The 57,671-nt window shown below is 70.5% G+C and carries 47 protein-coding genes (2 of these 47 cut by a window edge); 21 read left to right on the top strand and 26 right to left on the bottom strand.

Annotated elements, in window-relative coordinates:
- Positions 1–508: the beginning of a Kelch repeat-containing protein gene (locus JYK02_RS39330; RefSeq protein ID WP_207058220.1), read on the bottom strand. Its footprint begins 1,667 nt before the window's first position; only the first 508 of its 2,175 coding nucleotides appear in the window; the start codon lies at positions 506–508; its stop codon lies off the left edge, out of view.
- Between the two features lie 131 nt (positions 509–639).
- On the opposite strand from JYK02_RS39330, the gene JYK02_RS39325 reads away from it, so the two are divergent.
- Positions 640–1,557 carry an MBL fold metallo-hydrolase gene (locus JYK02_RS39325; protein ID WP_242589639.1) on the top strand — a complete coding sequence of 306 codons (918 nt, stop codon included), beginning with the start codon at positions 640–642 and terminating at the stop codon, positions 1,555–1,557.
- A 4-nt stretch (positions 1,558–1,561) separates the two neighbouring features.
- Here the strand turns inward: JYK02_RS39325 and JYK02_RS39320 are convergent, their stop codons facing one another.
- From JYK02_RS39320 to JYK02_RS39310, 3 genes are read right to left on the bottom strand one after another with little or no spacing between them, the layout of a single operon-like run.
- Entirely contained in the window at positions 1,562–2,356 is a 795-nt protein-coding gene (locus JYK02_RS39320; RefSeq protein WP_207058218.1) for an ABC-2 family transporter protein, read from the bottom strand.
- Between the two features lie 4 nt (positions 2,357–2,360).
- Positions 2,361–3,167 (bottom strand): ABC transporter permease, encoded by an 807-nt coding sequence (locus JYK02_RS39315; protein ID WP_207058210.1) that lies wholly within the window; start codon positions 3,165–3,167, stop codon positions 2,361–2,363.
- A complete protein-coding gene (locus JYK02_RS39310) occupies positions 3,164–4,174 on the bottom strand; it encodes an ABC transporter ATP-binding protein (RefSeq protein WP_207058201.1) in 1,011 nt (336 codons plus the stop codon). Before JYK02_RS39310 ends, JYK02_RS39315 begins: the two co-directional genes overlap by 4 nt.
- A 58-nt stretch (positions 4,175–4,232) precedes the next feature.
- Between JYK02_RS39310 and JYK02_RS39305 the strand changes: the two genes are divergently transcribed.
- The 3 genes from JYK02_RS39305 (at position 4,233) to pip (ending at position 7,050) form a co-directional block, all read left to right on the top strand.
- On the top strand, positions 4,233–5,396 hold the full coding sequence (locus tag JYK02_RS39305) for a small ribosomal subunit Rsm22 family protein (protein ID WP_207058199.1): 1,164 nt from the start codon (positions 4,233–4,235) through the stop codon (positions 5,394–5,396).
- Between the two features lie 62 nt (positions 5,397–5,458).
- Positions 5,459–6,016: an outer membrane beta-barrel protein gene (locus JYK02_RS39300; RefSeq protein WP_207058197.1), complete on the top strand. Its 558-nt coding sequence runs from the start codon at positions 5,459–5,461 to the stop codon at positions 6,014–6,016.
- Between the two features lie 68 nt (positions 6,017–6,084).
- A complete protein-coding gene (gene pip / locus JYK02_RS39295; protein WP_207058195.1) occupies positions 6,085–7,050 on the top strand; it encodes a prolyl aminopeptidase in 966 nt (321 codons plus the stop codon).
- Between the two features lie 24 nt (positions 7,051–7,074).
- Here pip and JYK02_RS39290 read toward each other — a convergent pair whose 3' ends face one another.
- Both JYK02_RS39290 and JYK02_RS39285 read right to left on the bottom strand, forming a co-directional pair.
- Positions 7,075–8,100, bottom strand: coding sequence for a hypothetical protein (locus tag JYK02_RS39290; RefSeq protein ID WP_207058193.1), 1,026 nt, complete (start codon positions 8,098–8,100; stop codon positions 7,075–7,077).
- Positions 8,101–8,128: 28 nt separating this feature from the next.
- The gene (locus JYK02_RS39285; protein ID WP_207058191.1) at positions 8,129–9,526 is read right to left on the bottom strand and encodes a M20/M25/M40 family metallo-hydrolase; all 1,398 of its coding nucleotides are present in this window, start codon (positions 9,524–9,526) and stop codon (positions 8,129–8,131) included.
- A gap of 82 nt (positions 9,527–9,608) precedes the next feature.
- Here JYK02_RS39285 and JYK02_RS39280 point away from each other — a divergent pair, with 82 nt between their 5' ends.
- The 3 genes from JYK02_RS39280 (at position 9,609) to JYK02_RS39270 (ending at position 13,081) form a co-directional block, all read left to right on the top strand.
- Positions 9,609–9,983 (top strand): response regulator, encoded by a 375-nt coding sequence (locus tag JYK02_RS39280; protein ID WP_120552505.1) that lies wholly within the window; start codon positions 9,609–9,611, stop codon positions 9,981–9,983.
- 15 nt (positions 9,984–9,998) lie between these two features.
- Positions 9,999–11,216: a TIGR02266 family protein gene (locus JYK02_RS39275; protein ID WP_207058189.1), complete on the top strand. Its 1,218-nt coding sequence runs from the start codon at positions 9,999–10,001 to the stop codon at positions 11,214–11,216.
- A 260-nt stretch (positions 11,217–11,476) separates the two neighbouring features.
- Entirely contained in the window at positions 11,477–13,081 is a 1,605-nt protein-coding gene (locus JYK02_RS39270) for a sensor histidine kinase (RefSeq protein WP_207058187.1), read from the top strand.
- Here JYK02_RS39270 and JYK02_RS40690 read toward each other — a convergent pair.
- The 4 genes from JYK02_RS40690 to JYK02_RS39250 form a co-directional block, all read right to left on the bottom strand.
- Positions 13,078–15,492 (bottom strand): tetratricopeptide repeat protein, encoded by a 2,415-nt coding sequence (locus JYK02_RS40690; RefSeq protein WP_207058185.1) that lies wholly within the window; start codon positions 15,490–15,492, stop codon positions 13,078–13,080. The two genes, JYK02_RS39270 and JYK02_RS40690, sit on opposite strands and share 4 nt — an antisense overlap.
- 255 nt (positions 15,493–15,747) lie before the next feature.
- Positions 15,748–15,912 (bottom strand): hypothetical protein, encoded by a 165-nt coding sequence (locus JYK02_RS39260; protein ID WP_207058184.1) that lies wholly within the window; start codon positions 15,910–15,912, stop codon positions 15,748–15,750.
- Positions 15,913–15,937: 25 nt separating this feature from the next.
- Positions 15,938–17,077 carry a THUMP domain-containing class I SAM-dependent RNA methyltransferase gene (locus JYK02_RS39255; protein ID WP_347402686.1) on the bottom strand — a complete coding sequence of 380 codons (1,140 nt, stop codon included), beginning with the start codon at positions 17,075–17,077 and terminating at the stop codon, positions 15,938–15,940.
- Positions 17,074–19,686: a response regulator gene (locus tag JYK02_RS39250; RefSeq protein WP_207058182.1), complete on the bottom strand. Its 2,613-nt coding sequence runs from the start codon at positions 19,684–19,686 to the stop codon at positions 17,074–17,076. Before JYK02_RS39250 ends, JYK02_RS39255 begins: the two co-directional genes overlap by 4 nt.
- A 339-nt stretch (positions 19,687–20,025) precedes the next feature.
- Here JYK02_RS39250 and JYK02_RS39245 point away from each other — a divergent pair, with 339 nt between their 5' ends.
- A complete protein-coding gene (locus JYK02_RS39245; RefSeq protein ID WP_207058172.1) occupies positions 20,026–21,039 on the top strand; it encodes a fatty acid desaturase family protein in 1,014 nt (337 codons plus the stop codon).
- A 387-nt stretch (positions 21,040–21,426) separates the two neighbouring features.
- Positions 21,427–23,592 (top strand): glycosyl hydrolase family 18 protein, encoded by a 2,166-nt coding sequence (locus JYK02_RS39240; protein WP_207058170.1) that lies wholly within the window; start codon positions 21,427–21,429, stop codon positions 23,590–23,592.
- 79 nt (positions 23,593–23,671) lie between these two features.
- Here the strand turns inward: JYK02_RS39240 and JYK02_RS39235 are convergent, their stop codons facing one another.
- Entirely contained in the window at positions 23,672–24,421 is a 750-nt protein-coding gene (locus JYK02_RS39235; protein ID WP_207058168.1) for a 1-acyl-sn-glycerol-3-phosphate acyltransferase, read from the bottom strand.
- Between the two features lie 217 nt (positions 24,422–24,638).
- Here JYK02_RS39235 and JYK02_RS39230 point away from each other — a divergent pair, with 217 nt between their 5' ends.
- Entirely contained in the window at positions 24,639–25,532 is an 894-nt protein-coding gene (locus JYK02_RS39230; protein ID WP_207058166.1) for an oxidoreductase, read from the top strand.
- A gap of 6 nt (positions 25,533–25,538) precedes the next feature.
- On the opposite strand, the gene JYK02_RS39225 is transcribed toward JYK02_RS39230, so the two are convergent.
- The 3 genes from JYK02_RS39225 to JYK02_RS39215 form a co-directional block, all read right to left on the bottom strand.
- Positions 25,539–26,396, bottom strand: coding sequence for an alpha/beta fold hydrolase (locus JYK02_RS39225; RefSeq protein WP_242589638.1), 858 nt, complete (start codon positions 26,394–26,396; stop codon positions 25,539–25,541).
- Between the two features lie 423 nt (positions 26,397–26,819).
- Positions 26,820–27,578: a class I SAM-dependent methyltransferase gene (locus JYK02_RS39220; RefSeq protein WP_242589696.1), complete on the bottom strand. Its 759-nt coding sequence runs from the start codon at positions 27,576–27,578 to the stop codon at positions 26,820–26,822.
- 164 nt (positions 27,579–27,742) lie between these two features.
- Positions 27,743–28,303, bottom strand: a complete 561-nt coding sequence (locus JYK02_RS39215; RefSeq protein WP_120525032.1) for a NifU family protein — start codon at positions 28,301–28,303, stop codon at positions 27,743–27,745.
- A gap of 140 nt (positions 28,304–28,443) precedes the next feature.
- Between JYK02_RS39215 and JYK02_RS39210 the strand changes: the two genes are divergently transcribed.
- From JYK02_RS39210 to clpA, 4 genes are all read left to right on the top strand, one after another.
- Complete coding sequence (locus JYK02_RS39210; protein WP_207058161.1) at positions 28,444–28,884, top strand: hypothetical protein; 441 nt, start codon at positions 28,444–28,446, stop codon at positions 28,882–28,884.
- A 65-nt stretch (positions 28,885–28,949) separates the two neighbouring features.
- The gene (locus JYK02_RS39205) at positions 28,950–30,110 is read left to right on the top strand and encodes a GNAT family N-acetyltransferase (RefSeq protein WP_207058159.1); all 1,161 of its coding nucleotides are present in this window, start codon (positions 28,950–28,952) and stop codon (positions 30,108–30,110) included.
- A gap of 60 nt (positions 30,111–30,170) precedes the next feature.
- Complete coding sequence (locus tag JYK02_RS39200) at positions 30,171–30,497, top strand: ATP-dependent Clp protease adaptor ClpS (protein WP_014399347.1); 327 nt, start codon at positions 30,171–30,173, stop codon at positions 30,495–30,497.
- Between the two features lie 3 nt (positions 30,498–30,500).
- Positions 30,501–32,783: an ATP-dependent Clp protease ATP-binding subunit ClpA gene (clpA, locus tag JYK02_RS39195; protein WP_207058158.1), complete on the top strand. Its 2,283-nt coding sequence runs from the start codon at positions 30,501–30,503 to the stop codon at positions 32,781–32,783.
- A 79-nt stretch (positions 32,784–32,862) separates the two neighbouring features.
- Here clpA and JYK02_RS39190 read toward each other — a convergent pair whose 3' ends face one another.
- The 8 genes from JYK02_RS39190 to fabI all read right to left on the bottom strand — a co-directional run bounded on the left by JYK02_RS39190 (position 32,863) and on the right by fabI (position 41,850).
- Entirely contained in the window at positions 32,863–34,482 is a 1,620-nt protein-coding gene (locus JYK02_RS39190; RefSeq protein WP_207058156.1) for a methyl-accepting chemotaxis protein, read from the bottom strand.
- Positions 34,483–34,579: 97 nt separating this feature from the next.
- Entirely contained in the window at positions 34,580–35,647 is a 1,068-nt protein-coding gene (locus tag JYK02_RS39185) for a chemotaxis protein CheB (RefSeq protein WP_207058145.1), read from the bottom strand.
- Positions 35,644–37,845, bottom strand: a complete 2,202-nt coding sequence (locus JYK02_RS39180; RefSeq protein ID WP_207058143.1) for a hybrid sensor histidine kinase/response regulator — start codon at positions 37,843–37,845, stop codon at positions 35,644–35,646. The genes JYK02_RS39185 and JYK02_RS39180 overlap by 4 nt, the downstream gene beginning before the upstream one ends.
- Complete coding sequence (locus tag JYK02_RS39175) at positions 37,835–38,380, bottom strand: chemotaxis protein CheW (RefSeq protein ID WP_207058141.1); 546 nt, start codon at positions 38,378–38,380, stop codon at positions 37,835–37,837. The genes JYK02_RS39180 and JYK02_RS39175 overlap by 11 nt, the downstream gene beginning before the upstream one ends.
- Positions 38,377–39,609, bottom strand: coding sequence for a CheR family methyltransferase (locus tag JYK02_RS39170; protein WP_207058139.1), 1,233 nt, complete (start codon positions 39,607–39,609; stop codon positions 38,377–38,379). Before JYK02_RS39170 ends, JYK02_RS39175 begins: the two co-directional genes overlap by 4 nt.
- Positions 39,606–40,472 (bottom strand): response regulator, encoded by an 867-nt coding sequence (locus JYK02_RS39165; protein ID WP_207058137.1) that lies wholly within the window; start codon positions 40,470–40,472, stop codon positions 39,606–39,608. Before JYK02_RS39165 ends, JYK02_RS39170 begins: the two co-directional genes overlap by 4 nt.
- Positions 40,473–40,477: 5 nt before the next feature.
- Positions 40,478–40,855, bottom strand: a complete 378-nt coding sequence (locus JYK02_RS39160) for a response regulator (protein WP_207058135.1) — start codon at positions 40,853–40,855, stop codon at positions 40,478–40,480.
- Between the two features lie 161 nt (positions 40,856–41,016).
- The gene (gene fabI / locus JYK02_RS39155) at positions 41,017–41,850 is read right to left on the bottom strand and encodes an enoyl-ACP reductase FabI (protein WP_207058133.1); all 834 of its coding nucleotides are present in this window, start codon (positions 41,848–41,850) and stop codon (positions 41,017–41,019) included.
- A gap of 273 nt (positions 41,851–42,123) precedes the next feature.
- Between fabI and JYK02_RS39150 the strand changes: the two genes are divergently transcribed.
- The 3 genes from JYK02_RS39150 (at position 42,124) to JYK02_RS39140 (ending at position 46,584) form a co-directional block, all read left to right on the top strand.
- Positions 42,124–45,003, top strand: coding sequence for a 2-oxoglutarate dehydrogenase E1 component (locus tag JYK02_RS39150; RefSeq protein ID WP_207058131.1), 2,880 nt, complete (start codon positions 42,124–42,126; stop codon positions 45,001–45,003).
- Complete coding sequence (gene odhB, locus JYK02_RS39145) at positions 44,993–46,216, top strand: 2-oxoglutarate dehydrogenase complex dihydrolipoyllysine-residue succinyltransferase (protein WP_207058129.1); 1,224 nt, start codon at positions 44,993–44,995, stop codon at positions 46,214–46,216. The genes JYK02_RS39150 and odhB overlap by 11 nt, the downstream gene beginning before the upstream one ends.
- A 164-nt stretch (positions 46,217–46,380) precedes the next feature.
- Positions 46,381–46,584 carry a cold-shock protein gene (locus JYK02_RS39140; RefSeq protein ID WP_014397260.1) on the top strand — a complete coding sequence of 68 codons (204 nt, stop codon included), beginning with the start codon at positions 46,381–46,383 and terminating at the stop codon, positions 46,582–46,584.
- A gap of 102 nt (positions 46,585–46,686) precedes the next feature.
- Here JYK02_RS39140 and JYK02_RS39135 read toward each other — a convergent pair whose 3' ends face one another.
- Complete coding sequence (locus JYK02_RS39135) at positions 46,687–48,912, bottom strand: S9 family peptidase (protein ID WP_207058127.1); 2,226 nt, start codon at positions 48,910–48,912, stop codon at positions 46,687–46,689.
- A gap of 154 nt (positions 48,913–49,066) precedes the next feature.
- Positions 49,067–51,247: a S9 family peptidase gene (locus JYK02_RS39130; protein WP_207058125.1), complete on the bottom strand. Its 2,181-nt coding sequence runs from the start codon at positions 51,245–51,247 to the stop codon at positions 49,067–49,069.
- An 89-nt stretch (positions 51,248–51,336) separates the two neighbouring features.
- Here JYK02_RS39130 and JYK02_RS39125 point away from each other — a divergent pair, with 89 nt between their 5' ends.
- From JYK02_RS39125 to JYK02_RS39115, 3 genes are all read left to right on the top strand, one after another.
- Complete coding sequence (locus JYK02_RS39125; protein WP_207058116.1) at positions 51,337–52,116, top strand: UPF0489 family protein; 780 nt, start codon at positions 51,337–51,339, stop codon at positions 52,114–52,116.
- 93 nt (positions 52,117–52,209) lie between these two features.
- A complete protein-coding gene (locus JYK02_RS39120) occupies positions 52,210–53,541 on the top strand; it encodes an AHH domain-containing protein (RefSeq protein ID WP_207058114.1) in 1,332 nt (443 codons plus the stop codon).
- A complete protein-coding gene (locus tag JYK02_RS39115) occupies positions 53,538–54,137 on the top strand; it encodes an imm11 family protein (RefSeq protein WP_242589637.1) in 600 nt (199 codons plus the stop codon). The genes JYK02_RS39120 and JYK02_RS39115 overlap by 4 nt, the downstream gene beginning before the upstream one ends.
- A 45-nt stretch (positions 54,138–54,182) precedes the next feature.
- On the opposite strand, the gene JYK02_RS39110 is transcribed toward JYK02_RS39115, so the two are convergent.
- Together JYK02_RS39110 and JYK02_RS39105 are read right to left on the bottom strand one after the other, a co-directional pair.
- Positions 54,183–56,063 (bottom strand): BamA/TamA family outer membrane protein, encoded by a 1,881-nt coding sequence (locus tag JYK02_RS39110; RefSeq protein WP_207058112.1) that lies wholly within the window; start codon positions 56,061–56,063, stop codon positions 54,183–54,185.
- A gap of 42 nt (positions 56,064–56,105) precedes the next feature.
- Complete coding sequence (locus JYK02_RS39105; RefSeq protein ID WP_207058103.1) at positions 56,106–56,975, bottom strand: cobalamin-binding protein; 870 nt, start codon at positions 56,973–56,975, stop codon at positions 56,106–56,108.
- Between the two features lie 287 nt (positions 56,976–57,262).
- Here JYK02_RS39105 and JYK02_RS39100 point away from each other — a divergent pair, with 287 nt between their 5' ends.
- On the top strand, positions 57,263–57,671 hold the 5' portion of the coding sequence (locus JYK02_RS39100; protein WP_207058101.1) for a serine/threonine-protein kinase. 1,199 nt of this gene lie beyond the right edge of the window; the window shows 409 of its 1,608 coding nt (coding positions 1–409); its start codon is at positions 57,263–57,265; its stop codon lies off the right edge, out of view.

The following is a 57,671-nucleotide window of genomic DNA, read 5'->3' as shown; positions in this document are numbered from 1 at the left end:
CGTTGCCGGAGCCGCTGTCACCGCCCACCACCAGCACGCGGCCGTCGGGGAGCAGCGTCGCGGTGTGCTGGGAGCGCGGCACGTCCAGCCCCGTCACGGGGGTCCAGCTGTTGGTGTCCGGGTCGAACAGCTCCGCGCCGCTCGCGGCCAGCACGGAGGTGCTGCCGCCCACCACCAGCACCTTGCCGGAGGACAGCAGCGTGGCCGTGTGGCGCTGCCGGCTCGTGGCCATGGCGCCCAGCGAGAACCAGCGGCCGGTGCGCGGATCAAACAGCTCCGTCGCGGACGTGCCACCGCCCGCGACCAGCACGTAGCCGTTGCGCAGCGGGGTGGCGGTCGCGTCCACGCGCACCGACGCCATGGTGCCGGCGCTGTTCCACGAGGACGTGTCCAGGCGCGAGGAAGAAGTCGTGGGAGCGTCAAGGAGAGACGGTGCTTCGGGGGCGCAGCCCAGCGCGGACGCAAGCGCGAGCGCGGCCAGCAGGCCGTGAAAACGGATACGGATCATCGGGGGGAAGGTCCTTCACTTCATGGGGGATGCGGCTTTCGCCGCAGGGGGGCGGCCCATTAACCCAGACGGACGCAAGACACCACCTCGGAATTCCTCTCAGCCCGACCTCACGGGTAGAATCGTCATTCATGCGAATGTTCACGGCCGCGGCGCTGGCGTCCCTCCTGTGGGGCTGTGGCGCGACCCAGCCCGTCGTCCCGACCCACTACCGCTCCCACTCCGCCCAGGAACAAGGGGACCGCAGGGTGGGTGAGTACATTTCCTCCGAATGGTCACTCCAGACGGCGTCGTACTGGATTGAAGGACCGGAGGGGCTGGTCCTCATCGACACGCAATTGCTGCCCTCCGCGCTGCGCAAGGAGCTGGCGTTCGCGAAGGACGTCACCGGCAAGGAGCCGAAGCTCGCCATCGTCCTCCACGCGAACCCGGAGAGCTTCAACGGCACGGCCCTGCTCAAGGAGCTGGGCGTCCCGGTCGTCACCTCCGGCCCGGTGCGCGAGCGCATCCCCGCGGTCCATGAGAAGTGGGCGCCGTCCCTCTTCAAGCAGTACTGGAACGGCCGCTACCCCCGGGAGCTCGTGCTCGCGGACAGCTTCGGTGACAGCACCCGCGAGCTGAGCGCGGCCGGGCTCACGCTGAAGGTCCACGTCCTGGGCGCGGGCTCCAGCGCATCCCACGTCGTCGTGGAATGGGAGGGCCACCTCTTCACCGGCGACCTCGTGGCGCGGGACACCCACAACTGGTTCGAGGGCGGCGACACCACCGAATGGCTCCAGCGATTGGAGGAGCTGCGCGCGCTGGGGCCGAAGTGGCTCCACCCCGGGCGCGGCCTCCCCGGAGGTCCGGAGCTGCTGGATGCGCAGGCCGCCTATGTGCAGGCCGTGCGGGAGGAAGTGACACGGGAGCGCCACGCGGAGCATCCCAGCAGCGACCCGCTCGCGGCGGTGGAGGCCCGGATGAGGGCGCGCTACTCCGGCTACGCCTACGTGAAGCTCCTGCCCCACGTGGTGCGCGCGGAGTGGGCCCGGCAGGCGCGCAGGCCTTGAGGCTTCAGCTGCTCGCGGACGTGTAGTGGCGGATGGACATGAGCCACACCCACCGCGCCACCGCCGCGAACGCCACCGCGCCCACCACCGCGCCCACGAGCCACGTCCACGGCAGCCGGCCCAGCAGCGCGAGCGCGGGGAACGTCGTCATCAGCGCCAGCGGGATGATGAAGGTGAAGACCCACGACAGCGAGCCCCGGAACACCGAGGACGGCCAGCGGGCGGCATCGAAGATGGACGTGAACAGGTACGTGAGGTTGTCCACCTTCACCACGAAGAAGGCCGCGCTCACCACGAGGATCCACATCGAGTAGAGGATGAGCATGCTCGTCGAGAGCAACACGAGCGACGCGAAGATGCCCGGCACGGACGGCCAGCGCCCCAGCGACACGAACGCGTAGACGAACAGCCCCACGCCGGACAGCACGTTCACCGCTCTCCACGGCAGGAAGCGCTGCGTGGACACCAGGAACTGCGCGTCCGCGGGCTTGAGCAGCACGAAGTCCAGCGTGCCCTTGCGGATGTGCTCCACCATGCCCGTGAGGCTGGGGCTGATGGCGCCCTCCAGCACGCCCTGCAACAGCGTGAACCAGCCCACCACGAGCAGCGACTCCTGGAACGTCCACCCCTCGATGCTGGGCCGCGCGTTGAAGACGACGAACAGCGGCGCCAGCGCCGTGAACGTCCACGCGAGCGACGTCAGCCCCTCCGCCAGGAAGTCCGCGCGGTACTGCAACGCCAGCAGCCCGGAGGCCTTCAGCTGCACGCCCAACAGACGCAGGTAGCGCTTCGCGTTCACCGCCCTACCCTCCGAACGCCGCGAAGCGCGCCAGGCCCCGCCGCCAGACGGCCATGGACACCACGCCCAGGCCCGCCACCCACGCCCACTGCGCTCCCAGCAACGTCCACGCCTCCTTCGCCGCGTGCGCTCCCGTCATCAACTCCACCGGCAGCCCCATCTGGTAGCGGAACGGCAGCCACTCGATGACCGTGCGCACGCCACCCGGGAAGAACTCCACCGGGAACATGTACCCGGAGCAGACGAAGAACAGCACCATGTAGACTTCCATCAGCTTCTGGCTGCTCTCCAGGTACAGGCTCAGCGTGCCCAGGAGCACGTTCAGATAGAACGTGATGAGCCACGCACCCACGATGCCCAGCGTGAACAGCCCCCAACCTCCCAGCGACGTGGGCACCGCCCGCTCCGCGCCCGCCGCCCACAGGCTGATGCCCAGCACGGGCAGCACCACGGCGATGCGCAGCGGGATGCCCGCCAGCACCTCCGTCGCGTACGCGAGCAGCGGGGAGATGGGCCTCAGGAGCCGCATCGCCAGCGTGCCCTGCTTCACCTCGTAGCTGATGAGCCACGCCACCCAGGAGCTGGTCATCTGCCGCACGCAGAAGGCCGCGAGGAAGTAGCCCGTGAACTCCGCCTGCCCGAAGCGGCCCACCGGTCCGCCCCGCGCCACCGCCGACCAGAGGGCCAGCATGATGAGCGGCATGGTGGTGGCCAGCACCCAGATGATCATCTCCGCGCGGTAGGCCACCGCCTCGGAGAAGCCGATGCGCACCATCGTGGGCAGCGCCTTGAGCGACGTGCGCAGGCTCATGCGGACGCCGCCTCCCGGGCGGCCTCCGCCCGGCGCGCCTTGCCCTCCTGGAACAGCTCGCTCATCACCTCTTCCAGGGGCGCGTTCTCCACCGTCAGGTCCGTCACCGGCAGCGTGGACAATGCGCGGCCCACCGTGGCGTTCACCGCGTCCTGCTGGACCTGGAGCACCGCCGAGCCCGGCTCGTGCGACACCACCTTGCCCAGCGGGGACAGCAGGCCTGCGTCCACCGGCTGGCCCAGCCGCAGCACCACGCGCTTCTCCGGGCGCACGCGCTGCACCAGCGCGTCCAGGCTGCCGTCGTAGGACAGCTGCCCCTTGTCGATGACGATGACGCGCGGGCAGAGCGCCGCCACGTCGTCCATGTAGTGGCTGGTCAGGATGAGCGTGGCGCCCGTCTTCTCGTTGTACGCCTTGATGAACGCGCGCATCGTCACCTGCATGGACACGTCCAGGCCGATGGTGGGCTCGTCCAGGAAGAGCACCCGGGGGCGGTGGATGAGGGCCGCCGCCAGCTCGCACTTCATCCGCTCCCCCAGGCTGAGCTGCCGGGTGGGCTTGCCGATGAGGTCCTCCAGCTCCAGCAGCGACACCAGTTCGTCCAGCGTCTGCTTGTACTGGAGGCGGGGCACGTCGTAGATGGCGCGGTTGAGCTCGAACGTCTCCGACGGCGGCAGGTCCCACAACAGCTGCTGCTTCTGCCCCATCACCAGCATGATCTTCTTGAGGAACGCCTCCTCCCGCAGCCGGGGCACGTGGCCATCCACGGTGACTTCACCCTCGGACGGGTGGAGCAGGCCGGCGAGCACCTTGAGCGTGGTCGTCTTGCCGGCGCCGTTGGGGCCCAGGAAGCCCACGCGCTCCCCGGGCTGGATGTCGAAGGTGATGCCGTCCACGGCCTTGACGGTCGTGTAGTTCCGGTGGACGAGCGAGCGCAGGGCCGCCTTCAGGCCAGGCGGGCGTTTGTGGACCTGATAGTGCTTGCGCAGTCCGCGGACGGAAATCATGGCGGGATGGGTTTAACGCGGTCGCCTCCGGGTGGCGACCCCTGATGTGAAGGCAACGATGAGCAACGCATACAGCAAGGACCTGGAGCGATGGCTGCCCCGGCTCATCTCCGTGTGGCGCGCGTCCCGGGGCCGGGGGGACGGGCCGGAAGGCCGCCTCACGCCGCAGGAGGTCAAGGAGGTGGGCGCGGGCGTGAAGCAGCTGTCGCTCGGCCTCACGCGGGACCGGCAGCTCGCCGGCGCCCGGTACATGGACGACCCGCGCCTCTTGGGCGCGTACCTCCTTTTCTACTGGCCGGTGTCCTACGCCCAGGCGCGCCACGTGCTGGGCGAGCTGCCGAACCGCCCGCGCCACGTGATGGACCTGGGCAGCGGCCCGGGCCCGGTGGCCTTCGCGGCGATGGACGCGGGCGCCAGCGAAGTGACGGCGGCGGACCGCAGCAAGCCCGCGCTGGAGCTGGCGCGCAAGCTGGCCACGGAGGCCGGCGAGGCGCTGGCCACGCGCGAGTGGGATCCGCTGAAGAAGAACGCCACGCTGCCGGAAGGCCAGTACGACCTCATCACGATGGGGCACGTCGTCAACGAACTCTACGGCGCCACGGATGAAGCGCTGAAGCCGCGCGCGGCGCTGTTGGAGTCGGTGCTCGCCAAGGTGAAGAAGGGCGGCAGCCTGCTGGTGATGGAGCCCGCGCTGCGCGAGACGAGCCGCAACCTGCTCAAGGTGCGCGACCTCCTGGTGGAGCGCGGCTACGCCATCCGCGCGCCGTGCATGTTCCGGGGCGCGTGCCCCGCGCTGGTGAAGGAGACGGACTGGTGCCACGCGGAGCGCCCGTGGCCCATGCCCAAGGTGGTGGAGGAGCTGGCGCGCGTGGCGGGCTTCCACAAGGAGTCGCTCAAGATGAGCTACCTGGTGGTGGCGCCCAAGGGCGAAGCGTGGCCGGAGCCGCCGCCGGGCCGGCTGTTCCGCATCGTCAGCGAGTCGCTGGAGGGCAAGGGCCGCCAGCGCTACATCGGCTGCGGGCCGGAGGGGCGCGTGGGCCTGGCGATGCAGGAGCGCCACCGCTCGGAGAAGAACGAGAAGTTCTTCCACCTCCAGCGCGGCGACGTCATCGAGGCGACGGACCTGGAGACGAAGGGCGACGGCTACGCGCTCGGGGAGAACGCCGAGGTGCGCATGGTGGCCCAGGCCGGCCGCGGCGTGCCGCCCGCCCAGAAGCCCTGAGCGGACACGACCAGGGCGCGGTGCCCGCTCCGTAGGAAGGGAGCCCTTCTCCCGGAGGCACCGTGCCCCGCAGTCCCCCCGCGCTCACCACCCTCCTCTTCTTCCTCGCCGCCACCGCCGCCCGCGCGGAGGACCCGGCGCCGCTCCAGGGCCCCTGGGTGGGCGTGACGCTGTCCACCAGCTCCGCCTTCGACGCGGGCATCCGCGAGGCAGGGCTCAACCTGTCCACGGTGGAGTACGAGTCCAGCGTGGGCCTGGGCGTGCGCGCGGGCTACGACGTCCTGTCGTTCGCGGGCGCGTACGCGGAGCTCCAGGCGGACGTCCACTACACGTCCTTTGGCGGAGGCCTGCGGCTGCTGACGCCCACGCGCACCTTGCGCGCGGGCCTGAGCGCGGGCCTGCGCTTCCTTCCGCAAGACCCCACCCTGCCCTTCTTCACCGCGGGCCTCCTGGCGGAGGTCCGCCCCTGGGAGCACCTGGCCTTCGGCCTGGAGGTGGGCAAGGCCTGGCCGCTGAAGGACGAGGTGACGCGTGATCAGCAAGGGGCCACGCCCCAGCGGACCCTCACCCTGGACGAAGGCCCGCTGCGGGTCGTTCTGGGGCTGACGTGGTACTTCTGAACGGCTCGCCTCGCGGGCGGAACCTGTTGCTAGGCTGCGCCGCACCTCATTCCCCAGGAAGGAACCCCGTGCCCGCCACCACGCCGCTGCGCACGCTCTATCCCCCGCTCGAGCCCTACCGCACCGGCCAGTTGAAGGTCACTGGCGGCTACACGCTGTACTTCGAGGAGTGCGGCAACCCGAAGGGCAAGCCCGCGCTGTTCGTGCACGGCGGTCCGGGCGGCGGCACCGACCCGAAGCAGCGCCGCTTCTTCGACCCCAGCGTGTACCGCATCATCCTGTTCGATCAGCGCGGCTGTGGCCGCAGCACCCCGCACGCCAGCCTCGTGGAGAACACCACCTGGGACCTGGTGGCGGACATGGAGCGGCTGCGCGAGCACCTGGGCCTGGAGCGCTGGATGCTCTTCGGCGGCTCGTGGGGCAGCACGCTGTCGCTCGCGTACGCGGAGGCGCATCCGGAGCGCGTCACGGAGCTGGTGCTGCGCGGCATCTTCCTGTTGCGCAAGCAGGAGATCGACTGGTTCTACCAGCGCGGCGCGGACGCGATGTTCCCGGACGCGTGGGAGCAGTACCTCGCGCCCATCCCGGAGGAGGAGCGCGGCGACCTGCTGAGCGCGTACGCGAAGCGCCTGATGGGCGACGACAAGCACACGCAACAGGAGGCCGCGAGGGCCTGGAGCGTGTGGGAGGGCCGCACGAGCTGCCTGTACCCCAACGCGGAGCTGGTCGCGCGCAACGCGGGGGATGACTTCGCCATCGCCTTCGCGCGCATCGAGTGCCACTACTTCGTCAACAAGGGCTGGATGCGCAGCGACACCCAGCTCCTGGACGACGTGCACCGCATCCGCCACATCCCCGCCGTCATCGTGCAGGGCCGCTACGACGTCGTCTGCCCGCCGGAGAGCGCGTGGGCCCTGCACCGCGCGTGGCCGGAAGCCCAGTTCGTGATGGTGCCGGACGCGGGCCACTCCGCGAACGAGCCCGGCAACACGTCCGCTTTGATTGAAGCCACGGACCGCTTCCGCGGCCTGTAGCCCCCGCGAGCACGGGCCAGGACGTCACATGTCCTGGCCTTCGGGCTCCGGGTCGTCCATCCGCCACTCGCACTGGCGCGCGGTCCACACCAGGTGGGCCGCGTGCTGGTCCGCGATGGAGACGTTGAAGCGCCGCCACGCGTCCGCGCCCGGCTTGTCCGCCACGACCTTCACCCGGGACAGGTCCTCCCGCCCGGGCTCCGTCAGGTAGGGCGACTGCACCAGCTTCCCGCAGCCGGGCGCCATCAGTACGCCGCTCGGCATGGGCGAGCTCTCGAGCTCGGAGGCGAGCGACACCGCCGCCATGGGCATCCCCAGCTCCGTGAGCACCTTCACCACGCGCGACTCGCGGGACATGCAGCCCGGGGTGAGGTCCTTGAGGAGCTGATCCGCGACCTGATTGCCCTGCTTCGCCGACGCCTGGAGCTCCGCGATGCGCACCTTCTGCGTCCGCTGCTCCTCCGGCGAGCAGGCCCCCAGGCACTGCCCCTTCAGCAGCACCTCCGTCAGCACCGTGGAGCCATGGGACACGCGCAGCAGCAGGTCCGACGCCTTGCACTCCATCACCGTCTTCGGGTTCACCCGCTGCTCGGTGAGCACCAGCCCCGGCGCGTCCGGGAACGGATGCGTGGCCTCCACCTTCGCGTCCGTCTGGAGCGGCGACTTCAGCGCGTTGGGCGTGGGGCACGACAGCGCGGCGTCACCGGTGAGCTGCTGCACGGAGGCCGTCCGGGCCCAGGGCCGCACCAGCGCCATCGCGCCCTCGGCCTCCTCCTTCGTGCCGCACACGCCCAGCACCGCGAACTGCCTGCCCGCGGGCAGCCCCGGCAGTGCCTTCGCCGCCATCACCTTGGGGAAGCCCTTCGCCGGCTTCACCCACGCGAGCGCGCGGTCCTTCTTCAGCGCGGCCAGCGACTTCGACAACGCGGGGGCCTTCGCGCCCTGCTCCAGCACGACGGCCCAGGGCGCTTCCGCTCCCAGGGCCCCCGAGGCGGACAGGACACAGCTCAGGGCGGCGAGGACACTCCAGACGGGACGGGGTGAGCGCATGGGGCGCGCACTCCATCCCATTCCACGCTCAACCGCGAGGGGTCAGCGACTTCGCCAGTTCCTCGTACAGGTGGATGGCGGAGCGGATGGCCTTCTCCCAGTCGCCCAGGTGCAGGCTCTCGTTCTCCGAGTGGGCGTACGTGTACGGATCCTCCACGCCGATGAGCAGCGCGGGCACGCCGCCCAGCTCCTTCGCGAACGGCTCCACGAACGGGATGGATCCACCGCACCCGATGGTGACGGGCTTCTTCGCGTAGCCCTTCTCCAGCGCGCGGAACGCCGCCTGGAAGGCCGGGTGCGACGAATCCGTGTACCACCAGCCGGACGCCTGGTCCTCGCGGATCTCCAGCTCCAGCCCCCACGGGCACACCTTCTTCAGGTGCGCCACCAGCCGGCGCTGCACGTCCTCCGGATCCATGTCCGGCACCACGCGGATGCCCACGCGCGCCCACGCGGACTCCACGATGATGTTGCGCGCGTCCTTGCGGCTGCTGGCCTGGATGGCGTTGATGGCCAGGCTCGGCTGGCGCCAGTTCGTCTCCCAGGGGTGACGCCCGCCGCCCAGGAGCTGCACGCCTTCGCGGATGCCCGCCTGCTCACGGAAGGTGGCCTCGTCACCGGGCAGCGCCTGGATGCTCTGGCGCTCGTCGGCCGTCAGCGGCTTCACCTGCTCCATCACGCCTTCGATGGCGATGGAGCCATCCGCGTGCGTGAGCGTCGCCAGCATCCGGCACAGCGCCATCGCCGGATCCGGAATGGGCCCGCCCCACATGCCCGAGTGCACCGCCTGGTGCAGCCCCCGCACCTCCACGTCCACCGTCACCAGCCCGCGCAGCGCCGTGGTGATGGACGGCAGCCCCGTGTCGAAGTTCGTCGTGTCCGTCAACACGATGGCGTCCGCCGCCACCAGCTTCGCGTGCTTCTGGAGAAATGCACCCAGGTGGTCACTGCCCGCCTCCTCTTCACCCTCGATGATGACCTTCACGTTGAGTGGGAGTTGGCCGGTGCTCTTGAGCCACGCGTCCACGGCGGAGGTGTGCACGACGATGCCCGCCTTGTCGTCCGCGGCGCCCCGGCCATACAGGCGGCCGTCGCGCAGCTCCGGCTCGAAGGGCGGGCTCTTCCACGCGGACTCGTCTCCCGCGGGCTGCACGTCGTGGTGCGCATAGAGGAGGAGCGTGGGACGGCCCGGCGCCTTGAGCACCTCGCCATAGACATACGGGTGCGCGCCCTCGATTTCGAGCAGCTGCACGTTTTCAAAACCACGGTCCTTCAGGAGGGCCGCGGTGGCCTCCGCGCTCTTGCGCACGAGGGCCGCGTCGAACCCGGGGAAGGACACACTGGGAATGCGTACGAGGGCCTTGAGGTCCTCCAGGTACGCGGCCTTGTGGGACTCGAAATGGGACAGCGCGGGGTCGGTGGACATGCCCACCCCTTAACCCAAAAGCCGAGCAGGCACGTGGGATGCGCACGCCCAAACGTCGCGCGTCTTATGTATCCTGCCGCCCATGCCTGGACTACCTACCCTGCTGTTGGTGGATGACGACAGCTTCGTGCGTCGCATCCTCAAGGACGTCATCGCGGACACGGGCATCGACCTGCGGCTGCTGGAGGCAGCGGACGGGGAGGAAGGGCTGGCGCTGGCGCAGAAGGAGCAGCCGGCGGTGATGTTCCTGGACCTCTTCATGCCGAAGAAGAGCGGCCTGGAGGTGCTGGGCGCCATCAAGAGCGTGTCGCCGGACACGCGCGTGCTGGTCATCAGCAGCATGGACGCGGAGCCGGTGGTGGAGCAGGCCATCGCCGCGGGAGCGATGGGCTTCGTGGGCAAGCCCTTCCATCCGCTGGAGATCGCCGCCGCCGTGCGCCAGGCGCTGGCATCCTGATTCCTCGAGGTCCTCGTGTCGTCATCCGCTGTCGGTTACTGGGTGGGAGATTCGCTCGGCCGTGTGCTGGGCCCCCTCCAGCTGCAAGCATTCCGCGACCTCATCGCCTCCGGGCGCCTGAAGACCGCCGTGCGCGCGTCGCGCGACGGAACGAACTGGATCGCGCTCCAGGACCTCCCGGAGGTGCGCGACCTGTTCACCACCGCGGCGCCCACGCCCTCCATCGAGACCCAGCAGGCCGAGCGTCTGCGCAACCAACTGCGCGGCCTGTTGCACCTGCCGCCGCACGAGGTGTTCGGGCTCAAGCCGCAGGCCACGCTCGACGAGTTCCGCCTCGCCTTCTTCCGCATGGCGAAGCGCTTCTCCCCGGAGCACCTGTCGCCGGACCTGCACCCGGAGCTGCGCAAGGTCTCCGTTGAGATCTTCGACTTCCTCTCGCGGCGGATCCGCGAGGCGGAGACGCTCTTCCTGCAGGGCGCGCTGCATCCGCCCGCGCCCCCGCCGCCCCGGCTGGACATGGGTGGCGCGCTGCCGCCCGCGCCGCCCGCCTCGCCGCTGCCCTTGAGCGGATCCGCGCCGGTCGCGCGTCCGCCGCCCGTCGTCACCCCGCAGGCCGCGCCGCCCGCGCGCCCGGTGGCCGCCTCCATTCCACCGACGCCGGTGCCGGGCACGATGACGCGCCCCACGGCCGCCTCCATTCCGCCGACGCCGGTGCCGGGCACGATGACGCGCCCGGTGGTTCCGGCCGCGCCGCCCCGGCCTCCGCCGGTGATGACGCCCACGGCGGCACGGCCGGTGACGCCACCTCCGCCGGCGCCCGCTCCCACGCCGCCTCCGCCCGCGCCCATCCGGCGTGCCGCCCCCGCCCCCGCGCCCTCGTACTCGAGCGCCGAGTTCGTGGGCCTGGAGCGCCGCTCGGACGACCGGCTGCACGCGGACGTGAAGGTGACGATGAAGAACACGGGCATCTTCACCGACCACCGCATCATCAACCTGTCGTCCGGTGGCCTGTTCATCGGCACGGACCGGCCGCTGCGGTTGGGAACGCAGGTGGAGTTGACGCTGCGCTTCGATGATCCAGAGCGGGTGATGACCCTGCGCAGCTCCGTCATCTGGGAGAACTCCCTGGACGACGGCAAGAACCCCCGGGGCTACGGCTTGCGCCTGAGCGCGTTGCGCGCCGAGGAGCGGGACTTCATCCAGCAGTACGTCCGCCGGACCAAGAAGCCCTGATTAGAGCAGCTGGCCCAGGAAGACCGCGCCCATCGCCACGAAGGCCACCCACACGGCCATGACGGACTTCAACTCCAGGTCCCTGCGGTCCAACACGTTCGCGAAGTTCATGGTGCCTCTCCAGTGATCAACGCCTTCACCCTTCCTTACGGCGCCCCCGCGCGGCGATTGCCTCGGGGCCCCGGTCCCTCCCGTGGCACCGGGCATCCAGCCGGGGAAGCGGACGTCTCCGGGCGGTGGATCACCGGGCCGGTGCGGCGATGAGCGACACCCCTCCGCCGGGCACGCTGGACGGACTGCTGCCCGCGCTGCCGGTGCCCCTGTTCGTCGTCCGGGGCGACCGGCTGGTGTTCGCCAATACGGCGCTGCGCACGCTGCTGGGCCTGCCCGAGGACGTGCTGCCGTCGCTGCTGGAGCTCACCGCCCGCTTCGGGCCGGACGAGCGCGCGTGGGTGGAGCCCCTGCGTGAGGCGCTGGCGCGCGGCGAGCAGCCCATGCCGGTGCAGCCCGCGTTCGTGCGCATGCGGGGCGCGGACGGACGCCAGCACCTGCTCTCTCCACTCTCCGCGCCGGGCCGCGTGCCGGAGGAGCGGCTGGTGCTGCTGCTGGACGCGGAGGGCGGGGACGCGGTGCGCAAGCTGTCCACCGTGCTGGTGTCCACCGCGGCGGAGCTGTTGCGCTGCCGTGACGAGACGCAGGTGCTGGAGCTGGCGGTGGACGCCGTGCACCGGCAGGGCTTCTACGTGTCCGTGATGCTGCTGGAGGGCGACTTCCTGCGCCACGGGCCCATGCGCCAGGAGGCGGAGAGCCTGGCCGCGGCGGAGCGGCTCTACGGGCAGGACGTGCACACGGTGCGCTTTCCCCGCTCCGGGATGCCGCATTTGACGGAGGTGCTCACGAGCCGCCGCGCGGCGTTCCATCCGGACGCGTTCAGCATGGCGCGGCGGCTGCACTCGCCGGAGGTGGCGGACGCCATCCAGCGCATCTACCCGCCCGGCTCGCGCGCGCTGGACGCGCCCATCTTCGTGGGGGACGAGCCCTTCGGCGTGTTGTCGGTGCAGTCCACCACGCTGACGCCCGCGAACGCGGGGGCGCTGGAGCTGTTCGCGCAGCTCATGGGCGGCGCGCTGGAGAACGTGCGGCACCACCGGGCGGCGGAGGCGCGGCTGGCGGAGGTGTCCCGCCTGCAGAGCGAGCTCATCGCCAGCGAGCGGCTGACGGTGCTGGGCGAGGCGGCGGGCGTCGTGGCCCACGAGGTGCGAAACCCCCTGGGCGCCATCCTCAACACGGTGGCGGTGCTCAAGCGCGAGCCGCGCCTGGGGCCCGCGGGTGCCTCCGCGGTGGAGATGCTGGAGGAGGAGGCCATCCGGCTGGAGGACATCGTGCGCGACCTGCTGGACGCGGTGCGCCCGCTGGAGCCCCGGCCGCGCCCCGTGTCCCTGGGCGAGCTGGTGCACCGCGCGCTGGGGCAGCTGCTCCACGGCCGCGAGGAGCTGCCGAAGCCGCGCGTGGCGTTCGACGAGGCGCCGGACGTGCCGGACCTGTCCGGCGACGAGACGCTGCTCCAGCTGGCCGTCACGCACCTGATGCGCAACGCCATCCAGGCCTCGCCCAAGGGCGGCACGGTGCGAGTGGCGGTGCGCCGCGTGCCGGAGGGCGTGTCGCTGGGCGTGGAGGACGAGGGCCCGGGCATCGCCGGGTTGGATCCGCAGCGCGTCTTCGAGCCCTTCTTCCTCACACGCGCCAACGGCCGCGGCCTGGGGCTGGCCATCGTGCGGCGCGTGGTGCTGGCGCACGGGGGCAAGGTGAGCGCGGGCGCGCGGCCCGAGGGCGGCGCTCGCTTCGAGCTGGTGCTGCCGCTCTAACCTGCCTGCTGCCACCCAGGGCATTCCCTGGCGGCGCCAGCGCTGTCTGCGGCGAGAGCCTGGCGGGCACGGGCGGCGCCTTCGTCAGGCATTGCGGCCCGTATATCGTGAGCTGCCGATAGGACGCCCCTGGCTTCAAGATACCGCGTGAGTGCATCGCAGATGAGGGCTGCGTCGTGGGTCTTGAGCCCCAGCCTCGTGAGCACATTGCCCAGGTTGTTCTGCGTCGCGGCCCAGTCCAGCGGCACCCGCTCGCGCGTTCTCTCCTCCAGCGCCGCCCGGTAGGCCACCACCGCCTCCTCAAGGCGCTCCGTCCCCGACTCCCGCTTCCCGAGCGTCGTGAGCGCGACGCCCAGGTTGTTCTGCGTCCCGGCCCAGTCCAGCGGCACCCGCTCACGCGTTCCCTCCTCCAGCGCCGCCCGGTAGGCCACCACCGCCTCCTCAAGGCGCTCCGTCCCCGACTCCCGCTTCCCGAGCGTCATGAGCGCGACGCCCAGGTTGCTCTGCGTCGCGGCCCAACTCAGCGGCACCCGCTCGCGCGTTATCTCCTCCAGCGCCGCCCGGTAGGCCACCACCGCCTCTTCAAGGCGCTTCGTCCCCGACTCCCGCGCCCCGAGCGTCATGAGCGCGGCGCCCAGGTTGCTCTGCGTCGCGGCCCAACTCAGCGGCACCCGCTCGCGCGTTCTCTCCTCCAGCGCCGCCCGGTAGGCCGCCACCGCCTCCTCAAGGCGCTCCGTCCCCGACTCCCGCTCCCCGAGCGTCATGAGCGCGGCGCCGAGGCTGTTCTGCGTCGCGGCCCAGTCCAGCGGCACCCGCTCGCGCGTTCTCTCCTCCAGCGCCGCCCGGTAGGCCGCCACCGCCTCCTCAAGGCGCTCCGTCCCCGACTCCCGCTCCCCGAGCGTCATGAGCGCGGCGCCGAGGCTGTTCTGCGTCGCGGCCCAGTCCAGCGGCGCCCGCTCACGCGTTCCCTCCTCCAGCGCCGCCCGGTAGGCCCCCACCGCCTCTTCAAGGCGCTCCGTCCCCGATTCCCGCGCCCCGAGCGTCGTGAGCACATTGCCCAGGTTGTTCTGCGTCGCGGCCCAGTCCAGCGGCACCCGCTCGCGCGTTCTCTCCTTCAGCGCCGCCCGGTAAGCCACCACCGCCTCCTCAAGGCGCTCCGTCCCCGACTCCCGCTCCCCGAGCGTCATGAGCGCGACACCCAGGTTGTTCTGCGTCGCGGCCCAGTCCAGCGGCACCCGCTCGCGCGTTCTCTCTTTCAGCGCCGCCCGGTAGGCCCCCACCGCCTCTTCAAGGCGCTTCGTCCCCGACTCCCGCTCCCCGAGCCTCATGAGCGTGCTGCCCAGGTTGGTCTGCGTCGTGGCCCAGTCCAGCGGCACCCGCTCGCGCGTTCGCTCCTCCAGCGCCGCCCGGTAGGCCACCACCGCCTCCTCAAGGCGTTCCGTCCCCGACTCCCGCTCCCCGAGCGTCATGAGCGCGACGCCCAGGTTGTTCTGCGTCGCGGCCCAGTCCAGCGGCACCCGCTCGCGCGTTCGCTCCTCCAGCGCCGCCCGGTAGGCCACCACCGCCTCCTCAAGGCGCTTCGTCCCCGACTCCCGCTCCCCGAGCCTCATGAGCGTGTTGCCCAGGTTGTGCTGTGTCATGGCCCATTGCACGGGCGAGTCGCGTCGCGTCCATGTCTTCAGGCATTCCTCGTAAAGGGCGATGGATTCTCGGAGGGGTTCATCCTGCCCACTCTGCGAGCCCAGGACATAAAGAGCCTTGGCGAGGACGCCTGCCGTGGAGGCCCGGTCCCGCGCATCCCAGGAGGCGCCGCGCGTACGAAGGAGATACCGGACCTTGTCGGTGAAGCCCGGGAGCTTGTCGGCGAGGTAGCGCCCCTCGTTTGAGAATTCGCTCGAGGCCTGCGTGAAGACAGCCAGGCGCAGCACGGTCGACAGGTCGTCCCAGAACAACTCCGGGAGACGCTGCGCCCGCTCCCGCTCGTAGCTCTTGGGAACAGCTGCCTCCCGCTTCATCTCCCGCGGACTGTCCGCCCATGTCAGGTAGAGCTGCGGGACCGCCGCCGGGCCGCTCCCCATGACGCTGCCCCAGATGAGGACATCCGCGTGCATCCTGCGGAGGTACTTCCGTGCGGCCTCGTGGCCAGCAGCCTCGCTATCCTCGGCGATGGTGAAGCCCACGGGCGTCACCTCGAGATACGGCTCCTCCTTCAGGTTGCCCTGAATGACGTGCCAGAGCTCGTCGTCGGCATCCCGCTCCAACCTGGCCACCGCGACCCGGAAGGCCCTGGGAGCCGGAGGGGACTCGTCGACCCGCACCTTCGCGACGAGCTCCGTCCCCCACTGCACCGCGGGCAGCTTGACGATGTCCGCCCACTGCCACACCACGAGCGAGGCGAGGCCCACCACCACGAGCAGGAGGCGGAGGGCCTTGAGGCGCGGGGGGTGCCGCCTGGCCCACCGCGGTGCCCAAAGGGCTCTCCACAGAGCGTCCCGAGGGCCCGAGGGGACGTGTTCTTCGTCAGACGAGGTTGCGTCAGGGGAGACGCGGGGCGCCCGGTCGTCCGGCTTCTGTGATTTCGGAGGGGTGCGAGACATGACAGCTCACGGTGCCCTCCCCTCCTTCCCACCACGGCCCTGGGTTGTGTCGGGAGGGCTCAATGAACGCTAGTCACGGCGCCCCTCCTGGGGACCTGTTCGTGGCGGGGCGGCGCGGTGGAGCAGCACCCTGCGGTGCTCGACGTCACTCGGGCCCAGGCTGCCCACGGTGCGTTCCGTCAGCGGGTGGCACTCCTCGCCGCCGAGCAGGTGCTCCACGGTGAGGATGCGCATCGCGGAGGCATCCTGGAGACGCACGCTAGGACGGGCCCGCCAGCAACAACAGACAGCGCAGGCCGCCGTTCTTCACGTTGAGCGAGCGCGCGTTCTTCAACCCCAGCGACGCCACCAGCTTGGGCTCCTCGGGGACGATGAGCGCCTTGCTCCACTCGCGGAACGCGCCGTTCAACGTCGCGCCCAGCGCGCGGTAGAGCTCCGGCAGGTCCTCCACCTCGCCCACGCGCTTGCCGTAGGGCGGGTTGGCCACCACCAGGCCCGGAGCGCCCTCGGGCGCCTTCAGCGTGCGCAGGTCGTGCCGCTCCAGCGCCAGCGTCACGCCCGCGCGCTTCGCGTTGCGCCGCGCCGTGCCCAGCGCGCCCGCGTTGAGGTCATACCCGCGCACGGGCGCGCGAGGCTCCGCCAGCCCCTCGGCCTCCGCCTCCGCGCGCCGGCGTGCCCAGGCCTGCGAGTCGTAGGACGGGAAGGACTGGAACGCGAACGTGCGCAGCAGGCCCGGCGCGCGGCGCTGGGACAGCCACGCGCCCTCCACCAGGAACGTGCCCGAGCCGCACATCGGATCCACCAGCGGCACGTCGCCCGCGTAGCCCGCGAGCCGCAGGATGCCCGCGGCCAGCGTCTCGCGCAGCGGCGCGCGCCCCACCTCCTGCCGGTAGCCGCGCTGGTACAGGGGGGCTCCGGACGTGTCCGCGCTCACCGTCCAGCGCTCGCCCTCGCCGCGCACCAGCAGCGTGAGCCCCGGTCCCCCGTCCTCGTCGTCCAGGTAGCCCGCGGCCGCCACCTCGCGCTGGTTCCAGGCCACGGCCGCGGACTCCAGCACCACGGCCGGCCCGGGGGCCACGGAGCGGTGCAGCGTCACCGACATCCGCAGCGGCACCTTGCCGTCCCAGATGTCCGCCAGGGGCAGCGCCTCCAGCCCGCGCACCAGGTCGTCCGCGGTGGGCGCCGTGAAGGTGCCCAGGCGCAGGAGCACGCGGCTCGCGGTGCGCAGGTGCAGGTTCACCGTCTGGTGCAGGCCGGGCGGGCCCTCGCACTCGATGCCGCCCTCCACGCGACGGAACGGCAGGCCGCGCTCGCGCGCCTCCGCCTCCAGCGCGGGCTCCATCCCGGGCAGTGTGGACACGTAGACCGTTTCGCCCGTCCGGGCCCTTGCGTCCGTCACGCGGGCCGCGTCCTCGCCACCGGGGCGGCGGCGTCCAGGGCCACCTGCTCCAGCGCGCGCTCCATCTGGTTCAGGTCATACGGCTTGGGCAGCAGCACCACGCGCGACAGCACCTTGCTGTCCTCCCCCGACACCGCGCGCGAGTCCCCGGACGCGATGATGATGCGCAGGGCCGGGTAGCGCCGCACGACCTCGCGCGCCAGCGCCACGCCGGACATGCCCGGCAGCGTCACGTCCGTGAAGAGCAGGTCGAAGGGCTCCTTCGCCAGCGCCTCGCTCGCCGCCTCCGCGCTCGCCACCGCGCTCACCGAGTGCCCGATGTCCGTCATCAGCTCGCACGCGGACTCGCGGATGTCCGCGTCGTCCTCCACCAGGAGGATGCGCAGCGCGCCCCTGCCCTCCGGCTCCGGCACGGGCGCGGGTTCGGGCTCGCGGTACTGCCTGGACATCAGCCGCTGCTCGCGGCCCTTGAGCATGGAGCGGATCTTCCGCGCCAGGTCCTCGCGCCGGTACGGCTTGGACAAGAGGCTCACGCCCGGGTCCAGCCGGCCGCCGTGCACGATGGCGTTCTCCGTGTAGCCGGACGTGAAGAGCACTTCCAAATCCGGCAGCAGCGCCTTCGCCTGCCGCGCCAGCTCCGGGCTGCGCACCGGCCCCGGCATCACCACGTCCGTGAAGAGCAGGTCCACCGGCAGGCCGCTCTGGATGACCGCGAGCGCGCTCTGGCCGTCGTGCGCCTTGAGCACGCGGTAGCCCAGCTCCGTGAGCACCTCCACCACCGTGGCCCGCACCGCCGCGTCGTCCTCCACCACGAGGATGGTCTCCGTGCCGCCCTCCACCTGCCCCGTGCCGGTGTCCGCGGGCTGCACCGCGGTCTGGAAGGTGCGCGGCAGGTAGATCTTGATGGAGGTGCCGTGCCCCACCTCGCTGTAGATCTTCACGTGGCCGCCGGACTGCTTCACGAAGCCGTACACCATGCTCAGCCCCAGGCCCGTGCCGCGCCCCTCCGGCTTCGTGGTGAAGAACGGCTCGAACGCGCGCGACAGCACCTCCGGCGTCATGCCCGTGCCCGTGTCGGAGATGGCCAAGAGCACGTACTGCCCCGGCGATACCTCCGGGTGCAGCATCGCGTAGTGGTCATCCAGCATCGCGTTACCCGCCTCGATGGTCAGCCTGCCCCGGCCGTCCATGGCGTCGCGCGCGTTGATGGCCAGGTTGAGGATGACGTTCTCCAGCTGGTTGCGGTCCACGGACGTGTTCCACAGCCCGCCCGCGATGACCGTCTCCACCTCCACGTCCTCGCCCAGCGCGCGGCGCAAGAGGTCGTCCATGTCGCGCACCAGCCGGCCCAGGTTGAGCGCCGTGGGCGCCAGCGGCTGACGGCGCGCGAACGCGAGCAGCTGCGAGGCCAGCCGCGCCCCGCGATCCACCGCGCCCAGCGCCGTCTCCAGGCGCCGCAGCGTGCGCGTGTCCCCCACCGCGTCGCGCTGGAGCAGCTGGAGGTTGCCGCTCACCACCTGGAGCAGGTTGTTGAAGTCATGCGCCACGCCGCCGGTGAGCTTGCCCACCGCCTCCATCTTCTGCGCCTGGAGCAGCGCGGCCTCCGCCTGGCGGCGCTCCGCCTCGCTCTCCTCCAGCGCCCGCGTGCGCTCGCGGACCAGTTCCTCCAGGTGGTCGCGGTGGCGCGCCAGCTCGTCCTCCGCCAGCTTCTGCGCCGTCATGTCGTGGCCCTGGACGAAGATGCCGGAGACGCTCCCGTCCGCCTCCACGATGGGCTGGTAGACGAAGTCCACGAAGACATCCACCATCGGCGTCCCGGGCTCACGCTGGAGCCGCAGGGCCACGTTGTGCCCGACGAAGGGCTCACCGGTCTTGAACACCCGGTCCAGCAGGTCGATGAACCCCTGTCCCGCCACCTCCGGCAGCGCTTCCCGGCAGGGCTTGCCCAGCAGGTCCCGGTTGCCGACGAGCTGGAGATAGGAGCGGTTGGCCAGCTCGAACACGTGCTCGGGCCCCTTCAACGAACACATGAAGCCCGGAGCCTGCTCGAACAGGCGCCGCAGGTGCCGGCGCTCGTCGTCCAGCGTGCGGTTGACCTCCTGCACCGCCTGGGCGCGCGCGAGCACCCCGCTCATCAGCTGGGTCCGCGGTGCGCCCTGCTCCAGCGAGGCCTCCGCGTCGCGCACGGCCTGCTTGAGCTGCTGCAGCTCCGTCACGTCCACCGTGTGCTGGAGGATGAAGGCCACCTCGCCGCGCCCGTCCAAGAGGGGCGTGTGCGTGGCGCTCCAGTAGCGCTCCTCCTCCACCACGCCGCCCCCTTCCTTCTGGCGGGGCACCCGGTAGGGAATGAGCGCCAGCGTGTCCAGCGTCCGCTCCGTCAGCACGCGGGAGAACGAATCGCGCAGCATCCGCACGCTGGCATTGGCCGGGTCGTCCGGGTCATGCGGGAACGCGTCGAAGACGTTGCGTCCGACCAGGTCCTCCAGCCGGCTGGCGGTCACCCGCAGGTAGGCCGAGTTCGCGGTCACGTACCGCAGCTCCCGGTCCAGCAGCATGTAGGGATTGGGCGACAGCTCGAAGAGCGTGCGGAAGTCGAAGGGTGCCTGCATCCATTCACCGGGGAGGTCCAGGGACCTCGCCGCCTTTCCTGGGGGGCCGCCGCGAGACGCGGGAAAGGGAGTACCCGTCCAGTCTACGGACAACACTCCTCGAGCACCGTTCAAAAGGCCCGGGCGCCCGCGCTTCCCGTGCGACAGACCCCCTGGAAGGTCGCCTTCTGGGCACCACTCAACACCCGGCCCCCACCCCACCCCTTGGACCTTCCACGTCCGTCCTGACTGGAAGGCTGGGCGGGTATTCCAGAGCTCACATTTACTATGATATGAGATTATTACCACTAATGCGGTGCATGCCCGAGGGCTCGCACCCGGCAGGAGGTCTGTCTCCAGATGCTCGCCGTTCCAGAACCGTTGTCGATGGATGACGCGGAAGCAGTCACCTCCCGCGCGTTCGACCGCCGCGCCCTGACAGCGTCGGTGCGGGAGCTGTCGGTGGTGGCCAACGGGCGCGGCCTTTGGGCGGTGACGCGCCAATGGCTCATCATCGCGCTGGCGGTGGCGTTCGTGGTGCAGGTGGACCGGTGGTGGGCGTGGGTGCTGGCCGCGGTGGTCATCTCCACGCGGCAGCACGCGCTCTTGAGCCTGGTGCACGAGGCGTCGCACTACCACCTGTTCACGAACCGGACGCTCAACGACGTGGTGGCGGACCTGCTGTGCGCGTTCCCCACGAACATCACCACGGCGGGCTACCGCAAGGAGCACGTGGAGCACCACCGCTACGTCAACACGGACAAGGACCCGTACTGGCGCACGGCGCAGCGCGACCACGCGTGGATGTTCCCGCGCACGCGCTGGGGCGCGGTGCGGGTGCTGCTGGGGGACATGGTGGGCTACTTCTCCCTGTCCCACCTGCGCATCGTCGTTCCCTGGTCCTATACGGGCCGCTCCATGGGAAAGGGCGGCCCGCCCGTCTCCCGCGCCGAGCACATCCGCTACACGCTGTGGCTGGTGGGGCTCATCACCTTCCTCACACTCACGGGCGGCTGGCTCTACTACCTGCTGCTGTGGTCGCTGCCGTCGCTGACGCTGATGATGATGGCGTTCCGCATCCGCGCGGTGGTGGAGCACCCCTTCACCCCCGCCACCCCGGACGAGACGCACGAGACGCGGGACGTAGCGGCCGCCACGTGGTTCGAGCGCTTCTTCATCGCGCCCTTCAACGCGAGCTACCACCTGTCCCATCACCTCTTCCCGTCCGTGCCCTACTACCACCTGCCCGCGCTGCACGAACGGCTCAAGCAGACGGACCTCTACCGCCCCGGGGAGAACCATTTCCAGACGTACCTGGGCGGGGAGAAGAGCGCGTGGAGCTTCATGACGTCCGCCGGCCGGAACGAGGCCTGATTCATTGCATGTGAAGGATTGAAGCAGCACGTGTAACAACACGGCTGCCTTTCCCCTGGAGGCGCCCCCGTGGCGCCTCCAGGCGTGGGAAGGGGCCGCCCGTCCCTGCACCCACCAGGCGCGTTTCACTCTGAAGCCAGACGCCCGCCGCGCCGCTGATACAGCGGCCTGGCGTCCTCGTGACGTGCCGAAATACCCCACCCCATGGCTTGAACGCTGACGACGAATCGCGGTGTTTCTCTGCCTGCGATTTGCCAGGTCCCCCTTTGCACGCCCGCCAATCCAGGCGCGGCGTACGGGCGACCGGGGGACCCCCGCCGCGCGCCGCGAGCGGAGGAACGCAGCACCCCCGGCCCCGCCTTTTTCACCTGGCCGTAGGAGCGAACTTTGAGAAGGCAGCTCATTGGGTTCCTCGTGGCGTTGGGCGCGATGCACACCGGCTGTGGTGGTGCGCCGGACTTCACCTCCACCGCGGGCGACGAGGACTCACTGTTGACGACCGGGGACGCGCTCGCGAGCGCGACCACGATGTTTGACGATGCGCTCGGCTCGGGCTGGCAGGACTGGTCCTGGGCGACGCACAGCCTCAGCGTGACGAACCCCGTGTACGCGGGCACGCGTTCCGTCTCCGCGACGTTCGGCCCCTGGAAGGGCCTGTACTTCCACCACGCGGGCGTGCCCACCACCGGGTACGGCTTCGTGGAGCTGCAGGTGAACCCGGGCGCGACGGCCAACCCCGCCATCGCGCTCTACGCGAGCGTGGGCGGCGTGGCCAAGCCTCCCGTGGCGCTCAACCCCACCTGCGCCGGCGGCACGCTGAAGGCCAATGCGTGGACGCTGTGCCGCATGCCCCTGTCCACGCTGGGCGCGGCGAACACCACCCTGGACGGGCTGGTGGTGATGGAGAACGCGGGCCGCACGCTGCCCGTGATGTACTTCGACAACGTGCGCCTGGCGGCGAGCACCACCGCCCCTTCCGCGCCCACGGCCCTGAAGGCCACGGGCTCCACGACGGACGTCGCCCTCACCTGGGGCACGGTGACGGGCGCCACGGGCTACCACGTCTACCGCGCCACGACGCAGACGGGCACGTACACGCGGCTGACCTCCTCCGCGCTCACCGCCGCGTCCTACAAGGACACCAGCGCCGCGGTGGGCACGACGTACTGGTACGCCGTCACCGCGCTGAACGCGGCCGGTGAGAGCGCGAAGTCCACGGCCGTCTCCGGCAAGCGGACCTCCACCACCGGCGTGAGCGTCAGCGTCACGCCCACCACCGTGACGCTGTCGCGCGGCGGTGTGCAGACCTTCACCGCGCTGGTGACGGGCAGCAGCAACACGGCCGTCACCTGGAGCGTCCTGGAAGGCTCCACGGGCGGCACCGTGAGCTCCAGCGGCACGTACACCGCGCCGCAGACGGCGGGCACGTACCACGTCGTCGCCACCAGCAGCGCGGACACGACGAAGAAGGCCACCGCGGACGTCGTGGTGACGGGCCCGGTGGGCAGTACGAACAAGTGGGTGTCCGGCTACTACACGGGCTGGAACGCGGATGAGTACCCGCCGGAGAAGGTGGACTTCAGCGCGATGACGCACATCATCGTGGGCCGCGTGACGCCGAAGGCGGACGGCACGGTGAACGCCGTCTTCGACAACTCGAACGGCTCCGCCATGGCGAAGACGCTGTCCACGCGCGCGCACGCGGCGGGGCGCAAGGCCATCATCATGGTGGGCGGCGCGGGCGAGCACGCCGGCTGGGTGGGCGCGGCCACCTCCGCGAACCGGGAGAAGTTCGTCCAGAACCTGCTCAAGGTGATGGACGACCACGGCTACGACGGGCTCGACATCGACTGGGAGCCGGTGGAGGAGGTGGACAAGCCGAACCTGCTGGCGCTGGTGCAGCGGCTGCGTCAGCTGCGGCCCAACATGCTGCTGACGTTCCCCATCGGCTGGGTGAACAACAACTTCAGCACGGACGCGGAGCTCAAGTGGTACCCGCAGCTGGCCCAGTCCCTGGACCAGGTGAACATCATGTCCTACGAGATGATTGGCGTCTGGGACGGCTGGGATTCGTGGTTCACGTCCGCGCTCAAGGGCGAGTCCGGCACCCACCCGACGTCCGTGGAGTCCAGCCTCAAGGCCTGGGTGAACGCGGGCATCCCGAAGGAGAAGCTGGGCATGGGCATCCCGTTCTACGGCCTCGCGTGGCGCAACATCACCGGCCCGCGCCAGCCCTTCACCAACTGGTCTGACTACGTGGGCGGGGACAACTCCTTCACGTACAAGAAGATCCTCGCGCTCTCCAAGACGGGCACGCTCAAGTGGGACACGGCCGCGCAGGCCAACTACGTCACCTTCAGCACGCCGGTGGAGGACGGCACCGTGCGCTGGATCACCTACGACGGTCCGGAGGCCATCCAGGCCAAGGGCCAGTACGCGAAGGCGAACGGCTACGGCGGCACCATCATCTGGACCATCAACCAGGGCTGCACCGACCCCGCGACGGGCGCCAACCCGCTCCTCACGGAAGTGAAGAAGGCGTTCCTCCAGTAGCCGGAGACGGCTTGAAACAGGACGGCCGCGTGGGCACCCGCCCGCGCGGCCGTTCTCATTGCGGGGCCCCCAGGGACGCTCAGGCGGAGGGCGGCACCGCGGAGGGCGGCGCGGTGGGCGCCACCGGATCCGTGCCTCCCGCGTAGACCCCCTGGTAGGCCGGCGGCAGCAGCGCGGCCACCCGGCGCATCATCGCGTCCACCAGCGCCTGACGGGCATCGGAGGAGCCCGCCACCTCCGGCTCCAGGTCCTCCATGCGGAAGGCGGGCCCGAAGGTCACGGTGACGTCCGCGTGGAAGAGCCGCTCGCCGCCCATGTCCGAGTCGTTGATGGGCATGAGCTTCTCCGTGCCCGTCAGTGCCACCGGGACGATGGGCACCCCCGCCCGCTTGGCGATGAGGCCCACGCCCTTCTTCGCCTGGAGCAGGCCGGCGGAGCGGCTGCGGCCCCCTTCGGGGAAGATGAGGACGGACTGGCCGCCCTTGAGCAGCTCCACGCAGCGGCGCAGCGCTTCGATGTCCGGCGAGTTGGGCGTGATGTCGATGGTGTCCATCGTCTCCGCCGCCAGCCGCGTCATCACGGTGCCGTGCAGCTTCACGCCGGCAAGGAAGACGACGTTCCGGGGACGCAGCGCCCGGTAGAGCGTGAAGCCATCCGCGTTGGACAGGTGGTTGCAGATGAAGAGGCAGGGGCCGGCCGGCAGGTCCTTGAGGCCGTACACCCTCGCGTGGGACAGCCGTCCCCACACGCCATGCATCAGCCCGCGCACGACGTGGCGGCGGAGCCCGTAGGGCAGCAGTGACATCAGGGCGAAGAGAACTCGGAGCACGGGCCGGACCACGTCCTTTCCGGATGGCTGGACGTCCTCCCTGAAGATGTAGTCCTGCCCGGTGGGGTGGGTCAGCGGTCCTCCTGGAGCGCCGGTCTGCCCGCCTGCCCTTCCGTCATCCAGCCAACGATGCGCCTGCCCTTCAGGCCAAGCACGAGGAGCGGGAGGCGGCACCCCCGTCCACGCGGCCCCGCACCCCGCGTGTTATGGGAGGCCCATGAGCGCTGAAGCCACGCCCTCCCGAGCGAAGCGGCCCGTCGAGTACGAGGCCACCGTCACCGAGCTGCGGATGGAGACGCACGACACGGCGACGCTGCTGCTGGAGCTGGATGCGGGGGCTGGGCCGCTCGACTACAAGGCAGGCCAGTTCCTCAACATCGACCCGCACCAGTTCCGGGCGCTCGCGCACCAGTGCGCGTACCTGCAGGAGCAGAAGGGGCGCAAGGAGCCGCCGCGCTCGTACTCGCTCGCGTCCGCGCCGCATGAGCGGCACGTGGCCATCACCGTGAAGGACGAGGAGTTCATCCCGGGCGTCACGCGCTACGCGCCGCTGCTGTCGCCGCTGCTGGTGCACGGCCGGCTGGTGGGGGCGAAGCTGAAGGTGACGGGCTTCATGGGGCCCTACGTGCTGCCGGACGACGTGACGGAGCGCACGGACCACGTGCTGCACGTGGTGGCGGGCTCCGGCGCGGTGCCCAACTTCGCCATCGTGAAGGACGCGCTGCACCGGGGGCTGAAGCTGCGGCACACGTTCCTCGCGTCCAACAAGACCTGGGGCGACATCCTCTACCGCGAGGAGCTGGCCGCGCTGGAGCGCGCCGCGCCGGACCGCGTGCGGGTGGTGCACACGCTCACGCGCGAGACGGACGAGACGAAGTACGGCCCCGGGGTGCGCAAGGGCCGCGTCGCGGAGGCGCTCCTGCACGAGCTGCTTCCGGACCGCGACACCTGCCTGGTGTACGTGTGCGGACCCGCCATCACCCCGTGGGACCGGCGCAAGGCGCTGGAGACGCGCACGCCCGCCACGCCGCGCTTCATGGAGGCGGTGCTCGGCCACCTGCACGCGCTGGAGATTCCGGACAAGCGCATCAAGCGCGAGGCGTACGGCTGACCGGCCTCAGGGCTCGGGCGCGGCGGTGTCCACGGGCGGCAGCTGTTCCAGGAACGTCATCACGCGGTCCGCCGTGTCGCGCGGCCGCTCCATGGGGAACAGGTGCGAGGCGAGCGGGAGCGTGTCCACCCGCGTGCGCTGCATCTCGCTCTCCGCCCGCGCCAGCGCGTCGGGAAGGAGCGTGTCGGAGCGCTCGCCGCGCAGCACCAGCGTGGGCGCCGCGTTCGCGCGGATGAGCGTCCACGGGTCCGCGGGGAACGTCTCGAAGATGCGGGCCTCCCACTCGCGCGGAAAGCGCAGCCGGAAGTCGCCCTCGTCCGTGGGCACCAGGCCGTGGGTGATGTAGTCGCTGAAGCAGTCCGCGTCCCAGTCCTTGAACAGCGTGCGCTGACGGTACGCGGTGGCGGCCTCCTCGCGCGTCGTCCACCGGTCCCGCCGCCGCAGCGCGCCCCGCACGATGGCGGTGCGGTCCATGCGGCCCAGCAGCTTCATCAGGCGCAGCGCCCACAGCCGGGGGCCGGTGACGAGCACGGGGTCCAACGCCACCACCGCGCGGAACAGCCCCGGGTTCGCGGCGGACGCCATCAGCGTGCTGGTGCCGCCCACGCTGTGCCCCACGCCCAGCACGCCGGAGCGCCCACGCGCCTTCAGCTCGCGCGCCAGGTCCTCGCCCAGCTCCTTCCAGGTGGTGAGCGCCTTCGGGTCCTGGCCCGGCATCAGCGGCCGCGTGCGCAGGGACACCACGTGGTAGCGCGTGGCGAGCCGCGTGAAGAGCTTCCGGTACGTCTCCGGAGGGAAGCCGTTCGCGCAGGCGAAGTGCAAGAGCGGCCCGCTGCCGCCCCAGTCATCCAGCTCCAAGGCCATGCCCCTTCCCATCGACCCTCCCCCCCGCGTCGTGGCGGAGGGACTTCACGGCTCACCCCGCGCACATCCGGTGCCCTGACGGCCACCGCCGGCCCCACTCCGGGACGACACTGCGTACCCCGGCATTCAGACACCGCGAACGCCGCCCTGGGTTCCCCCGGCGGGCCCGACCTCCGGCATCGACGCCATCCTGACCGGCCCCCCTGACGTTCCCACGTCCTCCGACACGCGCCGGGGCCCGCCCTCAAGGGATTCAGCCACCTGGAGTGTCGTCCCGTGCGCAGCCCACGGTTGCCCGGTCATGTAACGCCTGCCCGGCCGCCTCGCACGGCCGGGCACGGCCTCCCCGGGATGGGGGACGCGCGTCCCCCACCCGTGAGGTTGCCTGCCCGTCCCTCCGGTCCAGGGGCGGTCCGCTTGCGCTCAGGATTCCGGAGGTGACGCGGGCGATGCGTCCGCCTCAGCCGTCGCGTCCGACGAAGGCTCCGTGTCCGCCGTGGGCTCCGCGCCGGCGCCCGCGGGCGTGATGCCCAACAGCCGCGTCAGCCGGGGCTGCACGCCCGTCTCCGCCAGCAGCGCCTGGAGCTGGAGCCGCGCGCGCCGGTTGTCCCGGTGCACCCGCCGCCCGAGGATGAGCTCGTTCTTCAACGAGTGTTCCCACCCGGTCAGCTCCGTCACCGTCACCTGGTAGCCGAACGCCTCCAGCGTCAGCGCGCGGATGACGTTCGTGAGGTGCGAGCCGAACTCGCGCCGGTGCATGGGGTGCTGGAAGAGCAGCGGCATGGAGCCGCCCGTCTTCGGCTTCTTCTCCTTCAGCTGCGCGGCCACCTCCGCCTGGCAGCACGGCACCACCGCCACGTGGTCCGCGCCGTGCTGGATGGCCGCCACCAGCGCGTCGTCCGTGGCCGTGTCGCACGCGTGCAGCGCCATCAGCACGTGGATGCGCTCCGGGTACTGGGCCGCGTCGATGTGCGCCGTCTGGAAGCGCATCCGGTCGAAGTGCAGCCGCTCGGCGCGGCCCTTCGCGCGCTCCGTCAGGTCCGGCCGCCCTTCGATGGACAACAGCTCCCCGCCCGCGGCGTCCTTGAGGAACAGCTCGTAGACGACGAAGCCCAGGTACGCGTTGCCGCTGCCGGCGTCCACCACCACGGGGTTCGCGTGGCGCGTCTGCACGTCCTCCATCGCGGGGCGCAGCAGGCCCACCAGGTGGTTCACCTGCTTGAGCTTGCGCAGCGCGTCCGCGTTGAGGTGTCCCTCGCGCGTGAGCAGGTGCAGCTCACGCAGGAGGGCCTGGGACTGGTCCGGCAAGAGCTCCTTGCGGACCTGCGGCGCCTTGACGTTCCGCCTCAGACGGACACCACTTCGGTGACCTCCGGGATCATCTCCCGGAGCCGGCCCTCGATGCCCATCTTCAGCGTCGCCGTGGACGACGGGCAGCCCGCGCACGAACCCTTCATGTGCAGGTACACGATGCCGTCCTCGAAGCGGTCCAGCGTGATGTCGCCGCCGTCCTGCGCCACGGCCGGGCGGATCTCCTCGTCCAGGATGAACTGGATGCGCTGCTCCACCGTGCCGTCCGCGCTCGTCGCCTGACGCGCCGCCGCGACCGCCGCCTCGTCCACCACCGGCAGGCCTTCCGACAGGTGCGTGTCCAGGGTGGACATCACGGAGTCGTTGAGCTCGTCCCACTCGCCGGACTCGCCCTTCGTCACGGTGACGAAGTTCGTGCCCAGCATCACCGCCGTCACGCCCTGGATGTCCATGAGCCGGAGCGCCAGGGGCGACTTGGCCTGCGCCTCGTCCCGGTTGGTGAAGTTCACCGCGCCACCGCCCAGCAGCTTGCGGTCCACCACGTACTTCAACGTGCTGGGGTTGGGGGTCCACTCGAGCTGGATGTTCACTGACATGTGTTCTCCCTACGAAAGTCCGCTTCCTCTAAAGGGCGCCGGGCCCCATAGCAACCTGTCCGGCTGTCAGGCAAACGCCCCGCGCCGTTCATTCACTCCGGATGGAGCAAAGGCCCGTCACCGATGTAAGACAGGCCCCTATGCCCTTCCCGCCACGTCTCGCCCACCTCGCCACCAAGGCCGTGGTGGTGGCCAAGCTGGGCCCCACCTACGCGGATGCCCACCGCATCGACTCCGAGGAGGCCGCCCAGCGCCTGTCCTCCGCCCTCTCCGGGCGCCTCCTGACCTCCCTGCTGGAGGCCACGTGGACGCAGATGCTCGGGAGCACGAAACGTCTCAAGGAAGAGGGCCTCCTGGAGAAGGTGGCCGCCACCCTGAGCGACCGGCCTCAGCGGCCGGGCAAGGTCGCCAACGTGACGCCCGGCTGGAGCGCGTTCCTCATCCTGGTGGACCTGGAGGTGGGCACCGCCAGCGACGCCGCCCGCCGCGTCATGGAGTCCGACGAGGGCCGCAAGCGCGCCGCCGCGGGGCTGACGGAGGTCGCGGGCTTCCTCGCCCAGGAGCTCACGCGCGGGAAGTAGGCGGCGCCCTGGTGGCCGTGGCGGCAGCCGCCACCCGCCGTTATAGGCTGGCGCTCGCCACGTCCATGTCCGCCCCGCTCCCCACCACGCTGCGCCTGCTTCAGTCCATCACCGACGTTCCCGCGCCGGCCTGGGACGCGCTCGTGGACCCGGGGTCGGTGCCCTTCCTGGAGTGGGGCTTCCTCGCCGCGCTGGAGGAGAGCGGCAGCGTGGTGCCCGAGCGCGGCTGGCACCCGCGCCACCTCACGCTGTGGCGGGGCTCGCGCCTCATCGCCGCCGCGCCCGCGTACCTCAAGGACGACAGCCACGGCGAGTTCGTCTTCGACGCCGCCTGGGCCACCCTCGCCGAGCGCGCGGGCCTGCGCTACTACCCCAAGCTCGTCCTGGGCGTGCCCTTCACCCCCGCCACCGGCCGCCGCGTGCTGGTGGCCCCCGGCGAGCACGCCCCCACCCGCGAGGCCGAGCTGTACAACGCCGCGCTGGAGTACGCGCGCGCGGAAGGGCTCTCCAGCGTCCATGTCCTCTTCCCCACCCCGGAGGAGCTGCCGGTGCTGGAGGCGCAGGGCTACGCGCTGCGGCTGGGCGTGCAGTACCTCTGGCGCAATGCGGGCTACCGGACGTTCGAGGACTTCCTCGGCCGCTTCCGCTCCAAGCGGCGGCACCAGCTTCAGCACGAGCGGCGCGCCATGGAGGCCCAGGGCATCAGCGTGCGCACGCTTCGCGGTGACGCGCTGGCGGAGGTGGACGCGGCCTGCGCCCACCAGCTCTACGTCTCCACGGTGGACCGCTACCCGTGGGGCGTTCGCTCGCTGACCGAGGACTTCTTCGCCCGCCTGCTCGCTGGCTTCCGCCACCGGTGTGAGTTCGTGGAGGCCCGCCGGGAAGGCCGCAGGGTGGCGGGCGCGTTCAACTTCACCGGGCCGAGCACGCTGTACGGGCGTTATTGGGGAGCGCTGGAGGAACATCCGTTCCTGCACTTCAACGTGTGCCTCTACCACCCGGTGGAGGACTGCATCGCCCGGGGCCTTCAGCGCTTCGAGCCCGGCGCGGGCGGCGAGCACAAGCTCACCCGGGGTTTCGAGCCGCACCTCACGTACAGTGCGCATCTGTTCCTCCACCCCGGCCTGGACCGGGCGGTGCGCGGCTTCCTGGCGCACGAGCGGGCAGCCGTCGAAAGCGGCCTGCCGCTGTGGTGGGCGGAGACGGGTTTCAAGGAGCGGGTCTGAAGCGTTTCACGCAGGCCCGCCAAAGGTTCGCGAAGCGAAGGCAAGGGAGTCCGCAAGCCCATGGCTCAGAAGCACCAACACGATGACGGCCAGGTCGTCACGGAGGCCGTCCCCAAGCAGAAGCTGAAGAGGCCGACGCTCTACAAGGTCCTCCTGCACAACGACAACTACACCACGCGTGAGTTCGTCGTGGCCGTGCTCAAGGAGATCTTCCACAAGTCGGAGACGGATGCCGTGCAGATCATGATGCACGTTCATTACAACGGCATCGGTGTGGCGGGCGTTTATACCTACGACGTCGCCGAGACGAAGCTCAAGACAGTGGAGGCCGCGGCGAGGGACAACGGGTTCCCCCTGCGGCTGTCCATGGAACCCGAGGAAGGCTGAACCGTGGCAGGACCATCGATTGCCAAAGAATTGCAGGCCAGCTTCCGCACCGCGCTCGACGAGGCGCGGAAGATGCGTCACGAGTACCTGACCCTGGAGCACCTGCTCCTGGCCCTCACCCGTGAGTCGCGCACCCGCGAGGTGCTCAAGGGCTGCGGCGCGAACGTCAAGCGCCTGCAGGAGAACCTGACCTCCTTCCTGGAGGAGACGGTCGAGCGGCTGCCTGACGACGTGGACGCCGAGCCCCAGCAGACCATCGGCGTGGAGCGCGTGCTCCACCGCGCCGCCATGCACGCGCTGTCCGCGGAGCAGAAGTACATCGACGGCGGGGACGTGCTGGTCGCCATGTTCCGCGAGGAGGAGAGCCACGCGCTCTACCTGTTGCAGCAGGAGGGCGTCACCCGCCTGGACCTGCTCAACTTCATCTCCCACGGCGTAGCCAAGGACGGCGAGTCGGAGGGCGAGTCGCGCCCCACGCCCGCCGGGGACGACGAGGACGGCGAGTCCCAGAAGAAGAGCCCGCTGGAAGCGTACGCCGTGCAGCTCAACGTGGAGGCGAAGGCGGGCCGCATCGACCCGCTCATCGGCCGCGACAAGGAGCTGGAGCGCACCATCCAGGTGCTCTGCCGCCGCCGCAAGAACAACCCGCTCTACGTGGGTGAGGCCGGCGTGGGCAAGACGGCCATCGCGGAAGGGCTCGCGCTCCACATCACCGAGGGCCGCGTGCCCGAGGCGCTGAAGAACGCGGTCGTCTACTCGCTGGACATGGGCGCGCTGCTCGCGGGCACCAAGTTCCGCGGCCAGTTCGAGGAGCGCCTCAAGGGCGTGCTCAAGGCGCTCCAGGAGCTGCCGGACGCCATCCTCTTCATCGATGAAATCCACACCATCGTCGGTGCCGGGGCCACGAGCGGCGGGTCCATGGACGCGTCCAACCTGCTCAAGCCCGCGCTGGCTTCCGGGCGGCTGCGCTGCATCGGCTCCACGACGTTCCAGGAGTTCAAGGCGTCCTTCGAGCGCGACCGCGCGCTGTCCCGCCGCTTCCAGAAGATTGAAGTGGACGAGCCCAGCGTGGAGGACACCGTCAAGGTGCTGGAGGGCCTGCGCAGCCGCTACGAGGAGCACCACCACGTGAAGTACGGCGAGGGTGCGCTCCAGGCGGCGGCGGAGCTGGCGGCCAAGCACATCAACGACCGGTTCCTGCCGGACAAGGCCATCGACGTCATCGACGAGGCCGGCGCCGCGGAGCGGCTCAAGCCGGAGGGCGTGCGCACGGGCGTCGTCTCCGCGCACGACGTGGAGCAGGTCGTCTCCAAGATGGCGAAGATTCCGGCCAAGAGCGTGTCCGCGAGCGAGGGCGTCCAGATTCAGAACCTGGACAAGGAGCTCAAGGGCGTCATCTACGGGCAGGACAAGGCCATTGAAGAGATGGTGGGCGCCATCAAGCTGTCGCGCTCCGGCCTGCGCGCGCCGGAGAAGCCCATTGGCAGCTTCCTCTTCTCCGGCCCCACGGGCGTGGGCAAGACGGAGCTGGCGAAGCAGCTGGCGCACAGCCTGGGCGTGGAGTTCCTGCGCTTCGACATGAGCGAGTACTCGGAGAAGCACACGGTGAGCCGGCTCATCGGCGCGCCTCCGGGCTACGTGGGCTTCGACCAGGGCGGCCTGCTGACGGACGCCGTGCGCAAGCACCCGTACGCGGTGCTGGTGCTGGATGAGATCGAGAAGGCCCACCCGGACCTCTTCAACATCCTGCTCCAGGTGATGGACCACGCGACGCTCACGGACAACAACGGCCGCAAGGCGGACTTCCGCAACATCATCCTCATCCTGACCACCAACGCGGGTGCGCAGGAGATGAGCACCAAGGCCATGGGCTTCGGGGATACCAGCGTGGTGGTGGACGGCTCGCGGGCGAAGAAGGCCATCGAGCGCACCTTCACGCCGGAGTTCCGCAACCGGCTGGACGGGTGGATTCTGTTCTCCGGCCTGCCCCCCGAGGTCATCCTCAAGGTCGTGGACAAGGAAGTGCGCCTGCTCCAGAAGGTGCTCGACGAGAAGAAGGTCAAGCTGGAGCTCACGCCCGCCGCCCGCGCGTGGCTGGCCGAGCACGGCTACGACCCGGCCTTCGGCGCGCGCCCCATGGCCCGGCTCGTGGACAACACGCTCAAGAAGCCGCTCGCGGAGGCGCTGCTGTTCGGCTCCCTCAAGAGCGGAGGCGTGGCCCGCTTCGACGTCGTGGACGACGCGGTGAAGCTCCAGGCCGAGTCCACCGAGGCCGTGCCGGCGTAAGCGCACCGCAGTACGGCACCGGCTTGAAGCACCCGAGGCCCCGGGCCCCCTTCATGGGGACTCGGGGCCTTCGTGTTTCCTACTTCAGCGTGATCTCGACCTTGTAGGCGCCCACGGCGCTGGAGAGCTGCTCGGAGATGATTTGGAGCGTGGTGGCCGCCTCGCCGGTGGAGCCGATGCGGGCCACGGTGTCGTCCATCATCTTGGACAGGTCATTCACCGCCAGGGTGATCTGATTGATGCCCACGTTCTGCTGGTTCACCGCGGCGGCGATCTGCCGCACGGCGGCGGCGTTGTCCTGGACGATGGAGGACAGCTCGCGCAGGTTCTGCCCGCTGTTGCGCACCTGAGCCAGGCCCGCCTCCATCCGCTCCGCGCCGCGCTCGGTGATGCGCACCGCGGCGGTGACGGAGTTGGCGATGTCGTCCAAGAGCTCCCGCACCCGCGTCGTGGCCTGGATGGACTGGTCCGCCAGCGCCCGGATTTCGCGCGCCACCACGCTGAAGCCCTTGCCGTGCTCACCGGAGCGCACCGCTTCGATGGCCGCGTTGAGCGCGAGCATGTTGGACTGGTCCGCCAGGTCCTTCACCGTCTGGGTGATGCCGCCAATCTGACGCGTGCGCTCGCCCAGCTCCAGGATCTTGTCCGCGATCTCCCCCACCTGCGCGCGGATGTCGTTGAGGCCCGCCATCGTCTGCTCGATGGAGGCCTCGCCCGCCTTGGCCAGGGTGTCCGCGCGCTCGGCGACGCTGAGCACGCTCTCCGCCTTCTGCGCGGCCAGCGTGGAGGTCTGCTTGATCTCCTGCGCCGTCACCTGCGTCTCCTGCAGCGCGGCGGCCTGGCGGGAGATGGTCTGCGCCTGCTCGGTGGAGGACGCGTTGAGGTGGTCCGTGGACTGGGTGAGCGCGGTGGCGGCGTGCTGCAGGTTGAGCGTCACCTCGCGCAGCTTGCCCACCATCTGCGAGAAGGAGTTGGACAGCCGCCCCACCTCGTCGTTGCCGCGCGTCTTGATGGGGCGGGTGAGGTCGCCGGACGCCACGATGTGGCCCGCCACGGACGTGAGCTCCGCCAGGGGCCGCACGATGCTCCGGCCGAACAGCGCCGCCAGCACCACGCCGCCCACCACCAGCAGCAGCGCGAACCCCAGCATCCGCCAGCGCAGCGCGTCCACCTTCGCGTCGATGAACTCGCGCGCCATGCCCACGTGCACGGTGCCCAGCCGCCCCTTCTCCGCCACGGCCGCCGCGACATCCAGCGCGCGCAGCGTCTTGCCGCCGCGCGACAGCCGGACCTCCGGCACCACGCGGGTGCGGCCCGTGCCCACGGCGGGCTGCGCGTCGAGCGCGGCCTTCAGGGGCTCCGGGAACGGGCCCTGGAAGGAGTGCACCAGCACGAAGCCCGTCGGGTCCTGGATGAAGATGTAGGCCAGGTCCTCGCGCTCACGGAACGTCTCCAGCAGCGGCTGGAGCGACCCCATGCCCGCGGACACGCCCTGCTCCGCCGCGATGGCCAGGCTCAGCGCCACGGACTCGCCCTCGCTGGCGTGGCGCTCCTCCAGGTTGGACGCCAGTTGGCGCGTGGCGATGAGCGTGAGGATGAGGGCCACGGAGGCGCTGATGACCGCCGTGACGAGCACGAACTTCTGCGCGAGTCCAAGCCCACGCAGGAGGGAAACAGGGAGCGCGGCGGAGGGCTTCAAGGGGACACTCCCGGGGTGGCGAGCTCGGGCGGCCGACCGTCGGCCACCCAACGCCAGGGACAACGCAGGCGGCTGCGATTTGTTGGCGAAGACCGTCTCACCGGGCGCCCCCCTCAGGGCCGCGAGCAGGACGGAACGGCGGACGCTGACAGCTCTGCAGGATGAGGTCCGCCACCAGGGCCAGGGGCGTGCCCCCGTCGGTGGCCTTCAGCTCCACGGCGGCGCGCGGCATGCCGTAGACGACGCTGGACGCCTCGTCCTGGGCCAGGGTGACGCCCCCGGCCTGGCGGATGGCCAGGAGGCCCCGCGCGCCGTCCTCGCCCATGCCGGTGAGGACGCCGCCGCCGCTCCTGCGGCCGTACGCCATGGCCAGCGAGCTCAGGAGCACGTCCCCGTTGGGGCACGGCCCCCCGGTGCTGCGCTGCAGGCGCGCCAGGCCGATGCTGTCCACCAGCAGGTCATGCCCGTCCAGCGGGAAGTACACGCGGCCCGGCTCCAGCCGCTCGCCGTCGCGCGCCACGCCCACCTGCAGCTCGCACACCTGGGACAGCCAGCGCACCATGCCCTGCGTGAAGCCCACGGTGATGTGCTGCGCCACCAGCATGGGCACCGGCAGGTCGCGGGGCAGCTTGGACAGCACCTCCGCCAGCGCGGGCGGGCCGCCCGTGGAGGCGACCAGGCCGAACACGTCCACCCGCGCCCCGCTGGGCACCGGCGGCGGCGCCACCGCGCGCGGGCGGCGGGAGATGACGGGCACCTCCGCCATCAGGCACACGGAGTGGGCCAGCTCCCGGCCCCAGCGGCGCAGCTCCTCCGCGTTGGTGACGTTGGGCTTGCCGATGAGCTCCAGCGCCCCGGCGCTCATCGCCTGGAAGCCCAGGTCCACGCCGCGCTGCTCCGCCACCGCGCTCACCACCAGGATGCGCGCGGGCGCCTGGGACATGATGTGCGCGATGGCCGCCGGGCCGTCCAGGCCGGGCAGCAGCAGGTCCATGGTGATGACGTCCGGGCGCAGGAGCCGCGCGAGCTGCACGGCGCGGTTGCCATCCCCCGCACGGCCCACGACCTCGATGCGCGGCTCCTCCGTGAGGAGCGCGGTGAGGGTGTTGGCCATGGTGGGCGAGTCATCCACCACGAGCACGCGAATGGACTTCTTCGAGCTCAAGCGCGGCTCCCACGGCGGCTCATCACGTCCAACACCTCCGCGAGCAGCCGGCCCGCGGCGCACTCGCGCTTGCTGAGGAAGCCGTCCGCCCCGGACGCCAGGCCCCGGTCGCGCGCGACCTGGGTGTCGTGCGCGGAGACCAGGATGACGGGCAGCGTGCGCGTGTCCTTGTTCTCGCGAAGCCGCGCGATGAGCTCGATGCCGTCCATCTCTTCCATGTCCAGGTCACAGATGACGACGTCGTAGGTGTCCGCCTGCAGCCGCTCCAGCGCCCGCGCCCCGCTGGCCGCCAGGTGCACCTGGAAGCCGCCCGCCTCCAGCATCGCCCGGTGCAGCGCGCGCGCGGTGAGCGAGTCATCCACCACCAGCGCCCGCCGGCTCACCGCCGACACCGTCACCTTCTCCGAATCCGACACCACCCAGTCCGGCCGGAGGATGAGCAGCAGCTCACCGCGGCTGAGCGTCGCCGCGCCCTGCCAGGCCGCCACGTCGCGCACCTCCGACGGCAGCGGGCGGATGACCAGGTCCCGGTCCCCCACCACCGCGTCCACGCCCAGCGCCACGCGCTTGCCGCCGCTCTGCACGATGAGCAGCGGCTGGCCTTCCGCGGGCGGAGACGACGCGCGCAGGCCCAGCCGCGCGCCCAGGTCCACCACCGGCAGCAGCTGCCCCTGGTATTCCAGGTGCGTGCGGCGCTTGCCCACGCGCAGCATGTCCGGGCGCGCCAGCTGCGTGGACTCCACCGCCAGCATGGGCAGGCCCACGAACTGCTCCAGCGCGCGCACCATCAGCACCGGCGAGCTGCCCAGGTCCACCGGCAGGGTCAGCACGAAGCGAGTGCCCTGCCCGCGCGTGCTCGACACCTCGATGCGGCCCTGCAGGGCCTCCACCGTGGCGCGCACCGCGTCCAGGCCCACGCCGCGCCCGGAGGTGTCCGTCACGTCCGAGCGGGTGCTGAAGCCCTCCGCGAAGATGAGGTCACGCACCTGGTTGTCGTTGAGCCGCGCCGCCTCCTCCGCCGTCACGAGCCCGCGCTTCTCCGCGGCCTTGCGCACCTGGTGCAGGTCGATGCCGCGCCCGTCGTCGCTCGCCTCCAGGTACAGCAGGTTGCCCTGCTGCTCCACGCGCAGCGTGAGCGCGCCCTCGTGGTGCTTGCCGGCCTTCTCGCGCTCGGCGGGCAGCTCCAGGCCGTGGTCCACGGCGTTGCGCAGGATGTGCACGAGCGCGCCCTGGAGCTTCTCCAGCAGGCGCCGGTCCAGCGACACCTCCGCGCCCACCACCGACAGCCGCGCCTCCTTGCCCAGTTGGCGGGACAGGTCGCGCACCATGCGCTGCAGGGGGTCCAGGATGGTGCGCGTGGGGCGCGTGGTGATGGCCTTGAGGCCCTCCTCCAGCGCGTCCACGACGTCGCTCGTCTCCTCGCCGTCGGTGCGCAGCGAGCGGCCCGTGCCGGACAGCAGCGTGCGCGCCTCCGCGGTCTCCGCCAGCAGGCCCTGCTTCGCGAGCAGCGTGGACACCCGCTCCAGCTCGCGGCTGCGCTCCTCCACGCGCAGGCGCACCTCGCGCAGGCGCTCCACCTCGCGCATCAGCGACGTGACCTGGTTGGCGCTCACCCGCCACCCGGCGTCCGCGGACTCGCCCGCGGGCTCCAGCGGGGCGGGTGCTTCAGCGAAGGGGTTGAACGGGGCACTGGCCGGGGCACTGACCGCCGGAGCACTCGCGGCCGGAGCGCCAGGCTCGGCGGGCGTGGCCTGCGCGAAGCCTCCGCCCGGCAGCACGGCGGACTCCTCCGGCGGCGGCGCGGAGGCGACCAACTGGGCCAGCGCGGCGGCGGGGTCCGGCAGGTAGTCCCCCCGGCCGTCCGCGTGCGCCTGGGCGCGCAGCATGAAGAGGTCCAGCCCGTGCAGCAGCACGTCCACCACCGGGCGCGGCATCTTCTGCGTGTGCGCCTTGAGCGGCGCCAGCGCGTCCTCCAGCTTGTGCGCGATGTCGCCCAGGTCCTGGAGGCCCAGCGACGCGGCGCTGCCCTTCAGCGTGTGCAGGTGCCGGCCCAGCCGCGTGTAGATTTTCGCGAGCGCGTCGTTCTCCAGCCCCTCGCGCTCCAGCTCCAGCAGGTCCATGGTGACCTTCTGGATGACCTCCTGGGCCTCCACGGCGAAGCCCGCGACCAGCGGCTGCAGCATCGGATCAACGGGCATGTCGCACTCCCACGTCGGAGCGGAGGAACAGGCGCCGCGGGTCGATGAGGTGGATGAGCTGCCGGTCCTGGGTGAAGACCTCCACCACCGGCCCCTCCGCCCGGGCGCGCGCGGCCTCCACGGACGCGAGCGGCAGCGTGGTGGGGCGCGGGATGGCCTCGCAGTCGAGCGCGCACAGCTCGCCGTCGCCCCGGTCCACCACCAGCAGCACGGCCGGGTCCTGCCGCCACCCGTGACCGCCCAGCAGCGACGCCAGGCTCAGCGCGGACAGCACCTGCCCCTGGAAGCGCAGCACGCCAATCACCGCGGGCGCGGACAGCGGCACCGGCGTCACCATGCGCAGGGGCAGCGCCGCGCGCAGCGACTCCAGCGGCAGCGCGTAGCGCTCCTCGCCCAGCGGGAACTCGGCGATCCAGTGGACCGCCTCCTCCACGGTGGACTCGCCCTGCTCGCGCAGGCGCGCGGCCCGGCGCGCGAGCAGATCCCGCGTCTCCGACTCCAGGGCCTCGTCCACCACCAACGGCGTCCCCTTCATTCCAGCGCCCCCAGATTCAGGTAGGCGTCAGCGGACGCCAGATAGAAGCGCGCGGGCAGCGCCTCCGGTCCATCCACCAATGCGTCCGGCGGCAGCTGCCCCGCCCGCGTGCGCAGCGCGCGCATCAGCGGGAAGGCCGCGTCCCGGGCGCCCGCGCGCTCACGCAGGAGCGCCAGCTCCAGCAGGCCCGGCAGGTAGTCCGGCGCCTGCTTCACCAGCAGCTCCAGCACCGCCGTCGCGCCGGCCACGTTGCCCTCTTCAATCCGCTCCAGCGCCTGCAGGTGCAGCCTCGCGGGCGAGGGCGGAGGGGACGGAGGCGGCGCGGGGGCGGCCGGAACGGGCGCGGACAGCCGCCGGGGCGCGGGCGACATGCGCGGCGCGACCACCGGCGGCGCCACGGGCAGCTGCGCGAAGGGGCGCTCCTCCAGGCGGGGCTTGCGGAAGGCCTGCAGCTCCGGAGGCCCCTCGCGCGTGAGCCCCGGCGGCGTGCGGTCCACCTCCACCGTGCCCAGGAACAGCAGCCCTCCCGGCGTCAGCGCCCGCGCCAGGTGGACGATGGCCGCGTCGCGCGCGGACGGAGAGAAGTACGTGAGCACGTTGCGGCAGAGGATGAAGTCGAAGTGCCCGAAGCGCTCCGGCAGCGGCGCCAGCAGGTTCGCCGGAGCGAAGCGCGTCACCTTGCGCACCTCCGGGAGGATGGAGACCTGACGCCCGTTGAGCAGCTCGTAGACGGGGTGCAGCGCGGGGGCGGACTCGCGCCGGGACCACGCGCCGTAAGTGCCGCGCCGCGCGGCCTCCAGGCTGGCCTCGTGCAGGTCCGTGCCCACGACTTCCACCGGCATCCCCGGGGGCGCGCACGCCAGCAGGCACGCGGCCAGCGAGTAGGCCTCCTCGCCGGTGGCGCAGCCCGCGCTCCAGCCGCGCAGGTGCAGGGCGCCGTGGCGCAGCGCGGATGGGATGCCCTCCTGCGTGATGTAGCGGAAGTGCTCCGGCTGGCGGAAGAAGTACGTCTCCCCCACCAGCACCGCGCGCACCAGCGTGTAGGCCAAGGGAGAGCCCAGCTGCTGCAATTCGCTCAGGACCTCCGTGGACACGCGGCCCCGGGCCAGCTCCGCGCGCAGCACGCGCTCCACCGCCTCCTGGGCGATGGCGTCGTCCCGGAAGCCGGTGGTGTCCGCCACCACTTCCCGGGCACGGGCCAGAAGCCTCGGGTCGAGCCCCGCACTCATGCGCTCCGCTCTTCCTCCACCGGCGCGAGCAGCGCGGGCAGGTCGCGCAGGAGTCCCCGCGCGATGAAGACCTTCGGATCCAGGATGGGCAGCGCCCGGCCGCCGGTGCGCAGCATGCCCACGAGCCCTTCCTGCAACAGGCCGTGCTCGGCGCCGCCCACCTTCTCCCGCCGGTCGATGTCGCCCGCCTGGAACTCCTCCGGGTCCTTCACCGTGTCCACGGTGAGCGCCAGCTGCACGCCCTCCGCTTCAATGACCACCAGCATCCGCTCCGGCAGGGGCACCCGGTGCTCCACGCCCAGCCGCAGCGCCACGTCCAGCACGCACACCGCCTGGCCGCGCAGCTCCACGTACTCGCGCAGGTACGACGGGCCGGTGGGCAAAGGCCGCGTCAGCGGCTGCAGCAGGACCTCCTTCACGGAGTCCAGCGGCACGGCGAACTCGCGCTCGCCCACGTTGAGCCGCAGCACCAGCATGGCCCCGGAGCGCGAGCGCCTGCGCGCGTTCTCCAGCGCTTCACCCACGCGCGCGAGCAGCTCGTCCGCGCGGAAGGGCTTGGGCAGGAACGCCTCCGCGCCGAAGCCCAGGCACGCCTCCGCGCGCTGCTTCTCCGAGGAGATGATGATGACCGGGATGTCCGCCGTGCCCGCGTCCGCCTTCATCCGCTGGAGCACCTCGTCCCCGTCCATCTCCGGCATGGACAGGTCCAGGAGCACCGCCGCCGGATGCAGCCGCCCCACCTTGTCCAGCGCCTCACGGCCATTGCTGGCCGTGTGGATGGTGTAGTGGCCGGAGAGGATGGCCCGCTCCAGCGCCAGGATGGCGTCGCTGTCATCCACCAGCAGCAGCGTCGGCAGGCTCACGGCGTTCAGCCCCCGGTCAGGAACTGACGGACCGTCTTGGTCAGCTCGTCGTGGGACACCGGCTTCTGGATGAAGGCGTTGGCCCCGGCTTCCGAGCCGCGCTGGCGAAGGTCGTTGCCCTTCTCCGCGGTCAGCAGGATGACCGGCACCTTCTTCACCTGCGCCTGCGCGCTCGCGCGGACCTCCTTCACGAAGGTGATGCCATCCATCACCGGCATGTTGATGTCCGCGATCACCACGCTCACCGGCACCAGCCGCAAGAGCTGCAGCGCGCGCTGCGCGTCCTCCGCCTCGACGATGCTGACCTTGAGGTTCATCAGGTAGATCTTGAGGATGTTGCGGACGGTGGGGCTGTCGTCCACCAGCAAGACATTGGTGCTCACTGTGCCACGGCTCCTCGCACAGGCTCCGCGGCGTGCGGAGATGTCCTGCGCTGCATGATTGATCCTACCGTGAGCGCTTCGACGGGCGGAAGCGGGGGGCCTCCGTCCGCCGGCAAGCCTGGCAGGTGATTGTCGGGACTTTCCGACAAGGTTGGATGGCGTCAGCCGTCCTTGGGCGTGGGGTTCGCCTGGACCCCTTCTGCGGGTGTCTCCACCGTCTCCACCGGCGGTGCGCCCACCGCGTGGTAGCCGCCGTCCACGTGAATCATCTCGCCCGTGGTGGACGACAGCCAATCCGACAGCAGGGCACAGGCCGTCTTGGCCACGTGGTCGTGGCTGTCCTTGTCGCTCCAGCCCAGCGGAGCCTGCTTGCCCCAGTACTGCGCCAGTGCCTTGAAGCCCGGGATGCCCTTGGCGGCGACGGTGGCCAGGGGGCCCGCGGCCAGCGCGTTCACGCGGATGCCCTTGGGGCCCAGGTCGCGCGCCAGGTAGCGCACGGTGGCCTCCATGGCCGCCTTGCACACGCCCATCCAGTCGTAGATGGGCCACGCCTGCCGGTTGTCGAAGTCCAGCGCCACGATGGAGCCGCCGTTCGTCATCAGCGGCGCGCACGCCACCGCCAGCTCCTTCACGGAGAAGGCGGAGATGCGGAATGCCGTCTGCACGCTCTCCCAGGGGGTGTTGAGGAAGTTGCCGCCCAGGGCGTCCTCGGGCGCGAACGCGATGGCGTGCAGCACGCCGTCCACGCGGCCCCACTTCTGGCGCAGCGCCTCCGTCAGCGCCGGAAAGTGCGCCGGGTTCGTCACGTCCAGCTCCAGCACCTCCGTGCCGGGCTTGAGCCGCTTCGCGCTGCGCTCCGTGAGGGACTTGGCCCGGCCAAAGCCGGTGAGGATGACCTCGGCGCCCTGCGCGATCGCGTGCTCCGCGACGCCAAAGGCCAACGACTGCGGGGTGAGCACGCCGGTGATGAGCAGCTTCTTGCCCTGGAGGAGCATGTCGGTACGTTCTCGATTGGGGAGGGAAGAGGGGGCGTGTGCTTACCACTCCTGAACGTTGGAGGGAGGCCCCCGCCGTCCCTTCTCCCGCGGCCCCGGATGTACGTCTGTTCAGCATGCCAGGGAATCCGGCGCTCGGTGAAGCTCCGCTCACTTGGAGGATGACTCCAGCTGCTCTCTTGAGCGAAGACAGGCAGCCGGGCGTGACGCGGTTCAACAAACCTGAGGCGAAAACCCCCCAACACGTCCCCCATCCAGTAAAAGACCCCCGCCATGGCGAATTTCCAGGACAGTTTCCTCTCGGGTGGAAACATCGACTTCATCGAGGGGCTCTACGCGCGCTTCCTCGAGGATCCGGGCAGCGTGGACGCGAGCTGGCGCGAGGTGTTCGAGCGCAACGACGGCACGGGCCGCCCCATCTTCAACACGAAGCTTCTGGAGGCCCCGACACCCGCCGCACCGGAGGGTAAGGGCAAGGGCAAGGCGAACGGCGTGGCCGCGCAGGCCCCGGCCGCCGCTCCGCAGGCTGCCGCCGCTCCGGCGCAGGACATCGGCCTGCAGTCGAAGGTGGACCAGGCCATCACCGCCTTCCGGCTGCGCGGCCACCTGCGCGCGAAGCTGGATCCGCTGGACCGCCCGCGCCCGCAGCTGGGGCACGTGGCGGACGTGGCGCTGATGGATGAGAACCACTTCTCCGCGAAGGAGCTGGAGCAGGCGGTGGAGTGCAACAACGTCTTCCCGCAGCAGCGCGTGCGCCTTTCGGACCTCGTCACGCGCCTGCGCCGCACGTACTCCGACCACATCGGTGTGGAGTTCATGCAGATGCTCGACAGCGAGCGTCGCCGCTGGCTCATGAAGCGCATGGAGCACAGCGACAACCGCACGCCGTTCTCCGTGGAGGACCAGCGCCACATCCTCACGAAGCTGTCGTACGCGGAGGGCTTCGAGAACTTCCTGCACACGAAGTACGTGGGCGCCAAGCGCTTCAGCCTGGACGGCGGCGAGGCCCTCATCCCCATGCTGGACGCGCTCTTGGAAGTGGGCAGCGGCATGGGCCTGAAGGAGCTGGTCATCGGCATGGCCCACCGCGGCCGCCTCAACGTGCTGACCAACATCCTGGGCAAGAAGCCGGATCAGATCTTCAGCGAGTTCGACGGCCCCAAGGACCCCAAGGCGTACCTGGGCCGCGGCGACGTGAAGTACCACATGGGTTTCTCGTCGGACCACACCACGCGCGCCGGCACGAAGGTGCACCTGTCGCTGGCCTTCAACCCCAGCCACCTGGAGTGCGTGGGCCCCGTGGTGGAGGGCCGCGTGCGCGCCAAGCAGGACCGCGGCGGGGACGCGGAGCGCACCGGCGTGGTGCCGCTGCTCATCCACGGCGACGCGGCCTTCATCGGCCAGGGCATCACGTCGGAGACGCTCAACTTCTCCGGCCTCAAGGGCTACACGACGGGCGGCACGGTCCACATCGTCATCAACAACCAGGTGGGCTTCACCACCGACCCGTCGGACTCGCGCTCCAGCATCTACTCCACCGCCATCGCGCAGATGCTGGACATCCCGGTGTTCCACGTGAACGGGGATGACCCGGAGGCGTGCGTGCACGCGGCGCGGCTGGCGGCGGAGTACCGCCAGACGTTCAAGAGCGACGTGGTCATCGACCTCATCTGCTACCGCCGCTACGGCCACAACGAGGGCGACGACCCGTCCTTCACCCAGCCGGCGATGTACGACCTCATCCGCAAGCACCCACCGGTGCGCGCGCTGTACGCGAAGGCGCTGGCGGAGGCCGGCCGCATCACCACGGAGGAGTCGGACGCGCTCAAGCAGCGCTGCTTCCAGGACTTCGACGCGGCGCTCACCCGCGCCCGCCAGGAGAGCCAGTTCAAGGAGCCCAACGCGCTGGAGGGCCTGTGGAAGCCCTACAAGGGCGGCCTGCTGAAGAACGCGCCCCAGGTGCCCACGGCGGTGGCCAAGGCCACGCTGCGCGACGCGCTCCAGAAGCTGGCCACGGCGCCGGAGGGCTTCAACGTCCACCGCGACGTGGAGCGCACGGTGCTCAAGAAGCGCCAGGGCATGCTGGAGAGCGAGGAGCTCCAGTGGAGCGAGGGCGAGTCGCTGGCGTACGCCACGCTCCTGTCGGAGGGCTACACCATCCGCCTGTCCGGCCAGGACAGCGAGCGCGGCACCTTCAGCCACCGCCACGCGGTGCTGCACGACACGCAGACGGGCGAGGAGTTCACGCCGCTGCGCCAGTTCGCCACGGGCAAGGCGACGTTCAACGTCTGGAACAGCCCGCTGTCGGAGATGGGCGTGCTGGGCTTCGACTACGGCTACAGCCTGGACGTGCCGGACGGCCTCACCGCCTGGGAAGCCCAGTTCGGTGACTTCGCCAACGGCGCGCAGATCATCATCGACCAGTTCATCGCCGCGGCGGAGAGCAAGTGGCGCCGGCTGTCCGGCATCACGCTGCTGCTGCCGCACGGCTACGAGGGTCAGGGCCCGGAGCACTCCAGCGCGCGCCTGGAGCGCTTCCTGGACCTGTGCGCCGAGGACAACCTCCAGGTCTGCTACCCCACGACGCCCGCGCAGATCTTCCACCTCTTGCGCCGCCAGGTGCTGCGCCCGGTGCGCAAGCCGCTGGTCATCATGTCGCCCAAGAGCCTCCTGCGCCGTCCGGAGGCCACCAGCCGCATGGACGACCTGGCCACGGGCGCGTTCCAGGAAGTGATTCCGGACGCGAAGGCGGACGCCGCGAAGGTGAAGCGGCTGCTCTTGTGCAGCGGCAAGGTGTACTACGACCTGGCCAAGGCCCGGGACGAGCGCAAGGACGACTCCATCGCCATCGTGCGCGTGGAGCAGCTCTACCCGTTCCCGCAGGACGAGCTGGCGAACCTGGTGGCGAAGCTGCCGGCGCTCCAGGAGCTGTACTGGGTGCAGGAGGAGCCGCGCAACGCGGGCGGGTGGCACTTCATGTTCCCGCGCCTGCACGACCTCCTGTCGCACCGCGCGCAGCAGACGGTGAAGCTGGGCTACATCGGGCGCGCCGAGGCCGCCAGCCCCGCCACCGGTTTCACGAAGACTCACGACTACGAGCAGCAGCTCATCATCGAAGAAGCCATCCTCCGAGGACCCCAGAATGGCCGTTGAACTGAAAGTCCCCCCGCTCGGCGAATCCATCACCGAGGCCGTCGTCGGCAAGTGGAACAAGAAGCAGGGTGAGTCTGTCTCCGCGGACGAGCCGCTCGTCGTGCTGGAGACCGACAAGGTCACCATCGACGTGCCCTCCCCCGCCGCGGGCAGCATCGCGTCCATCGCCTTCAAGGAGGGCGACAAGGTCCGCGTGGGCGACGTGCTGGGCACCATCGAGGCCGGTGCTGGCGCCGCTGCCTCCTCGCCCGCCGCTGCCGCCGCCACGCCCGCGCCCGCCCAGGCCGCGGCGCCGGTGGCGTCCGCCGCCGCCCAGGCCGGAAGCGACGCGCGCATCACCCCCACCGCGAAGAAGATGGCGGAGGAGAACCGGGTGGACGTGGGCCAGCTGAAGGGCTCCGGCACCGGCGGCCGCATCATGAAGGAGGACGTGCAGGGTCAGTTGAACCGCCCCGCCGCCACCCCTTCCGCGCCTCCGGCCCCCACCGCGCCGTCCGGCCCGCGTCCCAACGCCGCGCGCGAGGAGCGCGTGCGCATGACGCCGCTGCGCAAGCGCGTCGCCGAGCGCCTGCTCCAGGCCCAGTCCAACGCCGCCCTGCTCACCACCTTCAACGAGGTGGACATGGGCGAGGTGATGGCGCTGCGCAAGAAGTACAACGACAAGTTCCAGGCGAAGCACGGGGTGAAGCTCGGGTTCATGAGCTTCTTCATCCGCGCGTCCGTGGAGGCCCTCAAGGCGTTCCCGCAGATCAACGCGGAGATCGACGGCGAGGACGTCATCTTCAAGCACTACTACGACATCGGCGTGGCCGTGAGCGGCAGCCGTGGCCTGGTGGTGCCGGTGGTGCGTGACGCGGACAAGCTGTCGCTCGCGGACCTGGAGAAGACGGTCGGTGACTACGGCGGCCGGGCGCGCAACGACAAGCTCACGATGGCGGACCTCACGGGCGGCACGTTCACCATCACGAACGGCGGCATCTTCGGCTCCATGCTGTCCACGCCCATCCTGAACCCGCCGCAGACGGGCATCCTGGGCATGCACAACATCGTGGAGCGCCCCGTGGCCCGCGACGGCCAGGTGGTCATCCGGCCCATCATGTACATCGCCCTCACGTACGATCATCGCCTTGTGGACGGTCGCGAGGCGGTGCAGTTCCTCGTGCGCGTGAAGGAGTGCATCGAGGACCCCGAGCGCCTGCTGCTCGACATCTGACTTACTCCCCCGCACATGGCGGTGCGGGGGTGGAAGACGGGCATTCCCGGTGGGCCGGCTGGACTTCCAGTCGGCCCTTTCACTACAAATAGGTCTGTCTCCCCGGTCGTCGGGCAGAACGGGCGGCCTTCCCCACGGCAGCCCTGCAAACGCAAGGAAGCGCAATGGCAACTGGTACCGTGAAGTGGTTCAACGACGCGAAGGGCTTCGGCTTCATCACCCAGGACGGCGGCGGCGAGGACGTGTTCTGCCACCACACCGCCATCAACATGGATGGGTTCCGCACGCTGGCCGAGGGCCAGAAGGTGGAGTTCGAAGTCACCAAGGGCCCGAAGGGCCTGCAGGCGCAGAACGTCCGCGCGGCGTGAAGTGACGCGTCTCAGCCATTCCTCACGGACTGGTTGAAGCAACAGAGGCCCGGCCCCGAAAGGGAACCGGGCCTCTGCCTTTTCAGGGGCTGGGGTGCCGCCCTACTTCTTCAGGGTCTGCTCGAAGTGGGCGATGACGCGCTCGTACTGGCGCTCGGTGACGACCGGGTCCGGCACCATGTGCGTGAGGCCGGACAGGGGCAAGAGCTGGTGCGGCTTGCCCGCGCGGAAGAGCGCGTCCGACAGCTTCAGCGTGTGGAAGAAGTAGACGTTGTCGTCCGCGGTGCCGTGGATGAGCAGCAGCGCGCCGATGGGGCTGTCCTTCTTCGCGTACGTCAGCAGGCTGCTGACCTCGTAGGCCTTGGGCGACTCCTCGGGCAGGCCCAGGTAACGCTCGGTGTAGTGCGTGTCGTAGTCGCGCCAGTCCACCACCGGGGCGCCGGACACCGCGGCCTTGAAGAAGTCCGGGCGCTTCAGCGCGGCCAGCGCGGCCATGTAGCCACCGAAGCTCCAGCCGGTGATGCCCACGCGGCTCAGGTCCATCTCCGGCACTTCCTTGGCCAGCGCCTGCACCGCTTCAATCTGGTCATCCAGCGTGACGGTGGCGAAGTCGTGCTTCACCGCGCGGTTCCACTCGGCGGTGCGCAGCGGCGTGCCGCGGCCGTCCACCTTCACCACGAGGAAGCCGTGGTCCGCGAACCACTGGCTGAGCAGGTGCGCGGCCATGGACTGGTGCACCACGGTGACGGTGGGGCCCGCGTAGACCTCCACGATGACGGGCAGCTTCTGGCCGGGCTTGAAGTCGCGCGGCTTCACCAGCGAGGTCCAGAACTTCTTCGGGCCCACCTGGCGGACCTCGAAGTTCGGCGTGAAGGACGGCTCCTGCGCCACCTCCGGCAGCTCGCCCAGCTTCGTGCCGTCGCCCTTGAGGACCACCGTGCGCGGCATGGCCTTGGGGCCCTGCGTGTTGAGGACGATGAGGCCGCCGTTCTTGGAGACGAGCCCGCCCTCCACGGCCGGGCCGCTGGTGCCGGTGGCCACCTTCTCCGGAGCGCCGCCGGCCTTCACGCGCCACAGGTGGCTCTCCGTGGGGTTCGGGTCGCCGGTGAAGAACAGCGTCTTGTCCGCCTGCACGAAGCGCGCGAGGTTGCGGTAGCCCGCGTCCGGCTTCACGACGGAGCGGTCCAGCTCGCCGTTGGCCTTGCGCAGCTCCACTTCCGGGCCGCCGTTGCGCTCGGTGTACCAGAGGAAGCCGGAGCCATCCTCCAGCCACAGCGGGTAGTCCTGCGCCAGCTCCACCCAGGCGTCGTCCTTCTCCGTGAGCAGGACGCGCGTCTTGCCCGAGGCCGGGTCCACCGCGAGCACCTGCTCCTCCGTCTGGAGCCGGTTCTGCACCACGAGGGTCAGCGGCCCGCCCTTGTCCCACTTCACCGTGGCCAGGTACGGGTACTTCTGCGCGTCCCACTGCGCCCACACCGTCTTGCCGCCGGTGACGGGCGTGATGCCCAGGCGCACCTTCGCGTTCGCCTTGCCGGGACGCGGGTACGGGAAGATCTCCCCGCCCTTCTCCGGGTGCATCACGTCCACGATGGTGAGCTTCTCCACGTCGGACGTGTCGGACTCCGTGTAGGCGATGGACTTCGAGTCCGGGCTCCACCAGTAGCCGGAGAAGCGGCTCATCTCCTCCTGCGCCACGAACTCCGCCAGGCCGTGCGTCTTCTGCGCGGTGCCGCCCTGCGTGACGCGCTTCTCCTGGTTGGCGGCCAGGTCCACCCGGTACACGTCGTGCTCACGCACGTACGCGACCTGCTTGCCGTCCGGAGACAGGCGCGGGTCGATGACGCCAGCGCCCGTCTTCAGCTCCGTGGACTTCCCCGTGGCGCGGTCCACCACGTAGAGGCGGCCGGAGAGCGGCACCAGCAGCTGGTTGCCGTCCTCGGAGAGGTTGTAGGACGTGAAGCCCCGGGCGCTCACGCGCATGCGCTCGCGGCGGGCCTTCTCTTCCGGAGACAGCGTCTCCTCCCCACCCTTGAGCAGGGATTCAGGGGTGAGCAGCTCACGCGACTGGCCGTTGGCCACGTCGAACGCGTAGAGCATCTGCACGTTGGAGGTGGGGGACGTGCGCAGGAAGAGGACGGACTTCTCGTCCGGGGTGATGCGCGTGCCCACCGGGCGGCCGCTCTGGAAGCGGCGCGTCTCGGCGTACTGACGCAGGAAGGTGTCCGGCTGCTTTTGCGAAGGGGCCATGGCGGAGGGTTTGCGCTCCTGGGCGATGGAGGGGGCGCTGCTCATGAGGAGAAGCGCGGCGGCGGTAAGGACCTGACGCATGCGTAGCTGAATCCCCGCGCGGGGCGGGGCTCCTTTCGCGGGAAGGTGCGGGCAAGCCTACACTCCGGCCGCCGCGCGGCCCCCTCAACGTCCAGCCGTCCATCGGATTCCCACCGGAAGCGGACGAAGCCCCCGCAGCCCCCGGGGCCTCCCGCTACTTCAGGTTCTGCTGGAAGTGGGCGATGACGCGCTCGTACTGACGCTGTGTGACGATGGGGTCCGCCACCATGTGCGTGAAGCCGGCCAGGGGCAGCAGCTGGTGCGGCTTGCCCGCGCGGAAGAGGGCATCCGACAGCTTCAGCGCGTGGAAGAAGTAGACGTTGTCGTCCGCGGTGCCGTGGATGACCAGCAGCGCCCCGATGGGCCCCTCCTTCTTCGCGTACGTCAGCAGGTTGCTGACGTCGTAGGCCTGGGGGTTTTCTTCCGGCAGCCCCAGGCACCGCTCGGTCGCGTGCGTGTCGTAGTCGCGCCAGTCCGTCACCAGCGCTCCCGCGACCCCGGCCTTGAAGAAGTCCGGGCGCTTCATCACGGCCAAGGCGGCCATGTAACCGCCGAAGCTCCAGCCGGTGATGCCCACGCGGCCCAGGTCCAGCTCCGGCACTTCCTTCGCCAGCGCCTGCACGGCTTCAATCTGATCATCCAGCGTGATGGTGGCGAAGTCGTACTTCACCGCGCGGTTCCACTCCGCGGTGCGCAGCGGCGTACCGCGGCCGTCCACCTTCACCACCAGGAAGCCCTGGTCCGCCATCCACTGGTCGAGCAGGTGCATGGACATGGACTGGTGCACCACCGTGGTGATGGGGCCGCCGTAGATGTCCACGATGACGGGCAGCTTCTGGCCCGGCTTGAAGTCACGCGGCTTCACGAGCGAGGTCCAGAACTTCCGCGCGCCCACCTGGCGGACCTCGAAGTTCGGCGTGAAGGACGGCTCCTGCGCCACTTCCGGCAGCTCGCCCAGCTTCGTGCCGTCGCTCTTGAGCACGACGGTGCGCAGCATGCTCTTGGGACCCTGCGTGTTGAGGACGACGAGGCCACCGCTCTTGGAAACGCTGCCACCCTCCACGGAGGGGCCGGGGGTGCTGGTGGCCACCTTCTCCGGCGTACCACCGAGCTTCACGCGCCACAGGTGGCTCTCCGTGGGGTTCGGGTCGCCGGTGAAGTACAGCGTCTGGTCCTTCTCCACGTAGCGCGAGAGGGCCCGGAAGCCGGCGCCCGGCTTCACCACGGAGCGGTCCAGCTCGCCGTTCGCCTTGCGCAGCTCCACCTCCGAGGCGCCGTTGCGGTCGGTGTACCAGAGGAAGCCGGAGCCATCCTCCAGCCACAGTGGGAACTCCTGGTGCAGGTCGATCCACGCCGCGTCCCGCTCCGTGAGGAGCACGCGCGTCCTGCCCGTCGCCGGATCCACCGCGAGCAACTGCTCCTCCGTCTGGTGCCGGTTCTGCACGAGCAACGTCAGCGGCCCGCCCTTGTCCCACTTCACCGTGGCCAGATACGGATACTTCCGCGCGTCCCACTGCGCCCACACGGTCTTGCCTCCGGTGACGGGCGTGATGCCCAGGCGCACCTTCGCGTTCGCCTTGCCCGCGCGCGGATAGGGGAAGGACGCACCGGGCTGCTCCGGGTGCATCACGTCCACGACGGTGAGCTTCTCCACGCCGGAGGTGTCGGACTCCGCGTAGGCAATGAACTTCGCGTCCGGGCTCCACCAGTAGCCGGAGAAGCGGCCCATCTCCTCCTGCGCGACGAACTCCGCCAGGCCGTGTGTCTTGTCCGCCGTGCCGCCCTGCGTGACGCGCTTCTCCTGGTTGGCGGCCAGGTCCACCCGGTACACGTCATGCTCACGCACGTACGCGACCTGCTTGCCGTCCGGGGAGAGGCGCGGGTCGATGACGCCGGAGCCCGTCTTCACCTCCGTGGATTTTCCCGTCGCGAGGTCCACCACGTAGAGGCGGCCGGAGAGCGGCACCAGGAGGCGCTTGCCGTCCTCGGACAGGCTGTAGGACGTGAAGCCCCGGGCGCTCATGCGCATGCGCTCACGGCGGGCCTTCTCTTCCGGAGACAGCGTCTCCTCCCCGCCCTTGAGGAGGGCCTCCGGCGTGAGCAGCTCGCGCGTCTGACCGCTGGCCACGTCGAACGCGTAGAGCATCCGCACGTTGGACGTGGGGGACGTGCGCAGGAAGAGGACGGACTTCTCGTCCGGCGTGATGCGTGCGCCGACCGGGCGCCCGTTCATGAAGCGGCCTGTCTCGGCGTACTGGCGGAGGAAGGACGAAGGCTCCTGGGCCAGGACCGGCATCCCCAGGAGGAGCAGCGCGACGGTGACGAGTGGACGCATGCGTGATTGAACCCCGAGGGACGGGGCTCCTTTCGCGGCAAGATGGGACACGTCTCCAACGACGGAGCCTGGAGGGGATTTCCTCCCGCATGAATTCGAAAGATGACGACGCCCTGCGCCACCTGCGCCTCGCGGGCGTGGTGCGGCTGGGGCTGGGTGGTGGCCGGGGCCCGACGGATGCCTACGTGTTCGACCCGCACCGGCTCGCGCTGCCCGCGTGGGCCTGTGCCCTGGGCGACGCGGGGCTCCCTGCCCTGCTCGTCACGCTGGACCGGCACCTGGACATCGTCGTGCCTGAGCGCCCCGGCGACATGCCGGACCGCTCCGCCGGCCTGCGCGCGCTGGACGAGCACGCGCGGTGGCGCCTGGACGTGCGCAACTACGACCACATCGTCGCGGCGATGGAGGCGAACCTCGTGGGCGACGCGCTGATCATCGCGCGCACCCGGCCCCGGGGCTCCTTCGCAGGGGACACGTACGTGGACACGCGGGGCCGCTCGCACCGCATCGTGTCGGTGACGACCGTGGACCGCGCGGCGGAGGCGTACCTGCACCCCGGCCCCACGGACGCGGTGCGCGACGTGCTGGAGGCCGCGTCCGCCGTGCTGCTGGACGTGGACCTGGACTGCTTCACCAGCCTGAGCGACGCGGACCCCACCACCGTGCTGCCGTGGCCGAAGGCCGTCATCCGCGAGTTCCTCCTGCCCCCCGACTCGGAGCCCTTCTGGGACGCGGTGCTGGGCAAGGCCGTGGCGCTCACGCTGGCGCGGGAGCCGCACCACTGCGGCGGGCTGCTCGCGTCCGGTGAGCTGTTCCGCGACGTGGCGGAGGTCCTCTTCCGCGAGCTGCTGCGCGTCGAGCCGCCCTGACATTGCCCGGAGGCTAGAGTTCCACCCCCCATGTCCCAGCCCCACGTCCCGGGTAGACCTCCCCCCCCTCGCGGATCGGCTGTCATTGTCCGAATGGCGCACGCAGCCGTCATCGCGTGGATGCTGCTCGTGGGAACAGGCTGTGCGGCATCCCGGAGCGTGCTGCTCAGCACGGACCGCGGCGCAACCCGTGTCCACACGCCGCGGCGGGACGTCCGGCCCCCGGCGCTGGAGGAAGACGCCTTCGTGGCCACGGTCGCGGACCTTGCACGAACCGCTCCTGTTTCCACGCATCCGCTGGAAACGGCTCGGCGGTTGCTGGCGGCGACGCCCCCTTCGCGTCCTTACGCCCAGGTGCGTGGACACCTTGGGCTCGTCTCAGTGCAGGAGCCAGGACGCGGACACCTCCAGCTCACCGAGGCTCCCGCCGAGGAACTGACAGCGGCGTATGGCCGTTGGTGCAAGCGCAAGGCGCTCTCCGGCGATTGCCTTCACCTGCTGGAGCACGGGCCCTCGCTCGACGAGGACGGCAAGCGCACGCTGGCCTTCTCCATCGCACTGGACTTGGTGTGGGACGAGACGGGGGACGCGCTGCGAGGCATGACGGATCGCGAGGCGGTGCTCTCGATGATCGTCACGACCAGCGCCATGTACCTGGGCCTGTGGCTGTTACCGGAGCCGGTGTCCAAGGGCATCGCGGCGACGATGACAGCAGTGCTCATCGCCTACCTGGGGGTCGACACGGTGTGGAGTCTCATCCACGGATGGATGCGGCTCGCGGAAGCGGTGGCGGAAGCCACGACCTTCGAGGCACTCCGAGACGCGGGTGAGCAGTACGGAAGGGTGCTGGGAGAGAACGCCGCGCGGGCCTTCGTCATGCTGGCCACGGCTGCCCTGGGCAGCACCGCGGAGACGCTGGCCGCGAAAGTGCCCACACTGCCCGGTTCCGCACAGGCCTCACTCGTGGGCGTGGCCCAAGGAGGCTTCCGACTGGGCGCGGCCGCACAGGTGGAGTCCGTGGCCGTGTCCGCGACGGGGGACATCCTCCTCACGCTGGCCCCGGGCGCGGTGGCGACCGGTGGGCCCGTGGACGTGCCTGGGCCGAAGCATCACATCGCGTCCGACAAGTTCAGCACGTCCACCGCGAACGGAGGCCCGTGGACACCGCGCTACCAACAACTCTTCGACAAGGCGGGCATGTCCCTGAATGCCCCTGAGAACCAGGTTCACGTTCCGGGGCACAAGGGGCCTCATCCGCAGGAGTACCACGAGGAGGTCTTTGAACGGTTGAGGCTCGCGACCAGCACATGCCGGACGATTCAGCAGTGCCGGGTCGACCTGACGGAGGCGCTGAGGATCCTCGCGAAGGAACTCACCACGGAGAACTCCTGGCTCAACAAGCTGGTCACCCGGGGTGGTGGATGAGTCAGGATGCCCATGTGACGCCTCGGTACTTCAAGCTCACGGACGATGTGACACTTCCCGGCCGATGGGAGCTGGGGACCCCCGTCGATGCCCTGGGGCAGGCCCACGGCTCCTGGCTTTTCATGCAAGGCACTCCCGCGCGTGTGGAGGGGGCTCTACACGTTCCGTCCTACGCGCGGGGAAGGGCGCTCGACTTCTCGCTCGCGGATGCGGGCGCGGTTCCTGTCGTTTCCCAGCGGGTCGCGGAAGTGCTGTCTCGACTGGCCCCCGGAGACGTGGAGCTGTTTCCCGTGACGATGGATGACACCCCGGCCCCGTACTTCCTCGTCAACGTCGTGCGCGTCATGAAGTGCATCGACGACACAGCATCAGGCGAGGTTCGTTACTGGATGCCGGAGGATGGGAGGCCCGAGCGGGTCGGCACCTATCAAGCAGTTCATCGGCTGCGCATCGACCCAGCCAGGGCCGGGGACGCGAAGGTCTTCCGCACCTGGGGCTGGCTCATCGCGCTCATTGTCTCCGAGGACATCAAGCTTGCGCTGGAAGCCATCGAAGCCACGGGGGTGCAGTTCAAGGACGTGTCCCCTCTCCGCTGATTCCGCGAGCTGCTGCGCGTCGAGCCGCCCTGAAGCTCAGGAGCCTCAGGGTGAGTCGAGGAACGAGGGCCGGTAGTCCGTCACCTGCCCGCTGCTGAGCGACAGGCGGCTGCCCACCGGAGGACGGTCGCCGTTGAGCACGTAGCCGAAGTCGATGCGGAACGGGAACACGTTGAACTGGGGGAACAGCAGCCGCAGGCCCACGCCCACGGTGGTCACCATCTCCGGCCGCTTGTTGAAGGCGCTGCCGGAGTCGAGGAAGAACACCCCGCCCAGGTGCACCGTGCGCACGACGAGCGGCGCGGTGCGGTACTCCAGGTTCACCAGCAACAGCCGCTTGCCGGAGTACGCATCCACCGCCGCGCCGCGCAGGCCGTTGCTGCCACCCAGCAGGCTCACGCGGTCCGACAGGTCGTCGATGTTCACGTCCAGCAGGCCGCGCGCCACGAAGCGCCCCCCGAGCACGCGCGGCGACACCTGCACCAGCTCCGCGGCCCAGCGGCGGTTCGTCCAGCCCTCCTTCGCGCCGGGCGTCTGCGCGCTGAACTGCTGGCGGATGGACGCGGCCGCGGACGCGGTGGTGAGCGCGTCCCCCCAGTGCACGCGGTAGCGCAGGGACAGGCCCCCTTCCGCGAAGTGCGCCGCGGACGGGAACACCGGCGGCGCGTAGCGCAGCGTGGCCAGCACCGAGTGCCCCAACTGGAAGTCCTCCGACAGCGTGTACGAGTCCACGTTGCGGAGCACGTCGTAGCGGGCCTCGAAGGCGCTCAGGGAGAAGTTCGCGTAGCCCGCGTCCTCCGCGCGCGGCAGGTAGTTGCGCCGGAACCAGTCCGCCTGCGCATCGCTCAACCGCGAGGCCAGCGGCGCGGCGTAGGCGTAGTGATAGGCCCCCGCGCCCATGCCCACGTTCCACTTGTAGCGCTGGCCGTAGGAGCGCGTGTACGTGGCGCCCGCGGCCACCTCGCGCGTGTTGTAGACGTACGGCACGGGATCGCCGTCCGGGAATGGGAGCTGCCAGATGTCCGCGCCCCGGAACTGGCGCGCGGTTTCCACGTTCCACGCCACGGACGTGCTCAGGCTCCACGGCGTGGCCAGCGAGTACAGCGGCCGGCTGACGACGAGGCTTCCGCGCGAGCCCTCCGCGCGGCCCGTGTCGCGGTTGATCAACACCGCCGCGGACTCCGTCAGCGACCACCGGCTGCCGAGCACGCGCCGGTCCGTGTAGCTCTGGCCGAAGCTGAACGTGTCCAGGCGCATGATGAAGTCCAGCGCCACCTTCTTGCCGCGCCCCAGGAAGTTCTGCTCCGTGCCCTGCAAGCGCAGGTAGAGCAGCAGCGAGCCCACGGCGGAGAACTCGTTGTTGAGCCGCAGCGACCACAGGTCCTTCGTCACCAGCAGCAGCGCGACCTTGTCCGGAGCACTGCCCTTCACCGGCACCGCGCGCACGACGGAGAACAGCCCCAGCTTGCGCAGGTTGCGCACCGACTCGGCGACGAGCGCCTCCGAGTACGGCTGCCCCGGAGCGATGAGCACCTCCTGGCGGACGATGTCGTCGCGGGTGCGGACGTGGAAGATGTTGAGCAGCGATGGATACGGATCCATCGGCGCGACGACTTCCTCGGCGGTGACGAGCACCTCCTCCAGCACCTTGCCCTCGGGCGCGGGCTCCACCTGGCGCTCGACCTCGCCCAGGCCCCAGGCGATGAGCGCCTCCTCGTAGTTCTTCGTGCTCGCGTCGTCCTTGGAGAGCGCGGGCGGCGGCGCGGCGACCTCCGTGTTCGACACGCCCGACGGCTCGACGTCCGGCGAGCGCACGGGCGCATCCGGCGGCGCGACGTCCTGGGGCTTGCCCGGATTTTCAGACGCGGTCTGTCCGCCCGCCGCGGCGAGCACGGTGAGCAGCAGGACGGGCAGTGAGAGCGGCACGCGCGCATCCTGTCATGCGCCGCGCCTGCCGCCAGCCTCCGCTCACGTGAGCGCGGTGCGCAGGTCCCCCGGCCGGGCCATGGGCAGCTTCTCCCCCTTCGCGACCGCCGCCACGATGCGGGCCAGCTGCTCCACGCCGTCCGACAGCGCCGCCGGCCCCGGCTGGAGGATGTAGGAGCTCCTCACTTCGTAGAGCTGATCATCCAGCACCGCGCGCACGCCCGCCCAGCCCGGCCGCGAGGCGATCTTCTCGCGCTTCGCCTTGCGCCCGCACCAACTGGCGATGACGCCCTCCGGGTCGCGCCTCGCCACCTCCTCCGGCTCGAAGATGCGGCCCTTCGCTCCCTGTGACGCGCGCGACTCCTGGCACACGTCCACCCCACCCACCACCTCCACCAGCTCCGAGCACCAGCGGATGCCGGAGATGAGCGGCTCGTGCCACTCCTCGAAGAAGATGCGCGGCCGCTTCGGCAGCGACTGCGCCGCGTCCGAGTGACGCTCCAGGTTCTTCTCCAGCTCCAGCGCGAGCGCCTCCGCGGGTTCCGCCCGGCCCACCAGCGCCCCGGTGAGCCGCACCGCCTGCAATATCTCCGCGAGCGAGCGCTGGTTGAACAGGTACACCGGCACCCCGCGCTTGCAGAGCTCCCGGCCGATGTCCGCCTGCAGGTCGCTGAAGCCCAGCACCAGGTCCGGCTTGAGCTCCAGGATGCGCTCGAAGTTCGCGTCCAGGAACGAGCTGACCCGGGGCTTCTTGCGCGCCTCCGGCGGACGCACCGTGAACCCCGACACCCCGACGACCAGGTCCCCCGCGCCGATGCGGTAGAGCACCTCCGTCGTCTCCTCCGTCAGGCACACCACCCGCCGCGGATGGCGCGGCGCTGACGACAACAGCGCGGACAGCTGGGCATTCATGCGGGAAACCCTAACCCGCCAAGGCCTCCGGCACCCCGGATGACGCGACGCACCAGCGCCCGGGGACTGTGCGGCAACGGACGCTGATTTCCACGAATTTCGAAGCCCCCGGGGCACGGGCAGCACGGGAAGTGCGGGAGTGCGAGCGCGCGGCGCGGGCCGGAAACTCGGGGCCCGGGCGTGGCGATGATAGCGGCACGTCTCTTGGGCGGTTTTCCAAGGCGGTGCTAGGCTCCGCCGGGTCCGAAACGACGTATGCGGTCCTTCTCTACGCCTTGGGGGAACACATGATCGAAAGCGATGCCCCCCGCAGCAAGGGCGCGCCCGCCGACGTGCCGGATCCCCTGCTCGGGCGGATCCTCAACGAGCGCTTCCGCATCCTGGAGACGCTTGGCGCCGGAGGCATGGGCCGCGTCTACAAGGCCATGCAGGCGCCGCTGGACCGGCTGGTGGCGCTCAAGGTCCTCAACCCGCAGTACAGCGGCGAGGGCAAGGACCCGGGCTTCCAGAAGCGCTTCTTCCTGGAGGCCAGCGTCACCGCGAAGCTGCGGCACCCGAACACCGTCACCGTCATCGACTACGGCAAGACGGAAGACGGCATCTACTACATCGCCATGGAGTACCTGGAGGGGCTGACGCTGTCGCAGCTGCTCACCCAGGAAGGCCCGCTGCCATGGGAGCGCGCGCTCGCCATCG

Origin of the sequence: Corallococcus macrosporus, assembly GCF_017302985.1 — a bacterium.
GTDB lineage: Bacteria > Myxococcota > Myxococcia > Myxococcales > Myxococcaceae > Corallococcus > Corallococcus macrosporus_A.
The sequence above is the reverse complement of the archived record's forward strand: the minus strand, read 5'-3'. Positions and strand labels throughout refer to the sequence as shown.

Coding starts and splice junctions, on each gene's coding strand:
- JYK02_RS39325 (WP_242589639.1), top strand. CDS start 640: ATGCGAATGTTCACGGCCGCGGCGCTGGCGTCCCTCCTGTGGGGCTGT.
- JYK02_RS39315 (WP_207058210.1), bottom strand. CDS start 3,167: ATGAGCCTGCGCACGTCGCTCAAGGCGCTGCCCACGATGGTGCGCATC.
- JYK02_RS39310 (WP_207058201.1), bottom strand. CDS start 4,174: ATGATTTCCGTCCGCGGACTGCGCAAGCACTATCAGGTCCACAAACGC.
- JYK02_RS39305 (WP_207058199.1), top strand. CDS start 4,233: ATGAGCAACGCATACAGCAAGGACCTGGAGCGATGGCTGCCCCGGCTC.
- JYK02_RS39290 (WP_207058193.1), bottom strand. CDS start 8,100: ATGCGCTCACCCCGTCCCGTCTGGAGTGTCCTCGCCGCCCTGAGCTGT.
- JYK02_RS39285 (WP_207058191.1), bottom strand. CDS start 9,526: ATGTCCACCGACCCCGCGCTGTCCCATTTCGAGTCCCACAAGGCCGCG.
- JYK02_RS39280 (WP_120552505.1), top strand. CDS start 9,609: ATGCCTGGACTACCTACCCTGCTGTTGGTGGATGACGACAGCTTCGTG.
- JYK02_RS39270 (WP_207058187.1), top strand. CDS start 11,477: ATGAGCGACACCCCTCCGCCGGGCACGCTGGACGGACTGCTGCCCGCG.
- JYK02_RS39260 (WP_207058184.1), bottom strand. CDS start 15,912: ATGCGCATCCTCACCGTGGAGCACCTGCTCGGCGGCGAGGAGTGCCAC.
- JYK02_RS39250 (WP_207058182.1), bottom strand. CDS start 19,686: ATGCAGGCACCCTTCGACTTCCGCACGCTCTTCGAGCTGTCGCCCAAT.
- JYK02_RS39245 (WP_207058172.1), top strand. CDS start 20,026: ATGCTCGCCGTTCCAGAACCGTTGTCGATGGATGACGCGGAAGCAGTC.
- JYK02_RS39230 (WP_207058166.1), top strand. CDS start 24,639: ATGAGCGCTGAAGCCACGCCCTCCCGAGCGAAGCGGCCCGTCGAGTAC.
- JYK02_RS39225 (WP_242589638.1), bottom strand. CDS start 26,396: ATGGCCTTGGAGCTGGATGACTGGGGCGGCAGCGGGCCGCTCTTGCAC.
- JYK02_RS39220 (WP_242589696.1), bottom strand. CDS start 27,578: ATGGAGGACGTGCAGACGCGCCACGCGAACCCCGTGGTGGTGGACGCC.
- JYK02_RS39215 (WP_120525032.1), bottom strand. CDS start 28,303: ATGTCAGTGAACATCCAGCTCGAGTGGACCCCCAACCCCAGCACGTTG.
- JYK02_RS39210 (WP_207058161.1), top strand. CDS start 28,444: ATGCCCTTCCCGCCACGTCTCGCCCACCTCGCCACCAAGGCCGTGGTG.
- JYK02_RS39205 (WP_207058159.1), top strand. CDS start 28,950: ATGTCCGCCCCGCTCCCCACCACGCTGCGCCTGCTTCAGTCCATCACC.
- JYK02_RS39200 (WP_014399347.1), top strand. CDS start 30,171: ATGGCTCAGAAGCACCAACACGATGACGGCCAGGTCGTCACGGAGGCC.
- JYK02_RS39180 (WP_207058143.1), bottom strand. CDS start 37,845: ATGCCCGTTGATCCGATGCTGCAGCCGCTGGTCGCGGGCTTCGCCGTG.
- JYK02_RS39175 (WP_207058141.1), bottom strand. CDS start 38,380: ATGAAGGGGACGCCGTTGGTGGTGGACGAGGCCCTGGAGTCGGAGACG.
- JYK02_RS39170 (WP_207058139.1), bottom strand. CDS start 39,609: ATGAGTGCGGGGCTCGACCCGAGGCTTCTGGCCCGTGCCCGGGAAGTG.
- fabI (WP_207058133.1), bottom strand. CDS start 41,850: ATGCTCCTCCAGGGCAAGAAGCTGCTCATCACCGGCGTGCTCACCCCG.
- JYK02_RS39150 (WP_207058131.1), top strand. CDS start 42,124: ATGGCGAATTTCCAGGACAGTTTCCTCTCGGGTGGAAACATCGACTTC.
- odhB (WP_207058129.1), top strand. CDS start 44,993: ATGGCCGTTGAACTGAAAGTCCCCCCGCTCGGCGAATCCATCACCGAG.
- JYK02_RS39140 (WP_014397260.1), top strand. CDS start 46,381: ATGGCAACTGGTACCGTGAAGTGGTTCAACGACGCGAAGGGCTTCGGC.
- JYK02_RS39135 (WP_207058127.1), bottom strand. CDS start 48,912: ATGCGTCAGGTCCTTACCGCCGCCGCGCTTCTCCTCATGAGCAGCGCC.
- JYK02_RS39130 (WP_207058125.1), bottom strand. CDS start 51,247: ATGCGTCCACTCGTCACCGTCGCGCTGCTCCTCCTGGGGATGCCGGTC.
- JYK02_RS39125 (WP_207058116.1), top strand. CDS start 51,337: ATGAATTCGAAAGATGACGACGCCCTGCGCCACCTGCGCCTCGCGGGC.
- JYK02_RS39120 (WP_207058114.1), top strand. CDS start 52,210: ATGGCGCACGCAGCCGTCATCGCGTGGATGCTGCTCGTGGGAACAGGC.
- JYK02_RS39115 (WP_242589637.1), top strand. CDS start 53,538: ATGAGTCAGGATGCCCATGTGACGCCTCGGTACTTCAAGCTCACGGAC.
- JYK02_RS39105 (WP_207058103.1), bottom strand. CDS start 56,975: ATGAATGCCCAGCTGTCCGCGCTGTTGTCGTCAGCGCCGCGCCATCCG.